This is a genomic window from Saccharopolyspora sp. MMCC62, from assembly GCF_057736575.1.
In genome coordinates this window covers 851,718-908,278 of the sequence record NZ_JBYKCM010000001.1, presented here as the reverse complement: position 1 = coordinate 908,278, position 56,561 = coordinate 851,718, and the positions used below count along the sequence as shown (strand labels likewise).

Below are 56,561 nucleotides of genomic sequence, written 5' to 3'. Positions count from 1 at the left end.
CGCAGGTTGGCTTGGGGGTCGCCGACGGGTTTCGGTGACCGAGCGCCGATTTCGGGTTCGTCGTCCCGTTCTCCACCCAGCGCGGCGAAGCGGCGGATCGCGGCCACGACATCACCAGTGGCTGCGACCTCGGCGACGGCGTTGAGACCGGCTTCCTGCTCGGGATCGCGGACGAGGCAGGGCATCGGAGGTTCGTGCGCGACCAGCAGCTCGACGAGATCAGGTCGGGTGATGGTGAGGTGGAGGCCGATGACGGCTCCGATGCTCGGGCCGACGACGAGCGCGGGCTCGGTGGCCACCGCGTCGAGCAGTGCGGCGGCGTCGGCGGCGTGCAGGCGCATCGTGACGGGTGGTTCGGCGCTCGTGGTCTCGCTGCGGGACAGGCCGCGGCGGTCGTAGGTGATCACCCGGTACCCGGCGGCGGTCAGGTGCTCGGCGAGCTGGGTCGTGGCGCCGGCTTCGCTGAGGCCGCCCTGGATCAGCAGCAGCGGCGGTCCGTCACCGCGGATCTCGTAGTACAGCTTCCCGCCGTCGACTTCGACGAACCCGTCTTCCTCTGCCACCGGTGCCCCGCTTTCCGGTTGAGTTCCGTTTCGCCTCTGTACCGTCTCCCGCTCGTCGTGGTGATGCCAATGAGGTGTGCTCACCCTTCCGGGTGTTGTTTCTTGCTCTGGTCGGCTTGGAACTCGATGAAGCGCATGACGCTTTCGAGGGCTTCGGGGGTGAGTTCGCTGGCGCGGGCGGCGATGCGTTGGGCGCCTGCTTCGCCGAGTACGGCGAGGGCCTCGTACTGGCGGTTGAGGTCGTGGGCGCGTTCGTCGTCGGAGAAGTAGTCGAGCTGGACTTCGAAGAAGTCGGCCAGGGCCTGGACGAGTTGCCAGCTCGGTGAGGTCTTCTGCCCGTTGAGCAGGTCGTAGAGGTAGGTCTTGGACACTTTGACCTTGCCGCGCGCGGTGATCGCGGCGGCGACCTCGGTCGCGGTGTACTTCTCGCCGCCGTCCTTGGTGACGCTGTCGAACAGCCTGCGCAGCCGTGCGGCGAAGCTCATGTCGGTCTTGTCGACCACGTCGACCACCCACTCCCTGAGTCCACTATAGCGGAATCATGAAGTCGAGAAACCACTACAGTTGACGCTCCCGGTCGGCCGGGTTACGTTGGCATCGTCCGTTCCACTATAGCGGAAATCAGCGGAGAAGATCCACCGGTTGGCGCGATGCTCACTCGGTCACCACACCGGGCATCGCGAGGCCCGGCCGGTTCCCCGCTGGCTCCGCGGGACGCGACGCCCGTGGAGCGCAGTGATCCACGAACGCCTCCGCCAGTGCATGAGTCGGTGGGACCGCTGAGTCCCTGGCCCTGAACGGGCAGCACCGTCTCGGTCACCGAGGCCGACGAGCCCGGTGGCGATCTCGAACTTCATCGACCCGCCGCACCTGCTCGGCGCGGCGCGATGCCGCACGCCTCGACAACGGCCGAATGCACCGATCCGCACGGTCTTCGGGCACAGGACCCGCACGTCCTGATCCGCCCCGGTTTTCGCAGTTCACATGCCAATCGAACGTCGGAGAAATCGTGATGTCCTCATTCCAGCAGCAGCCAGGCACCCCGCCCGCCGTGTCGCCGGTCGACCGGGCCTCGCCGGGAACGCGGCAGCCGTGCACCGCAGCGCTCCGGAAGGTGGCCGGTGCGGGAGGCGGCCTGATCGCGCGTGATCGACGGCTGGCCGGTGCCGCGAACGCGATGCGCGGTGACCTGCCCACACCGGATGTCGTCGGTGCTGTCGAAGCCGGTCGGCTCGTGGCGGCAGCCGAGTCGGGCACGGTCGAGCCGGAGGGCGACGACGTCGCGTTCCGGACGGCGGCGGCAACCGGCCAAGCAGCCGCGGTGGTGCAGCGGCAGGGGCTCGCACCGGGTGCGCGTGGTGGCGCGGACTGGTCCGGTTTCGGCTCGGTCGTGCCGGTGCTGGCGGCGTCGCCGGGTGCCGGTGCGTCGGTGGTCGCGGCGGTGCTCGCGGATGCGTTGCAGCTGGCGGGGCGTCGGGTGTTGCTGGTGGACACCGCGGATCCGGTGCGGTCGGGGTTGGCTGCGGCGGCGCGTTCGGACGGGCCGGTGTTCGACGGCCCGCATCCCGCCGTGCGGATTCGGTCGTCGTGGCGGGCGCACGCGGTGCTGGCGCGGATCGAGACGTCGTTGCCGATCGTGACGCCGGGCATGGTTCCGCCGCCGCAGTTCTTCGCCGCGGCGGCTCGGTCGGTGCAGGCGACGATCGTCGACATCGGACACGACCCGTGGCGGGTGGCCGCGCACCCGCTGGCCGGTGCGGGGGCGTGGTTGCGCGTCGGGGAGCCGGTGCCGCGGCCGTTGTTGGTGTGCCGGGCGAGCAGGCCGTCGTTGCTGCACGCCGAGCAGGTGCTGGCTCGGCTGGAGTCCTGGAACCGGACCGGGACGATCGTGCCTCCGGCACAGCTGGTGGTGCTGGGGGCGCGGAAGTGGCCTGCGGGAGTGGCGGGCGCGGCCGGGCGGCGCACTTCGGCGTTGCTGCAGCACGCGGTGTTCCTGCCGCACGACTCGTCCGTGGCGCTCGGCGGGATCACCGCCGAGGCCACTCCCGCGCGGTTGCGCGATGCCGCGATTCCGCTGCTGCAGCACCTGCGCCTGCTGCCCGGCCCGGCGCACTCGGCCGGGAAGTCCTTCTCCCGAAAGGTGATCCGCTGATGCTCCACTCCGGATTCGACGTCGTGGCCCCGATCCTGTCCCAGCTCCCGAACCCGCAACCCGCACCGCCACCGGGTGCGGACAAGATCACCGAAGTCGCGGGGTTCTTCAAGTGGGGCGCGCAGATCGCCCTGCTCGTCGGGTTCTTCGCGGGCCTGGCGGTGTGGGCGGGTGGTCGGTGGGTGGATCACCACCGCGCGGGCAAGGTCGGCGTCGTCATGATGCTCTGCGGGGTGTCCGGCGGGTTGCTCTACGCGGTGGGGTACCCGCTGATCAACGAACTCGCCGGGGGCGGGCAGTGAGCGCCCGGCGCGACGAAGCGCAGGAACGCCGCCGAGCAGGGGCCGGGCTCGCCGCCGTGGTGCTCGGGGCGCTGGCCCTGGTGGTCGTGCTCGCGGCGTTGATCGTGGCCCGCGCGACCACACCCGCTCCGGCTCCCGCGAAGCCCGACGGACCGGTCACCGCGGAACCGGTCGAGCCCGGTGGTGTCGCGCCGTCCGTGCTGGAGCTGGTGACCCGGCCGATGCCGGTGCTCCCGGCCCAAGTCGTGCGGCCGCAGCCGTTGAGCACCGGGTCGGCCGGACCGCCGATCACGCTGCCGCCGGCGCATCCGGTGCGGGGCAGCTGGATTCCCGGTGGTGTGCCGGGAACCGCGCGCGGCGCACTCGCCCAGCTCGCCGCGTTGGACGAGGCCGCGCTGCGCGGTGCCGATCCGGACCTCTACGCCCGCGGGTTCACCGAGCTCGCCGAACCGGGAGCACCCGGGGTCGCTGAGACCGGGCTGCACTCGCTGTTGCGGTCGCTGCGGATGTCGGCGGGTATGCCGCCCGTCGGCCCGGTGCCCGGGATGCTCGCCGACTTCCAGCCCACGCACGGGCAGATCAAGGGCACCGCCGAAGGTGGGCGGCTCGTGGTGGCGTGCGTGCTCGGCCAGTTCTCCGTGGACCACCGCGGCCAGACCGTCACCGCCGGGATCGGGGACTGCCAGGCGATGCGCTGGAACGGGCACCGCTGGCGGATCGCCGCGACGCCGCCTGCCGCGCCGGCGCCGAGCGCGTGGCCGGGCAGCGACGCCTCGGTGTCGGTCGGCTACCGAGAACTGCGGGAGGGCTGATGTGGCCGTTCGACGACATCGGTGACTCCCTCGGCTCGGAGATCGCCGAGTTCGCGGCGGACGCGTTCGAGTCCGCGATGCGGGCGCTGTGGGATGGCAGCCTCGACCTGCTGCGGGAGTCGTTCGCGCTCGCCGACCGGTTCTCCGTGTTCGAGGTGAACCCGCACGACGGTCCGGTCGGGGTGCTGTGGCCGATGATGCTGTGGATCTCCGGGGTGCTCGCGCTGGGGTTGTTCTCCTGGCAGCTCACCATGACGTCGCTGCGCGGCGGACGCGGGATCGTGCGGCTGACCACCGGGCCGCTGCAGTACGGGGTCGCCCTGGCGGTCACCGTCGGCATGGTCGGCGCGTTCCTCGCCGCCGCCGACGGGCTCACCCAGGGCATCCTGCAAGCGGGTCTGCAGTCGGCGAACTTCCAGGAAGCGCTGGGGAAGACCCAGTTCGCCGGGGGAACGGGCGAAGGCATCAAGGCGGTCGTGCTCGGGCTGTGTGCGGTGCTCGGGGTGCTGCCCGCGGCGGTCGGCTACCTGCTGGAGATGTTGTTCCGCGAAGCGGCGATCTACCTGCTGGTGGCCACGATCCCGATCACCGCGGCCGGGCTGCTGGCCAACGTCACCAAGCGCTGGTTCTGGACGACGGTGCGGTGGCTGCTGTCGTGCATCGCGATGAAACCGGTGCTCGCGCTCGCGCTGGTGCTGGGCATCGGTCTGGTCGCGGGCGCGGAAGGGTTGTCCGCGCTGCTCGCGGGGATCGGGGTGCTGGTGTTGAGCGTGTTCAGCCCGCTGGTGCTGTTCCGGTTGTTCGCCTTCGTCGACCCGAACACCGATGCCGGGGGCGTGTTCCGGGACGCGTTGTCGTCGTCGACGGGCATCGACTCCTACGGCATGAACAACCCGGTCGTGAAAGCCGCGGCCTCGCTGGCCGGGGCGGGCGACGGTGGCTCGGCGCAGGAGGACGCCGCGACCGGGCGGTTCGACGCGGCGGTCTCGGACTTTGGAGACCCCGAGGGCGACGCCCACGGCGTCGGTGGTGCGAGCGGTTCCGGCTCCACCGACGAGCCGCTGGACCCGGACGCGGCACAGCCGGAGCAGGACGACGACGCCGCGGGCGGAGCCGAAACCGATCCGGTGCGGCCGCCCGCCGCCAACCGGGGGTCGATCACGAGCGACGACGGGATCGGACCGCAGTTCACCGGTGACGGCGGGGGCGAAACACGGCCGCCGGACCCGCCGGAGCCCGGTGGCGGGAGCGCGGAGCAGGACCAGCCGACGCCGCCCGACGGCGAAGCATCGCGGCCGTCGGGCCCGCCGGAGCCCGGGGGTGGAAGTGCAGAGCAGGTCCAGCCGCCGCCTGACGGCGGTGCATCGCGGCCGCCGGAACCTCCGGTGCCGAGCGGAGACGGAGCCGAGTCGCACCCGCCGGAGACGTCGGCTCGCCACGGGAAAGGCGAGGAACCGCACCCGCCGGAGCCTCCGGAGCCCGGTGGAGATCACGAACCACCCGACGACCGTTCCCGCGGCCGCGGGCCGGGACGAGACGGCGGTGATGGTGCCGGTGGCGACCTGGACGAAGGGTTGAACGTCTGATGAGCAACAGCGATCGTCCGCGGATCTACCGCGGTTTGGCGCACGCGGAACGCGCCGGCTGGATCATGGGCCTGACTCCGGTGCAGGCGGTGACCTGCTTGGTCCTGGCCGTGCCGGTGTTGTGGACGGTGTCGGCGGGCCGCTTCCTGGACGCGTTGGTGCTGCTCGCCGGCTGCGGCGGGGCAGCGGCCTTGGTGGTGGTGCCGGTTCGGGGACGTCCGGCGCTGCGCTGGCTGGGGCACCTGCTGCTGCACCAGCTCGGTGTGGCGACCGGTTGGTCGCGGTGGCAGTCCGCCGCGGCGGCGGGGCACCCGGTCGATCCGGACGAGCCGGATCTACCCGGGGTGCTGCAGCGGGTCGAGCTGCCGGAGGGTCCGCCGCTGCGCGACCAGGGCCGGGTGTGCCTGATCCACGACACCGGCGACGGCCGGTGGGGCGCGTCAGCGCGGTTGACGCACTCCGGGGTCGGGTTGCTGTCGGGGGAGCAGCGCGAGCGGCTGGCCGCCCGGCTGGGGAACCTGCTGCTGTCCATCGGGCACCGCGACGTCGTCGACCGGCTCTCGCTGCTGGTGCGCACGGTGCCCGACGACGGGACCGAGCACGAGGTATGGCGCCGCGAGCACGAGGTCGCCGATGCCCCGGAGCTCGCTCGGCGGGTGGCCGACGAGCTGGACCGCACGATCGGGAACGCCGGTGTGCGGCACGAAGTGTTCGTCACCGTCTCCGGCACCGAGGACGCGCTGCGGAAACCGGCGGCGGCCGCGGGCGGTGGGGTCCAGGGACGCGCCCGGGTGCTGTACCGGGTCCTCGACGGCCTGGAGGGCCCGCTCAAGACCATGGGGGTGACCTCGGTGGAGTGGCTTTCGGGCGCCGGATTGGCCGAGGCGGTGCGCACCTCGTTCAACCCGGATTCCAGTGCGGTGCTGCGCGCCGCGCACTTGACCGGCGCGGCGGAGCAGGGCTTGCCGAAGGCCGCCGCAGGCCCGGTGGCGGCCCCGTCGCCGTCGATGCGCCGCTACGACCACGACGCGTACTCGACGGTGTCGTACTCGGTGCTGATGCCCGAAGCGGGCACGGTCTTCGGCAGCCTGTCCTCGCTGCTGGCCGTGCGCACCGCCGGAGAGCGGCGTTGCGTGGCAATCCACTACGAGGTGCTGGGTTCGCGGCGCGCGGGCCGGGAGGTGCAGAGCATCCGGTTCCGCACCGGGGTACTGCGCGATCTCAAGGCGAAGAAGGGATTTTCGGCCTCCGCGGTCGAGGAACGCGCGGTCGGTGGCGCCCAAGCGCAGGAACGGGCCGTGGCCGCCGGGCACAGCCTGGTGCGCTACGCGGTGGCCGCCGCGGTGACCGTGCCCGCGACGTGGCAGGTCGAAGACCACGCCGCACGGCTGGAGAACGACTCGGCCGGTCGGTTCCGGCTGCTGCGGCTGGATCTTGCTCAGGACTCCGGTTTCGTCGCCGCCTGCGTGCCGCTGGGCATCGGACTGCCCCGCTCCCGAGGAGGTCTGCGCTGATGCGCCACTGCGATCGCAGCGCCGCCCAGCTGCTCACCCAGTTCGGCGCGGAACCGACGAATCCACCGCCGCGCCCGCCCGCGGACCCTCGACCGGCCGGGCCGGTCAACCGCGTCCGCGCACCGCGCCGCGGACGGCCCGTTCCAGGACGGGGCTGGTCGGCGGCGGAAGCACCGTTGGCGACGTACCTGGCGACGACCCACGAGATCGGCGGCTTGTTCCCGCTGCTGGCGGCGAACCAGAACCCGGCGATGGGAGCCCGCATCGGCTACGACACCCTCAGCGGTGGCGCGTTCCACTGCAGCCCGATCGACTGGGTGCTCGGCGGTCTGGTCACCAACCCGAACCTGGTGGTGTTCGGCGAACCCGGGCGCGGCAAGTCGTCCACAGTGGTCGCACTGCTGCTGCGGATGATGCTGTTCGGCACCCGCACGCTGATCTCCGGTGATGTGAAGGGCGAGTACAGCCCGCTTGTTCGCGCGTTGGGCGTCGAGCCGATCGCGCTCGGCCGCGGCTCGCCGGCGCGGCTCAATGCCTTGGACCTCGGGCCGATCACCACCAGGTGGGACTCCTGGTCGGTGGCCCGCCAGCGCGACGAGCTCGACGGCGTCCTCGGGCGGTGGACGAAGCTGCTGGTCGCGCTCGCCGAAGCGCAGGGCTACACCGCCACCGTCAGCGACGAGGCGGTGCTCTCCCACGTGCTCCGGCGCCTGGTCGGCGCCGAGGACGGATACACGCGGCTGCGGGAGGTCACCGTGCCCGCGGTCCACCACGCCCTGGCACATCCCGATCCGATGCTGGTCGAGCGCGCGCGGTTCGCCGACGAGCGCCAGTTCCTCGACACGTTGCGGCCGATCACCGACGCGCTCGGCAACCTGATCTCCGGGCCGTTGGCGGGGCTGTTCGACGAGCCCACCAACTTCGCGCTCGACTGGGCGGCGCCGATCCAGTCGATGGACCTCTCGCGGCTGCGGTCGCGCGGTGATCAGGCCGTGGCGGTGGCGCTGACCGTGCTCGGCTCGTGGTCCTCGCTGATCACCGATCTGCAGGAGGACGGGGAGATCCGCATCGTGGTGCGCGACGAGGTGTGGCGGCAGATGCGGCTCGGGGTGAAAGCGGTGCAGGCCGTCGACTCGGACCTGCGGCTGTCGCGAACCGATCGGAAGATCCAGGTCCTGGTGGGGCACAAGCCCTCGGACTTCCTCTCCGTCGGCAACACCGGATCGCAGGAAGTCGCCATCGCGCAGGACCTGCTCGCGCTGTGCAGCACGAGAATCCTGTTCGGACAGTCCACGCGGGTCGCCGACGACCTGGCCGAAGACCTCGGGCTCGGCGAACCCGAGCAGGACGTCACCACCGGCTGGTGCATGGAACGCCAAGGCCGCGCGCTGTGGAAGTTGGAGAACCAACCCGGCTTCAAGATCCAGACGGTGCTCAGCAGCGCCGAGAAGGCCGTATTCGACACCAACGCCCAGTTGCGTGCGAACGGGGGCCGCTGATGCCGGGGTCGCGCGCGACCTGGGCGCTCGCCGCCGCGCTGGTCTACCTGGTCGGCACACCCGGACTGATCCTCGGCGTCGCGCTGCTCGCCGTCGTCGGTGCCGCCACCGCCGGATGCGGGACCGGAGACGGCTCGATCGGTGGTGGGCAGGTCGGCGACCACCACTGGTCCGGGGAACAACTCACCCACGCCCAGACCATCACCGGCATCGCCGAGCAGCGCCGCCTCCCGCAACGAGCAGCGGTCCTCGCGCTCTCGACCGCAATCGTCGAATCGGACCTGATCAACGTGCCCTACGGCGACCGCGACTCCCTCGGGCTGTTCCAGCAACGGCCCAGCCAAGGCTGGGGAAGCGCCGAGCAGGTCAGCGATCCGACGTACGCCACCAACGCCTTCCTGGACCGCCTCATCGCAGTGCAGGACTGGTGGCGGCTCCCGCCGGGGGTGGCGCAGCAGACCGTGCAGGCCTCCGCCTACCCGGAGCGCTACGCCCCGCAGGAAGACCCGGCGGCCGAGTTGATGAGCCGCTTCTGGCGCGGCCCGGACAACCCGCCGCCCCCGACGGGTGCGACGCCCGCCGAGCAGATCGCGCTCTGCGGCGACGAAGGTGGCGCGAGCACTCCGCTCGATCCGCAGCAGCTCCCACCGGGCTACCGGCTTCCGGCGGATCCGACTCGGCGCGCGGCGGTGCAGTACGCCCTCGCCCAGCTCGGGAAGCCCTACGTGTTCGGCGCGAAGGGCCCGGACGCCTTCGATTGCTCCGGCTTGGTGCAGGCAGCGTGGGCGCACGCCGGGGTTCCGATCTCGGCGGGCACCACCAGCCAGGTCCACGACGGCCGCGCGGTCGCCGCGCTGGGACAGCTCGCGCCAGGAGACCTCGTGTTCATCCCCGGCTCGCTGGGCTCACCGGCCAACCCGCGCCACGTCGGCATGTACGCCGGGCACGGCCTGATCGTCAACGCCTACGACGAGAGCACCGGAGTCGTGCTCGAACAACTCGACGCCTGGAAACCGCAGATCGTGGCGATCCGGCGCGTCACCGACACGAGGGGAGCGAACACGTGAACCGCACCGATTTCCCCTTCTCCCCGGCCGTCGATCGCGACCTGGCCGTGGTCGGGCTTCTCGTGATCGCGGGCAGCAGCGCGCTCGCGCTGGCGGGAGTGCTCGTGCTCGCCGCCGTGGTGGCCACCGCCTGCACCGGCGGGCCCTGGCAGCTGCCCGAGTTCGGCGACTGGCTGCCCGCCGCCATGTCGGCGCTCGGCACCCCGTCCGATCCGGGGGCGGGGTTCGGTGATCCGTGGACGAGTGCGCTGCAGGGCAGGGCGACGCTCTACTGGACGTTCGCAGCCGGCACCCTCGTAGTCGGCGGCGCTGTGAGCGTGCCGGTGGGGATGGCGGCGTGGTCCCGGTTCGGCCCCGCCGAGCTCGGTCACGCCAGCCGGGCGGAGATCCGCCGCGAACTGTCCCTGCACGCCGCGCGCCGCACCGCGGAGTGGACCCGCCCCGGACTCGGCGCCGAACGGCGCCGCCGCGCACCGCTGGAGGAGGTCGCCGCACCGCTGCACCGCGGACCACACGGGCAGCTGCTGGGCACGCCGTTGGAGAACCCCACGGGTGCCTTCGCCCCGACCCAGAGCGGTAAGAGCCGAACCGACGTCGTGCACAAGGCACTCGCCGCACCGGGCGCGCTGGTGTGCTCGTCGACGAAACCGGACCTCGTGGAGTTCGCCGCGCTGGCCCGCTCGCGACGTCCCGGCGCCGGGCCGGTGTACGTCTTCGACACCACGGGCAAGGTCCGCTGGCCCGCACGGATCCAGCCGTCCCCGATCCCCGGCTGCTGCGACTTCGGCGTCGCCCGGCGCCGCGCGGAAACGCTCGTCGACGCCTCCGCGGTCGGCCTGACCAACACCGGTGGCAACGACAAGGTGTTCCGGGAACGGGCCAAGACGGTGGTGCAGGCGTACCTGATCGCCGCGGCCCACGCACAGCGCGGAGTCGCCGACCTGGTCGCCTGGTCGATCACGAAACCACCCGACCAGGAACCGGTCGAACTGCTGCGCCGGCACGGCTTCCCCGAGCTGGCCGACAACCTGCGAGCCGAGATCGGCATGGTCGCCGAAACCTCCGACGCGGTGTGGCTGTCGGTGCGCCGGGTGATCGAACCGTGGCTGGACCCGCGGCTGCGGGAGCTGTGCTCCCCAGCGGCGGGGGAGGAGTTCGACGCCGCATCCTTCGTGGCCAACCAGGGCTCGTTGTTCCTGGTCGCCGACAAGCACCAGGCCGCGCAAGTCCGGCCCGTGCTGACCGCGCTCGTCGAGGACATCCTCACCACCGAGCAGGAGATGGCGTTGAGCTACCCCCACCGCCGCCTCGACCCGCCCGCGACGAACGATCTCGACGAGCTCTACGACGCCACCCCGATCCCGAAGCTCCCGGAGATCCTCGCCGACTCCGCCGGACGCGGCGTGCTGATCCACTGGGCCGCGCAGTCGATGGCGCACCTCGAAGACCTCTACGGTGAGTCCGGCCGCCGCCAGCTGCTGGACAACACCACCACGTTGACGTTCTGGGGCGGCATCAAGGACCCCAAGACCCTCGAACTGGTCTCGACCTTGGCCGCCCACCACGAGCGCAAGCGCTACCAGCAGCAGTCCGACGGGCTGCTCGGCTTCGGCCGCACCTCCGTGGGCACCGAGGACGTACCCACCTACCGGCCCGGGGCCGTCCGAACCCTGCCGCGCGGGCGGGTGCTCATCTTCCACCGGCACCTGCGCCCCATCCTCGCCCGCACTGTCGACGTGCGGAAACGCCCCGACTGGCCGCAGCTGCGAGCCGACCAGGAAGCCGTCCGAGCAGGCACCGCCGCGATCGACGCCGACGGCTTCGCCACGGAGGCGGTGGGCAACCCGTGAACGACGACGAGCTCGTACCCCGCGACCGGCCGCGACACGACGACGGCACCGAAGCCGCGATCGAGGCGCTGACCGAGATCGTCGGCGCCCTCACCGCGAAGCTCACCGCGCTGCGCGGGCGCATCGAAACCTTGGAGCACGGCGCACCGGAGGAACCGGAGCAGGACGACGCAGCCGACCAACCGGGCCCGTGGGTCCTGCACGTGCCGCCCGCAGCCGCCGAAGACCGGCGACACCGCGGCGATCGGCACTCTCCGCTGTGGACGGTCCGCAACTTCGTCGGCTGGTACAACGCCACCTTCCTCGGAAACCCCGGCTCCCCGGCCAGAGCGATCCCGCCGTGCTGGGCCGAACATCCCGGCCTGGCCGAGGAAGTCGGGGTGCTCGCCTACTCGTGGCGCCGCGCCAACGTCGGTGCGACGGCCAACGTCCGCGACGCCCAGCTCTGGCTGCAGCAGACCCGCACCGGGTTCGCCGCGCGGCTGACCGACTGGGTCCACGCCCACTGCCTCGACGGCCGCCACCGCCCGGTCGGCGCCCGCTGCCGACCCACTCGATTCGCCGCCGACGCGGCAGAACAGCACGCCATCTCATCGGGGGAGGAGACGGAATGAAACCTTGGATGCACCAAACCTGCACCGCGGCGGCCGGCGCCGGAGCCGTGGCCGCCGGAGTCGGCTGGGCCCACGCCGCCCACCGCCTGCACCACCGCACCCGCCAGCTCCGCATCGCCCACCGCGATCCGGTCACCGGGCTGCTCACCAGATCAGGGTGGGAGCACACGGCCCCGGAAGCCCTGCGCCGCAGCAGCGTGTGCGGGCTGCTCGACCTCGACGGGTTCAAGCAGATCAACGACACCTTCGGGCACCTCAGCGGTGACCACGTGCTGCGCGTGGTGGCGCGGCGAGTGCGCGGTGTACTGCCGGTGGAATCCGTGTTCGCCCGGCTCGGCGGGGACGAGTTTGTGTTCCTCGCCGACTGGGGCCGGGCGGAGATCGGGGTCCTGGCCGACGAACTCCTCGACACCATCACCGCGCCCCTGCCACTCGGCGAACGCGCGGTGCGCGTCGGCTGCTCGGCAGGACTGGTACTGCTGCGCGACTTGCCGAGCCAGCCGGTCCTGCTGCGCGAGGCGGTCACCGCGGCGGATCACGCCATGTACGAGGCGAAGCTCTTCCGATCCGGCTGGCGCCGCCACGACCCGCGGCTGCACCCCGACCCGCCGACCGACCACTGCTCCGCACCGCCGCAACGCGTCCGCGACCACGGCCCGCAACCACGCCTCGGGAGGACCCCGTGAAGATCCACGACGCCCGCTCCTGGGAACGCGAAGCCGCCTGCGCCGGAACCGACCCCCGCCTCTGGTTCGGCGAGGACGACGTCTGCGAATCCGGCAGCGACGCCCACCGCCGCCGCGAAAACGCCAAAGCGATCTGCCGAACCTGTCCAGTGCTCACCGACTGCCTCATCGACGAACTCCTCCGCCCCCACACCGAACAACACGGCATCCGCGGCGCCACCACCCCCGGAGAACGAGTCCGCATCCTCGCCCGCTGGAGAGCCGCCGGACTCGTACCCCAACACGACCCACCGCCCAACGCCGACGTCCTACGCACACTCCTCGGCGAAGAACCACGCCAGCGGACGGCGTGAACCGGCCTGCAGGACCGGTGCAGGCCTTTCGGTGCGCGGAGACTCCCTCGGAGTGTCTGAAGTGTCCGGGGTCTTCGGGCGAGCCCTGAGCACCTACGCGAAGGTGGAGCCCGCTCCGCCGAGCAGGATGGCCCGGCCTACCGGCGAACGACTTCCGCGTGCGGGCGAAGCACATGCGCGCCGCATGACCAGATCGTCGTGCGGCGTGCGTGGAGAGCACACCGACACGTGCGGCTCGACCACCGGGGCGGTCGGACCACCTCCACCCCACAGCAGGCCCAGCACGGACCACCTCCACGTGCGTGGAGAGCACGAATCCAGCGCCAGGCCCACCGTTAAGCCCGAACGGACCACCTCCACGTGCGTGGAGAGCCCGCCGCGGGCCGAGGCCGGCCACCCCGCACGCCCGGACCACCTCCACATGCGTGGAGAGCACGCCTTCTGTAACCACTTCATCCCGATCAAGCGCGGACCACCTCCACGTGCGTGGAGAGCACCCGAACGGGCCGCGGTCGGCGACCTGGTCCTGCGGACCACCTCCACGTGCGTGGAGAGCACACGGGGAGCTGCATGCGGTGCCGTTTCTCCGCCGGACCACCTCCACGTGCGTGGAGAGCACTGCTGGGCGCGACGGCGCCGCAGCAAGCCCAACGGACCACCTCCACGTGTGTGGAGAGCACTTCGTCTGAGAGGGGTGACATCGCATGGCTGACGGACCACCTCCACGTGCGTGGAGAGCACGACCGAGGTGGCCATGTCCAGCCAGCCGCGCGCCGGGCCACCTCCACGTGCGTGGAGAGCACTCCCGGTGCTGCGCGGAGTCCTTCGCAGGGTCCGGACCACCTCCACGTGCGTGGAGAGCACGACTGGGTGGCCAACAGCAGAATGATCCCGTACGGACCACCTCCACGTGCGTGGAGAGCACTCCGGGCCGCGGCTGAGGATCTGCGCGGTCCACGGACCACCTCCACGTGCGTGGAGAGCACCAGCCCCGTTTCATGCCGAAGTGGTCGACGGTCGGACCACCTCCACGTGCGTGGAGAGCACCGATTCGAGGAGCTGTTGGACGTCGTCGACGACGGACCACCTCCACGTGCGTGGAGAGCACGCCCGGTAGCGCTCGGCGCGGTACTGCACCCGCGGACCACCTCCACGTGCGTGGAGAGCACAGCGAGGCGCTTGCGGACGGGTGTCTCGATGACGGACCACCTCCACGTGCGTGGAGAGCACCCCCACGAACTGGACCGGTCGCACGCCCATCCCGGACCACCTCCACGTGCGTGGAGAGCACGACGACGCCATCAACATTGGGCTCGCCGAGGACGGACCACCTCCACGTGCGTGGAGAGCACAGATGGACCTCAGCAAAGCTGCGAAGCTCCAGCGGACCACCTCCACGTGCGTGGAGAGCACGGAGCGGCGTGGGTCGCCAGCATGAGGACCTACGGACCACCTCCACGTGCGTGGAGAGCACGCGACCGCGCGCGCCGGCGTGCGTCCGGGAATCGGACCACCTCCACGTGCGTGGAGAGCACCGGATGATGACGTCCGGGCCGTGGCAGGCAGACGGACCACCTCCACGTGCGTGGAGAGCACCCTTCGCGAGCTGGGGTTTTAGGAACGCCGTTGCACGTTTTCGAACGGAACCATGCGGCGACGTTAGCGCATGGGTGCGGTGGATGGCTTCGGCTAACCGAACCGGCAGTTCACCCGTTGGCACCAGCTTTGGCGTAAGGCGGACCGGTTTGTCGGAGGTAACCGTTAGCGTGCCGCTCGGTGATCGGGCTCTCCGGTTTTGGGAGGTGTAGTGGCCGACCCTGTGGTTGATCTGCGGCTGTGGGGCAAGGAACGCGGGCTTGGGGGAGCTCGGTATCCCGTGGTCTGCCATGGGCTGGACGCCGCGGCTGCGGTGCGCTCGTTGTGGCGCGACTTCCTCTCGGCAGGTCTTCGACGACGGTTGGCTGTGGAGCTCGGCTTGAGCGAGTCGGAGACGTGTTCCGTGCTGGAGTTCTGGGCGGCGCTGCACGACATCGGGAAGATCGTCCCTTCATTCGCGTTGCAGCTGCCGATGCCTCCGGAGTTTCCCGCGGATGCGGCGGAGGTTCGGATTCGGCATGAACAGGCGACGAACTTGTGGCTGCCCACCGGACTAGGCGTTCTGGGGTACCCGTCGCGGTCCGCTCGGTCGGTTGGTCGGCTGGTCGCACAGCTGTTGGGAGGCCATCACGGGCGGTTCCACAGCGTCGAGGGCGCGCGGCCGTTCGCCTCCTCACCGAATGTCCGTGGGCTGGCGATGCGAGCGAAGTGGAAGCCGAGCGTCGGCCCGGTTTCCCGCCGTGATCGGACCTCGGCGGGAAACCAGCGCAACGTTCGACCGCGTCGAACCGATCGCACTTCTCGTTGCGGCAGCGCGATGTCCGAGTTCGCGGTGGCTCCTGGTTTCAGCTCTGCCGCGCTCGTGCGAGCGTGAGCAGACCGCACCCGTAGGCCTTGGCTGGACCGATGCCCGCGGTGAGCGCCGCGGTGAGGAGTTCGGCGTCGGTGACGACGAGGTGCCCGTCGAAGCGCACGGGATCCACCGAGACCTTGTTGGTCTTCGGCGATCCCGCTTGCCGGCCGGTGAGGCGCGGGCCGGGCACGAGTGCGACGTCGGGTTGCGCGTCGGAGCCTGCGGGGATGATGAAGCCGTTGCGGTCGCCCTGGTTGACCAGCCAGGCGAGCTGTGCTTCGGGTTTGACGATGGGGTAGCGGTTGTCGCGGCGACCGGCGCGGCCGGGTTCGCGCTGGTGCTCGTAGCGGAGGCGTTTCGTGGGGTTCGCCGCCAAGCGGAACGCGAGCTTGCGTCCGGGTTGGACGGCGTCGAGCACCGGCGAGAGCTCGCGGACGTCGGCGGGCCGAGCGAGGTAGTCACCGAGGTGGTTCCAGTCCGGCCGAGTGCGGCTCTGGACGTAGAGCGCGAAGCCGCGGTCGGCCGGGTCCAGACGCCACAGCACCGCGTGGTCCGCGCGTGCGCGCTTGTCCGTTTCAATGTCCGGGAACGCGGACATGACGGTGCGGTGCATGTGCTGCAGGTCGCCGTGGTCGCGGCGGAACCGGTGCGAGGTGGTGTCGGGCGTGAGTCGGCTCAGGTACACAGGTGTGCTCCGGCGTGGATCATCGGTTCGGTGAGCTGCACGTGTCCGGGACGCACGGATCGTGTTCCGTACAGGCGGTTGCGCGGGTGGAAGGAAACCGGGACGTCCCGGCGCGGTTCGGCGATCTCGTCGTCCGCGCCGGTGTCGATCAACGTCCGCAGTGAGCGTTCTTCGCCGCGCGAGACGGCCGTCGTCGTGCTGTCCCGGTCCTTGGCTCGGTTCTCCAACCAGCCGTGTTCGGTGAGCACGTCCGTAGCAGACTGCTCGGTGACGCCGAGCAGCGGCGCGTCGGCGTCCGGCGAGACGATCGGCCGGGCGGGTACGAAAGCCTTGCGTCCGAAGTAGATCGGCCACACGGGGTCGTTGAGCGCGGCGTGCCAGCGCAGCAGCTCGGCCCGGTCCTCGTGTTCGAGGGCGACGAGGAACACCGCGTCGGCCAGGTAGTAGCGGTGGCTGACGACGGTGCGGTGGGCCTTGCCTGAGGTGTTGGGGACGTGGTTGACCGTGTGGTAGTCGCGCTCCACGAGTCCTTCCCGATCGACGCGAACGCCCATCCGCGTCTTCGCCAGTTCCCGCACCTCGTGGTCGGCGTCTCGGGGGACGCCGAGCGCGGCGGCGAGCAGGCCGATGACGCCGGACTTGGTGGGTTCCTGCGCTGTGTCGCGGCTCTGGAACCGGGAGCGCAGGCCCCAGGACTGCATGGGGGCGTCCAGACACAGTGCGAGCGTGTGGGTCATGCGGTTTCCAGTGCGGTGGTCAGCAGCCGGGTGCTCAGTTCGTCGATGCCGGTGACGGTGTCCTCGGCGGGCAGCGGGTCCGTTCCGCAGCTGAGCGCGGCGCCGGCCACGGTGCGCAGCGCGGCGTCGCCGTAGAACCCGCGCAGCTTCTCGAAGTGCTCGAACATGCGCTGGGTGGAGGTGCCGAGGAGGTCGGTTCCGGTGACGGGGCGCAGGAAAGCGTTCGCCAGGTTCCACGCGCCGCGGTTGCGCACCGTGCCGAGCAGGGTTTCGGGCATGGGGCGGGCTGCGGTCGTGGTCTGCTTGCCGGTGGGGGTGGTCTCGATGAACGCGTCGAGCCAGGCCTTCGCGGCTTGCGCGACGAGTTCCTCGTCGCCCGGCAGGTTTTTCCGGAGCTGGGTCAGGTCGAGATTGATGTAGCGGTAGTAGCAGGCGGTGTTGAAGTCGATCGTGCCGATCATGTCCGCGCCGGGCTCATCGTCCTTCTTCAGGTCGTCGACCGCGGTGTAGTAGTCGAACTCGGTCGCCACCGCGTGCGTGGAAATCGCGTGCGCGACCTGCGAAGCGGCGTTGACGTTGAAGTCGCTGTTGTCGGCGATCATGCGGCCGAACAGCGCGATGTCTGCGGACCGGGTCGCGTCGAAGATGCGCTTCGCCGCGGCTGCGACCTCCTTCTCGGGCTTGACCTTGGCGATCTTGACCGGCTCGTCCGAGTCCTTCTTCTTCGACGCCTTCGCCTTCTCGACGGCTTCGGCGATCGGGTCCCAGTTCTCCTCGCAGAAGTCGGCGAGCAGCTCGACCGCGCGGTGGCCGACGAACATCAGGTACTGGGTGCGTTGGGCTTTCTCCACCTTGAATCCGAGTTGGCCCAGTGCTGCTGCGGCGACGGCGGGAGCGATCTCGGTGTCACGGCCGCGTTTGCCGAGTTCCTCTGCGGTGGCGATGACGAGTCGCTTCGTGCGTGACCCGAGGTTCGTCTTCTGCAACCCGTATTCGGTGAACTCGTCGCGGGCGGCGCGCTTCAGCGACTGGCTGGAGATCCGGGCGCGCGGCACCCCGCCGAACGTGGCGCTCTTGGGCTGGCCGAGGTCGTCCCGGTTGAGGTTGCTGACCGGGAAGGAATGGAGCAGGTGCAGTTCGAGGATCACTGGTCGTTCTCCTGAGTGGAGTCGTCGTTGTCGGTCTTCGGTGCGGTGTAGCTGTGGAAGTCCCGGGCCCACCGCCAGCGGACGTCGCGAGCTCGGTCTTCGTCGACGTCCGGCCGGAGCAGGACCACCGCGTCGTCGAGCAGCGCCCGGTAGTTCACCGGGATGTCGTCGGTAGCCAGCAGTTGCAGCGTCGAACGCAGGTGGTGCGGCAGCGAGTTCGCGTCGGCGGCGAGCAGCTGGCGCAGGCGCTTCTGGGCGGTGCTGCCCGGGCGCTTGCGGTCGAGTTGCCGGAGGGAGGCGCCCAGCGGGGCCCGGTTCCTGGTCGGCTGCGGGTTGAAGGCGAACAATCCGGCTACGAGCAGCCAGATCTTCTCCTCAGCGCGCGGCGGGTCGTGCTCGAAGATGAGCGCGAGAGCCTCGTGCTCGTGGCGTTGGTCGCTGACCGATCGCCGCAGCTGGGCGAGCGTGCGTCGTGCTTGTGCTGCGGCGTTGCTCTGGTCGTGCGCGAGCGTCCGGGCCAGCTTTTCGAGCTGGGCGATGAACTGCTCGCGGCGTTCGCGGACCGGCGGTTTCTCGCTGGTGGTCATGGTTTCCCGTCTCAGAGGAGATGGCGGCCGATCTGGTCGTCGAAGGTGCGGCAGTGGTGGAACACCGATTTCCGGAACTCCTCGTAGGCCGCGGCGATTTCGGCGAGGTGGCGGGCCTGGCGGTCTCGCAGCTGGGCGACGGCGCGGTCCACCGCTTCCTCGGCGGTCGAGCACACGGTGTCGCGCCACTCGTTGATCGGTGGCTTCGCCGGTGACCGGTCGACGACGACGGTGCCGAGGGCGCGCAGCAGCGTGGCGAACTCGGGGGGGAGCGTCGGCCAGTAGGCCTGCGTGAGTCCGAAGTTGTGCTTGGCGCGGCGTTTCGCATCGGTGCTGTGCTCGGCGTGGAAGGCCTTGCGGCACTCGTTCGCGAACTGGTCCAGCGCCCTGCCGAGGTTGTCCGCGAGCGCGACGCAGCTGCCCAGGACTTCACCGAGCCAGGGCTGGCGGTTGGTGAGCAGCGCCGCGGGGGCGGGGAGCTGTTCCTGCAGCCAGGCGTACACCGAACCGCCGCCGCTGTCGTCGAGCTGCTGGCCGAACACGCGGATGGTGAACACAGCGTCGACCGGCAGCGTCCCCCACTCGATCTGATCGGAGACGTGGTCGAGGATCTTGGGGCGTTCGTGCTGCCGGGTGTCCTCGGCGAGCAGCAGCTTGCGCGCGTGCCGCCACACCCCGCGGAGCTCGTGCAGCCGCACCGGATTCCACGGCTGGTCGTCCTTCTTCGACTTCGAAGGCGGCTTGTCGAACGCCGCCATCAACTCGACCTGGCGGAGCTCGTTCTTCAAGGTGACGCCGGGCGTGATCACCACGCCGTTCACGGTGCAATCACCGGACTCGATCGAGGGGTGCAGGAGCACCCGCCGGGCTGGCCAGGTGAGGAGATCAAGCCATCCGTGCGGGGCGCGTTCCTCCGGGCGAGGATTCGGCGGACCTGCTTCCCAGGCGGGCAGATCGTCGTGCGTCGAACTCCACGGGATCTCGTACTCGGGGTCGTAGCAGTGCGCGTTGAGGAGCAGGGTCTCCTTCACGGTGCTGCCTTCGGCCATGACCACGCCGAACCTGTTCCCGAGTCCTGCGGAGGAGTTCTTGACCTTCTCGTACGGAGTTTTCGTGCCACCCGGGTCGTAGCACTGCACGGTCACCAACCAGCGGGCAGCTTCGGCCGGGGTGAGAGCAAGCCGGTCGCCTGCCGTGGTGTGGTCGAACAGCGTGAGGTTGCTGCCCACCGCGCGGAACTGGACGAGCTGCGCTACCGGCCGCACGTCCACGGTCTCCAACGCCGGGCACTGCAGGAACGGCCGCTCCACGTCGAACAGGTCGAATGCGCCGGGCATGCTCTCGATGTACTTGCGCACCAGTTCGGCGGGCAGCTCGGGCGCCTCCCACAGGCTTCCCCACGCCTTCCGGTTGCGCGGACCGCCGAGGCCGGCGTGCAGCACGGCCAGCAGCAGCCGGTGCAGGGCGGCGGTGACCGGCGGGGCTTCCGCGTCGATCCACCGCAGATCGTGTGCTTGGCGGAAGACGTCGATGATGCTGAGCGTGCGGGAGACGCCCGCGCGGTCGACCACCGGGATCCACGGCTCGGTCGAGAGGTCGAACGATGGCCGGGTCATCCGTCCTCCTCGATGCGCAGGCCGAGGGTCTCGTGGAGCTCGAAGCGGACGGGCCCGGTGCGGGCCGCTTCGTCGAGCACGAGCACCTGGTGGTCCTGCAGCCAGCCGGACCGCTCGAAGCACCGGGGCACCGGCAGGTCGTTCACCACGCGGAGAGCACGTTCGCCGAGCTCGGCGGGGTGGATGTGCACGGTCGAATCCGCGAGCGCCTGCTGCTCCGCCTCGTCGAGATCGTGGGCATCGGACAGGTCGACCGAGGTGCCGTCGAGCGCGCGCGGTAACGGCTCGTCCGGGCGCAGCAGTACGACCTCGAACGGTTCGAGCGACACGGTGTCGTCGGTGGTCACGTGCTGTCCTTCCAGGGGGCGTCCTTGCGGGTGCGGGCGGCGATCGTGGGCCGGTCGGTCAGTTCTCGGACGGAGTCCTCGGGACGCAGCGGCGGGAGGTAGAACCGGCGGACCTTGGACTCGTCGTAAGAGTCCTGGGCGGCCATGCTGCGTTCGGCCTTCTCGAACCGTCGGCGCATCGTCGGGCTCAGGACGTCATCCGGTGCGTCGTAGACCTCGGCTACCAGCTGCCCGGTTTCGCCGGGCAACTTCAGCTCCGACCGACCCCACAGCACGCGCCAGGTCTGCAGCATCGGAGCGTGGTGGTAGACGTTGTGCAGTCCGCGGGCGAACTTCGGGCCGTCGTCGTCCTCGGGGGGCTGGATCAACGCGAACTGCGGCGCCGAGTTCGACCGCACCTCGTCGCGTTCGTGGCGGTGCACGCGTCCGAGCCGCTGGATCAGCTCGTTGATCGGCGCGAGGTCGCTGGCGAGCACGTCGAAGTCCACATCGAGGCTGTGCTGGAGCACCTGGGTGCCGATCACAATGGCGTACGGGCGCGTCGCAGCCGTGGGGCCGAAGGAAGTGCGCAGCCAACGTTCGATCTTCGCCCGGGCGCTCGTGGGCGTGTGCCCGGTCAGCAGGACGAGCTCGGGCTTGCGTTGCCAGGACTTGATCTCCTTTTTCAGAGCTTCGTAGGTGGCTTGCGCATCGCGCACCAGGTTCCGCACGACCAACGCGCAGCCGTCCTGCTCGCGCAGCCAGCCCGCGAGCTTCGCCTCGGCGATGTGGTGCAGGGCCACGGGAGGACGGTTCGCGTTGATCCTCGAAAGCTCCTTGACCGGCTCGGACGCCGGAGCGTTGTGCTCATCGGCCCACGTGACCTGCTGTCCGCCGGAGGTGGCAGGCCCGGGTTCCGCATGCCTGGGGGAACGGCCACCGCGTCCCGCACGCCACTGCGCGATGAGCTGCTCGCGGTGACCGGCGGGCAGGGTCGCGGACATCAGCACCACCGGAATGCCGAACCGCCCGCACCACCACATCAGCCGCCGCAGCAGCGTTGTCATGTGAGCGTCGACGTCGTGCACTTCGTCGAGGACCAGGACCTTCCCGGACAGTCCGGTGAGCCGCACGAACACGTGCCGCGAAGTGATCACCGATTGCAGTGCCTGGTCGATCGTGCCGACTCCGATGGGGAACAGCAGCCCGCGCTTGCGGGTGAACCACTCGTGCCCGTCGTGCGCTCCGTCGCCGTCCTCGCTGACGCAGGTAGGGGTGACCGGCGATCGGCCTTGCACCAAGTTCGGCAGGTAGGGCAGCTGGAGCTCCGTCGCCACGGAGGTCAGCTCATCGTGCACCTGGGCCGCGGTCGCCTTCGTCGGCAACGCGAAGTACATGCCCGACAAGCCGAGCCGGTTCACCAGCGTGGCCGCCGCCTGGAACCCGGCACGGGTCTTGCCTTCGCCGGTCGGCGCCTCGATCACCAGCACGCCGGGTTCGTCCCGGCCCGCGAGCTGCTTCTCGACGGCTTCGTTCAGCGGGCGGGGCTCGTTGCGGAAGAGCCCCCGGTACGTGGTGTCGGTGGGCGGGGTCCACCGCTTCCAGCGGAGGGTCTCGTGGACGGCCTTTTCCGCCAGGGCAAGGGACTTCTCCCGGTAGGCGGTGAGATCGAGCTCTTCCAGCGGGGGCTCGGCGTAGCCGAAGTTGTTCTCGTCGGAGGCGATCCAGTCCGCCACCGACGTCAGGCCCGCGAGCCCCACTGCACCCGCCACGTCCAGCTTCGCGTTGCGCCAGTCGGCCTCCGCCGGGTCACCGAGATCCCACAGCCGCGCGACCTCCCAGACCACGGCGCAGCGCAGCTCGTGCCAGGGTTCACCTCCGTGGTGCGGCAGGCGCCCGCGGGTGACCTGCACTTCACGGGAGGTCAGCAGGGAGCCGTGATGGCCGCCGAGGCCGAAGGAGAGTGCGTCGCGGAGCTCGGCTGACGCTCCCCAGCTGTCCAAGCAGCGGCTCAGGTGCACTGCGGTCAGTGTGCCGTGGAAGCTCCTTGCGTCGTTGTTCTTCGAGCTCGGCTTCAACCTGGTGACGATCTCGCGCACTTCTTCCCCGATGTGCTCGATGGCCAGGTCATGCCGCATCGCTTGGAAGATGGGGCTGCACTTGCCGATGTCGTGCAGCCCGGCCAGCACGGCGACCCACGCCCTGGGATTCCCGAGTGGGCGCAGCCCCTCCTCCAGGTCTCGACGCACCTGCGGGCCGAGCAGGACGTCGTACAGCAGACCGGCGACCGCCGCGGTGTCGATCGCGTGGCAGATCAACGGATGCGGATGCTCCGCTTTCCCCGCCTTGCCCCACGGCCCGCACAGCGGTGCCATAAGGTGGATCTTGAGCGCGTCCAACACGAGTGATCCTCAACAGCGTTTCGACATGGTGATCAACTGACGGGCACATGCTGCCCGGAACCCCTGACACTTCGGGCGCTGTTTCGCCACGTGGATTGGAGAATCCCCCGAATGGATCAACGTGTAGCTAGGTGAGGGCTGCGGAGTTCCGGTGAGCGCAGTACGACGGTTCAGCTGCATACGTCGACGAAACGGCCTACCGTTGTCCCGGGCGTGGCTCGTGATGAGCTTGCAAGAGCTGGGTCGCGTCGAATCTGAATTCGGAAGGACTTCTCTCCGTTCCGGCTGTTGCCGGATCGCCACCGAAGTCCAGCACCTGCTTGCCCAGACCGATCCGCAACATCGACAGAAGGCGCAGACCAAGCTCAGCGCCGATCGCCGGTCCGGCCAGCTCGAGTGCTAGGTTCGCCGCGTCGGGTTCGCCGGTGGTGCGACACAGGGGCGCAGATTCTCGGCGGTCACGAACATCGTCGGTGCGCGGCGCCGACCGGTCGACGTGCAGCGGTCGAGCCCGCTCGGCTCGGGCTGTTCCAGTGTCTCGGGGCGGGTGATGCGCTCGGTCAGTTCTCGGAAATCGGCCTCGCCGCGCCCGCATGTCTTCCACTCGACGGCGTCGAGTTTACGGTTCTCAGCCCCGGTGATGGCCCGTATCGGCTCGACGATCCGGGCGCGCCGTTGCCGAATCTCCATGCTCGTGATCATGGTCCCCGTCCCCGTCCCCGTCCCCGTCCCCGTCCCCGTCCCCGTCCCCGTCCGGGTCCCCGGATTGACCGGGCATGTTCAAGTGCCCACGCCACGGGCGCGGGCAGCATGGACTCGTCACGTTGTGCTAGCGCTGGCCGGTGCAGAGCGTGACCGTCGCGGGTGGGAAGATCAGTTAATGCGATATGTCGGCACGGCGCTCGATCAGCGAGAACGACTGCGTGCTCGCTGCATTGCGACTGTTTTTCCGACCTGCTCCAAGGAGGCGGGAGTCTGTGAGTATTAACGCGGCACAGGTGTGTGTGATCTGCAGATCGAACGCCGAACCTACTGTCGAGCACATAATTCCGAAGACGTTGCTGATTGCGTGGGGCCTAAATCCGAACGGGCCTGACCTTGAGCGTTTTCGGACTGTTCTGTGTCGGCCGTGCAACTCGCAAATGGGAAAAATTCACGCTCGTCCGGAGATGAAGCGGATGATAGTGGATGGAAACCCGGTCACCGATAAGGCCCTTCTTCATTTCGCGGATTGGATAGTGTGGGTCACAATGCTACTAGGAGTTGCGAGAGGGTGGGGTGTATGGCCTGTCGATGCAGCCCGTGAGCGCCTGCTGAAGCAATTTTCGCGGGAGGTAAAGACTGGTGCGGCGCCTAAGGGGGTGCGTGTTTATCTTGCACGAAGCGTCCCTCATTCTCTCCCGCGGCGAGACGTTCGTCATGCTGTGGCGCTGTGCGACGACGATCGGATCACTCTAGACTATCGCGGTAAGCCGTCCGGAATCAGTGTTAAAGAGGGTGTTATCGATGCGGCAGAGTGTCTGGGTATTGGGCGTCTGATAGCGCTAGTGATTGGTCCTACTTGGAGTTCGGGTCCAGGTCATAAGTCTCGACTTGATGCCGTTCCTGAATCGGCGGGATTCGTGCGAATCCATCCGTACCCAGAGGTGACTCCTGTGCTGCGGCCGATTTCCATTGATCTCGTTTCGGTTCAGGGATTCTTTACCGCTGAACCTTTGTTGGCTGACGACTTCAGTCTTCTTCCTTATGAGGTGAGACTAGTCATGTCCATGTTTAGCGCCGGAGGTGTCTAAGTGATTCGCAAGTTGGCGAATAACGCGAGATCGCGCAACTTGTGTCGATGCTGAGCCGAGGTACAGTCCGCAGATTCCGTCAGGGTGTACGCCAGGGGAGGCAGGGCTGGCGCCCGCAGCCGCTAGGCGAGCTTTCGGACGAATCGCAGAGTCTAGCCGAGCGTGGCATCTGAGCCGCGGTGCCGCATGTCTGCGGGGCGCTCCACAACCTGCTTCTATTTGGTGGAGAGCAGCCCTTCCGCAACCGCGTCCTTTAAGATCTTGTTTGGCATATCTAATCGGCCTCGGACCGTGCCTTAGGTCTGCCCCGACGTTTGCGACCCGCTCTCGTCGCCTATCGCATGCGGCGGGCTGGACCGGTGGGAGTGGCGATGGACGCGGAAGCCTTCTCGGTGGAGGCCGGGCTGCTTTCGGACCGGTCGCGCCGGGGCCCGGCCGGGTAGGTCTTCTGGACGCTCGCGAGCGGGGGAATCTAGCTCCCGTAGCCCAATCCACCGCTGCGGGAGCTGTGCACGTCCTGCTGCTCTTCTTCGGCTTGGCGGCGGGTGTGTTCGTCGTCGGTGAGGTGTTCGCGGTGGTCGATTCGGTCGTCGCGGCGGTCGTCGCGGCGGTCGTCGTGGGTGTCGGCGAGGTTGTCGCGGAGGGTGTTGAGGCGTTGCTGGTTGCGGTCGTGTTGTTGGGGGTTCATGGGTTTTCTCCATTCCTGGTTGAGGTTGTGCCAGTTCTGGGCGCGGGTGTCGTCGCCGTGGGGTTGGGGGCCGAGCGGTAGGTCGGGGTGGTCGGTGCGGACGCCGTAGGTTTCGCGGTAGGCGGCGGTGCGGATGAGGAGTTCGGCCCACTGCTCGGCGGCGTGGGGATCGTCGGGTCGGGGTGGGAGGTTCGCCGCCCAGCGGGGCGGGTTGGCGGTGGTGGTGTCGCGGAGTTCGGTGAGGCGTCCGCGGATGGCGTGGTCAAGTTCGTGCAGCTGCTCGGTGTTGATGTCGGGTGGGAGCGAGCTCATCCAGGGCAGGGCGGGTTGGTGTCCGAGTCCGGCGGCGCGTTGGTCGGCGAGGTGGTCGACGAGGCGTTGGGCGACTTCGCGCGGGTTGAGTTCGGTCCGTGCCCGGAGTGCGTGGGTGGTGTCGGTGAGCGCGCGGTCGGTGTCGAGGCCGGCTGAGGAAGCGGCTGCGGCGTGGCGCCAGACGGTGTCCCAGCCGGTCCAGTCGGGATGTTCGGTGCGCTGGATCAGGCCTTTCCAGTGCTCGACCTGGTCGGTGGTGGGTTCGGCGGTGGGCGCAGGTGGTCGGCGGCCGTCGGTGTGGTGGTGGATGCGCCAGGCGAGCAGGGCTGCGGGGTCGCGGGCGTGGTCGAGTTCGTTGAGCCGGGGGAGCAGGCGGTGTGGTTGCCAGCCTTCGCGGATGGCGTCGCGGAGGGTGCGCAGCAGTGCTTCTTCGGCCGGGGCGCCGAGCGCGGTCGGGGCGTGGCGGGCCAGCGCTTCACGGGCGGCCTGGTCGAGCAAGGAGCGCACGAGGTGTTCGTGACGGTGCACGGTGTCGGAGAGTGGTTCTTCGGTGCGTGCGGGGTCGGTTGTGGTGAGCGTGGCCATGAGGGGTTCGCCGAACTCCGCGCGCAGCCGGTCGTTGGGGTCGCGGCGGTCGGTTTCGGGCGGTGCTTCGGGGGTCCAGCGGTCGAGGATGTGGCGCCAGGCGTGGGCGCGCAGGTTGTGGCCTTCAGGTGGTTCGCCGAGTGGGCGTGCCGGGTCGGTGGAGTCGATGCCGTAGGTCTCGCGGTAAGCGGTGGCTTGGCCGAGCAGGTTCTCCCAGCGCAGGGCTGCTCGTGGTTCGTCCGGTCGCGGGCCGAGCCCCGCCGCCCAGTGCGGCGGGTCGGCGGCGGTGGCCTGCTGGAGTTCGGTCACGCGGTCGGTGATGGCCACTTGGAGCCGGTGCAGGTAGCCGGCTTCGTCGGCGGAGAGGTTGCGGAAGTCGGCGTGGGCAAGCCAGGGAATCGGCCGGTGCCCGCGTTGTTCGGCGCAGGCCGCCGCGACGACTTCGGCCGCCACCGTGGAAGCCGGTGCCGGGTCGGTGGCGGGTCGGGTGTTGAGCGCGTGTGCGGCGCGCCGGATCGCGGCGTCGGCGTCGAGTCCTTCGGCAGCAGCTGCGGCGGCGCGTTCCCACACCGGGTTCCACTCGGGGTCTTCGGGTGCGGCGGTGTGGTCGTGGCGTTCGATGGTGCTGCGCCAGCGGGACGTCTGGTCGGTGGTGGGTGTGGCGGTGCGCGCGGGCGGCTGCTGGTGGGAGATCAGGTCGCGGATGCGCCAGGTGAGCAGTGCGGCCGGGTTGTCGGCGTCGTGGAGTCCGCGGGCGAGTGCAGGGACCAGGCGGTCGGCCTGCCAGCCGAGGTGTTCGGCGCTGCGCAGTCGCTGGCGAAGCGCTCCGACGCCGTCGAGGTCGAGCAGTTCGGGGACGTGCTCGGTGAGCACGGCGTCGATGCGTTCGGCGCGGCCGAGGTCGGCGACGTGGGTGTGGCGGGCGACGAGGGTGCGCAGCGATTCCTCGGCACCGAGGGAGTCCCGGAGTTCTTCGGATGCGGAGGTTTCCGCCGAGGATCGTTGCAGCGCGTTCTCGAGGACTCCGCGTGCGGTGCGCTCCAGCGGGGTTTCGCGGTAGGAGTCGAGGGTGTGCTCGTGGGTTTCGACCCACAGCCGGTTGTGCCCGCGGGCGCGGGTGACCATCGTGTAGAGCTGTTCGCGGGAGGTGCCGCGGGTGATGACGCTGTGGGCGGTGTGCTCGGAGGTCATGCCCTGCACGCGGTTGACGGTGGCGGCATAGGCGAGTTCGACGTGTTCGCGCACGTACTCGGCGGGCAGCCGCACCGACCCGCCGGTGGTCCGGTGGCGCAGCACCAGCGACCCGTTGTCGTGCACGCGCTGCACGGTCCAGGTGTCGCCGTTCTTGACGAAGTCGGTGCCGCGGAACAGGGTTTTCAACCGGTCGTTGTGCCGGGTGACGACCCAGTCCCCGGCGCCGGCGGTGGTGCCGTCGTGCAGCCGCACGGACCGGTCGTCGTCGACGTCGCCGCGGGCGAGGCGCAGCTCGCGGGCTTGCACGTTGAGGTCGACGACGTCGTCGTTGCTCGGCACGATCAGCAGCGATTGGAGCCCGGCGTCCAGGTCGGTGCGCCATGCCCGGTGTGCGGCGTCGCGCATGGTCTCCAGCGAGCCGTCCCGCACCCGGTCGTGGTCGAAGTAGTAGTCCAGCCCGCTCGGGTCGGCGGCGTGCAGCAGCAGCGACGCCTGCGCTTGGGCGCGATCGCGGAACCGCACCACTTCGCGGAGTTTGAGCACGTCCTCGGCGTTCTGCAGGGCGAACCACCGCACGGCGCCGCCGGCTTCGACGGCGGAGAGCTGGCGGTGGTCGCCGACCATGCGCACGTCCGCGCCGCGGCTCAGCGCGTAGCTCACCACGGTGTGCAGGGTGTGGGTTCCGGCCATCGCCGCTTCGTCGATGATGAGCACGTCGCCGCGGGCGAAGGCGAATCGGCGTTGGGCGTTGCCCAGGTCCAGCGCGGTGGTGACCTGGTGCAGCGTGTGCGGGCGGGCGCCGATGGAGTGCCCGAGTTCCTGCGCGGCTCGTGCGGAGGGGCCGAAGGCGTACACCCGGCCACCTGCGGAGCGCCACGCGTCGGCGAACACCTTCATGGTGGTGGTCTTGCCGGTCCCGGCCGGGGCGACGAGCAGCTGCACCCGCAGGCCCGAGGTGGCGAAGCCCCGCACCGCGGCCTGCTGGCCGCTGTTGAGCGTGGCGCCTGCCAGCGCGGCTTCGACGGTGTCGGCGGTGAGCCGGTGGCCGTCGCGGCGCCGTCCCCATTCGGCCAGTGCGGCTTCTTCGCGCAGCGTCTGGTAGGTGGTGAAGCGTTCGGCGCCGTGCTCGGTGAACACGCTCTCCCCACTGGCGCGGCGCAGCGAATCCGGCTCGTCCACCAGCGACGGCGCCTGCAGCGCGACCGTGTCCGGCGCGGCGAGGACCGCGTCCACGATGCGATCGACGAGGCCTTCGCGTTCCGCGGCGGGCACGGCCGCACCAGCGGATTGGCGGTGTGCTTCGGCGAGCAGGTTCCACCGGTTGAAGTGGCTGTAGTGCTCGGAGACGGTCGTCAACGTCGCCACCGCCAGCTCCTCGAGCGACCGCTCCTCCGCGGGCGTGGGGCGTGCGCCGAACACCCGCTCGCCGATGCGCGAGACGGCTGCCGCACCCGCGGTCGTTGCCGCTTCCCGGCGCCACCGCGCGACGTGCTGGGCGAGGGGGAGCGACTCGGCGGGCTTGGCCTGCCGGGTGGCGTACTGGGCTCGGCGCCCGATCTCCAGCAGCTGCTTCGAGTTCGGTTCTCGCCCGTGTTCGCGGCGGAAGGCGACGATGCCGCGGGCCCGTTCCCGCTCGACCGCGGCGGCGCGCCGGGAGAACCCTTCCAGCAGTTCCGAGCCGACTCCATCGAGTTCCCACACCGGGCGCTTGAGGTCGATGCCGTGGTGCGGACGCGTGCTGAACTGCGCGCCCTGCTCTCGCAGCAGGTCGCGGATTCGGGAGTTGTAGAACTCGCTGAGCGTCACCGCCGCGGCCAGCAACGTGCGCCCGTCCACCGACGTCCACTTACCGTCCACAGCGGACTGGACTTTGGTGCTGACCGGCACGTGGGTGTGCAGGTGCGGGTCGGCTGCGCGGGAGTCCCAGTGCTCGAACAGCGTCGCCGCGATCCCGCGGGTGTCGTGCTGCGCGATACCGCCCGCGCCCTTGCGCGTGAACGCCGCGTTGCGTTCGAGGTAGCCGAGCGTGTCGCGCACCGCTTGCCGGTGCACGTCGACGATGCGTTCACGCGTAGCCGCATCGCCCAGGCCCCAAGCGACGCTGACCGACTTGGGCGGTGCGAACACCAACTCGTAGCCGGCGGTCGCGTTCTTGAGCAGCCGCCGTTGTTCCGCCCGCCACGCCTCGAATTCGGTGTCGTCGGCGGGCGGAGCGCCGTGGGCTTCGGTGAAGGCCCGCACTTGCACGTCGTGGCGGATGCGTGCTCGGTCGGCTTCGCTGATGGGAGCGCCGGGTTCGCGGCCGCGGACCCGGTTGTAGGCCGCGTAGGCCTCGCGGATCATCGTGCGCAGGTCGTCGACACCGCCGAAGCGGGGGAACCGGTTGCCGAGCTTGGTGGCCTGCAGCGCGTCCTGCGGGTTCGCTCCTACCGCCAGCAGCCGGGTTTCGATGCCGTCGGCGTCGGGGTGTCTTCCTTCGCCGAACAGCGCTTGCATTTGCGCGGCTTGGACTTCACCGGTCATGCCGAGTGCGGCGGCGCCTGATCCGAACCACTGCCCGGGTGGGTAGCCGTGCCGGAAGTAGTAGTCCGCGAGGGTTTCGCCGACGTCCATGTCGCGGTCGCCGCACGCGACCCTGCCGACGAGGTACTCGTGACCTCCCGGCGTGATCTTGCGAATTCCCATCATGGCGGCACCTGCGCGGGCGTGGTCGAGGACGAAGCGGTGCGCTCCATGCTCGCGGGCCCGCTCGCGATTCCCGAGTGACCGCAATCGATTCAGCACCTGGGAGCACTCCGAGTGCAAGAGGTGCTGTGGCCGAGCGGCGCGGCCGGCGCGAGCCGGGCTGGCAGGGCTGGGCGGGCGCGGGCGCGGCGCGGTGGAGGGGCGGGGCGTGGGCCGGTCGGTGTGGTGTGCGGTAGGGGTCTGGTGCGTTGCGGGGGTGCCCTCGGCGGTGGCGAGGGCACCCCCGGCGTGGTCACGCGGCGGCGCGGACCCGGTAGCGGCGGGTGTTGGCGGCGCGGCGCTGAGCGGGCAGTGCCACCACGGGCGCGGTCGGCAGGTTGCGGCTCACCCAGTCTTCGACGATGCGGCGGTCGTCGTCGCGGGAGTACCGGGACCACTCGGCGCGCAGCGCGCGTCGCGGGTGCGGGTCGTGGGCGAGCCGGTAGGCGCACACGGCGCGGATGCGGTCGGCGCGGGAGGCGTTCACCGGCAGCACGTCCAGTCCGGGACGGCCGCGTTCCCGGCAGTCCTCGCACAACCCGTCCCGCTGGCGGCGGTCGCATTCGGACGGTTCCACGTTGCAGACCAGGCACCGGCCGCGCGCGGGGTGCTTGGCCGCGTCGTCGTAGTCCAGGCCGGAGGCGTAGACCGTCGGCGAGTCCGGCCGGATCGACACGCTGTCGGCGCGTACGGGATGTGCGGGCGCGTCGTCGTCGACGTGGAGCCGGGTCGCGGCGTAGGCCTCCACCAGGTTGTGCGCGCGTTCGGCGGCGCGTGCTTCGGCGCGCTGGGCGGGCAGCCGTCGCAGCACCCGCCGGGTCGCCAGGTCTCGCGGCGCTTCATGGCGGGTGTCCTCGGACCAGTGCGGCGCGCGTTGCTCGGCGGGTTGCGCGGTGGCGGCGGGGCGGTGCTGGTCCCACTCGGCTGGTGCGCACGCCTCGACGACCGCCCGCACGTCACCGTGCGCGGCGGCGCGCTCGGCCAATGCTTCGAACCTGGGCCGCGCGACCCGGGTCGGGCGCTGCAGCGTCCGCGCGCACTCCAGCAGCGCGGCAAGCTCCCGATCGGACGGGCGCAGCGAGGCGAACAACTCCACCGCCCCGCGATAGTCGCGGTTGTCCAAGCATTCCGACACCGCAGAAAGCAAGTGCGGAACAGGAATAACGCCAGAAATGTGCATGATATGAGTCCCTACTGTGAAAGTCCGCCAGGTTTGGCCTTCCTGGCTGCCTAACGAAACAATCATAGCAAGAAAGCGCGCAGTTTATCCAGGCAAAAGCGCTTCTCATGCTTGTTATTTAGGGTGAATCGAGCCCTTTTGGATCATGTCTTTGAGCTGCGAAGATAGTCTGTGCTGGCAGGAGGCCGGAATGCGAAGGTGTCGCCGTAAGGCAGGTTGACCAGGGCCGCTGTCTTTGAGGGCGTAGCCCGCCCCTGCTCTTCTTTTTTCCGCTGGCAGCTCTCGTGCTGCCCGGAGCCGGGGTGGGTCCAGTCGCGCTTAGGGAAAAAGTTTTCGGGTGGGGTTAGGGGTCCCCGCCCGAAAAGTTTTTCCCTGCGACTTGACGCGCCCCGGTGGAGGGCTACCCTCCGCTGCCTTCCAGCGGGAAAAAGGGGAGCAGACCTAGGGGAGACGGCAACGCAGACCATCGCCGTCAGGCAGCACTACAACTCCGCGTTCTGCGCGCGAGATGCTGCAGCGAAGCGTGCTGTGCCGATTCGAGCGGTATGCGCGGTAGCCTGACCGGGCACTGTGTGCGTGGTCAGGCGAGTCCCTCCCACGCCCGGTGCCGGGCAGGGTGCGTTTTTGGTCGAGCCGCCTCGGCGGTAAGCCCTTGGGGCTTGCGCACCCTGCCCACCTCGACCACTTCCCGGCGCCGCTCGTCCCACTGCCTCGGCGAGCTCTTCGCGTCGGCGTGCCGGATCCGACAGAACCGGACACCTTGCTCGACACCGTTCTTAGCCTGGCAAGGCCAGCGCTACCGAACACCGTCGAGAGGGGAAGGCCGCGATGACCGAAGACACCCGAGGTACCGGCAGGCGCCGCCGCCGGTCCACCAAGATCAGTGAACGGTTGGAGGCGGCCCGGCGCCGCAACCTCGACCAGCTCGCCGAGCAACGTCGCCGCGAGCAGGAAGTCGAAGGCGCGTTGGCGGAGTTCGTGGAAGCCGGCGAGGCCATCGCCGCCGCGGAGCGGACCGCGGAGGAGAAGATCAACGCGTTCCAGCGCAAGATCGACGGTGTCCGCGCGGACCTTCGGTCGGTCACCGCAGCTTCGCATGATCGACAGGCCCAGGCGGCTCTGCGGATCCACGAGATCGGCGGCCGTACCGTCGAGCAGGTGTCCGACCTGCTGGAGATCGGCTCGGTCAAGGAGACCCGGCGCGTTCTCGCTGCGGCGCGGGCAGAGCACGACCCCGTGGAAGAAGCACGGTTCGTGCGGTTCTAGCGGCCCCACCGGTATTGGCGCACGAGCGCGAGCTCGCGCTGGAACCCGCGGAACCACAACCACACCAGGACCGCAGCGCTGAGCAGGACCACGACCACGGCCGGTGGACCTGGATGCGTGGTCTGGTTGATCCCGCCGAACCCGAGCGGAAGTGCTCCCGCGCCGATGAGCGTGAACAGCAGCCTGCGACGGGCGATGCAGGGAAGCAGCCACAGGCGGGTGAGCCTCGCGGTGACCAGCCCGGCCGCTGCACCGAGCAACGCCAGGACCGGTGCACCCAGCAGCCAATCGAGGGTCAGCGAGATCCGTCCCAGCAGGAGCCCGAACAGGCTCGCGATCGCACACCCCAGCAGCACACCGATCCCGGACGCGCCACTGCACCGCAAGAGCACGATGTAGAAGTGGAACCGCATGTCGGGAGGGTAACGCGGCCCTCCGACGCGAGGGCTGAAATAGCGCTGCAAGTCGGAACGCGGGAATCGAGCGACCCGCTGTGCGTGGCGGGAGGTGGTCCTGCGCATGAAGCTCCTTGGCGAAGGCTTGCCGGGCCGGGCCCCAGCAGGATTCGGAAACGGGCGTCGGTCCCGGGACGATCTGACGACGACGCCAGCGACTACGTGAACGACGACTTCGTGCAGAACGCTGCGGCACGCCCAGGTGCTCGGTCGAGGATTTGGTGAACGTCTTGGCTGAGATCGCGGGTGAGGTCGACGCGTCGGCCAGCGCAGGCGCAAGGGAAGGGGAGACGTGAAGGTGCGTTACCGTCGCGGCATGCGTCCCTTCCAAAACGTGCAACGGCGTTCCTAAAACCCCAGTTCGCGAAGGGTGCTCTCCACGCACGTGGAGGTGGTCCGGTGAGTTGGTAAGTAACCACCTGCACGCGCGCGTGCTCTCCACGCACGTGGAGGTGGTCCGTTCTTGCCGCTCATCGAGTCGGTCAGGTCGACATGCTCTCCACGCACGTGGAGGTGGTCCGACCGGCCGGACTCCGCTCGACGTCGCCCGGCCGTGCTCTCCACGCACGTGGAGGTGGTCCGGCGACGGCGGCTACGCCCAGCACGACGTCAACGTGCTCTCCACCCACGTGGAGGTGGTCCGGCCTGTCGCCAGTCGGGGAACCCCAGCGTCAGGTGCTTTCCGCGCACGCGCTGGCATCGGGGCTCGGGGATCAGCGGATGTGCTGATCCCCGAGCGGCGGGTTCAGAACGGGGCTTGGTCGTTCTGGCCTTCCGGCGTGGGTGTGCTCCACGGGTCCTGTCCGGCTCCGGTGCCGCCGTTGAAGCCGTTGTTGGTGCGGGCGGCCTTGCTCACCTTGGCGGTGGCGAAGCGGAGGCTCGGTCCGATCTCGTCGACGTCGAGTTCGATGGTGGTGCGTTTTTCGCCTTCCTTGGTCTGGAAGGAGCGCTGTCGCAGCCGGCCCTGCACCAGCACCCGTGCCCCGCGGGTCAGCGTCTCGGAGACATTCTCGGCGGGCTGGCGCCAGAGGGTGCAGCGCAGGAACAGGGCTTCGCCGTCCTGCCACTGCCCGGATTCGCGGTCGAAGGTCCGCGGGGTGGAGGCGACGGTGAAGTTGGCGACCGGGGTGCCGGACTGGGTGTAGCGCAGTTCGGGATCGGCGGTCAGGTTGCCCACGATGGTCGTCGGGGTCTCGCCGGCCATGATGTCCTCCTAGGTATCGGGAAAAGGGGAGTCGTGCGGGATCCGCTCATTCGCGGATGAGGGGTTGGGCGCCGTGCTCAGGCGCTGTGGGGCAGCAGGGCCCGGGGTCGTTGGACGCCGTAGGCGAGTCCGTCCTCGACGGTGCGGTGCACTTCCTCGACGGGGAAGTCGGCGCGGTGCCCGGATGCGGCGCTGTGCAACGCGTTGCGGGCGTCGTCGACGTCGAGGACGCCGGCTCCGGCGAGGGTGCCGAGGGAGATCGCGGCGTGCAGCAGCGTGGTGTGCCGGGTTCCGGGTACGGCGGCCGCGACCGCTTCGCATTCGGCGGTGAGGGCTGCCGCGACGTACCGGCTCATCCGTGCGGGCTCGATCGGTGCCGGTGTGCCGGAGCGGGCAGGTGGCGCGAGCGCGTCGTGCAGCCATCGGGGCAGCGCTGCGATCGGCCCGTCGCGCTGCACCCGGTAGCTGCCGTCGAGCCGGAGCGAGCCGGGTGCGACGACGAACCCGCCTTCGCCGCGGGTGTCGATGTGCCAGCCGAGGCGGCCGACCGACGAACGCAGCACCGGGCCCCGGGGCGCCTGGAAGTACAGGTGCTGTCCGTGCGGTGTGGTGACGGTGAAGGTCTCGGCGGGGAACGGTTCACCGGCTTCCCGCGCTAGGCGGGCGAGTACGTCGGTGCCGTCGCGCGTCCCGGCCCAACGGGAGGGCGGACGGTGCCCTTTCGCGTCGTCCAGGTCGATGACGAGCAGTCGGGACGGACCGCAGGCGATGCCGATGTTGAACGGCGTGGCGGCCCAGATCTCGCGGATTCGCAGCGGGTCGGTGGTGGCCGCGTTCTCCCAGTCGGTGACGACCGGGCGTTTCGAGCGGGGCCACAGCGGGAGCACCGCGTGTCCTCGTGCGGCCGCGGTCAAGGCGGCGCGGAGCAACGGCGGGCCGGTGTCGGGCATGTCGTCGAAAGGGCCGACAGGGACGCTCATGGGCAAGACCTCCCCTGGGCAGCAGCCTCGACGTGGACGAGGCGATCACGTGTCCTAGGCAGGTCGTGGCGGTGATGCAGCACGAGGACCTTTCCTTCCTCGGTCGGCACCTGGCCGGCCTCCGCAGGGAGCGGGGCCGGCCAGGTGGACGTGGTTCAGGCGGCTTCGCCGAGTTCGGTGGCGTCCTCGGTATCGCCCGTGCTCGCCGCGTCCTCGGCGGTGACGAGGGCTTCCACGTCGGCGGGTTCGTAACCCCACTGCTGGATCTGCGCGAAGTAGAGGCGCTGGAGTTCGTCGGGCCGTTCCCAGGTGCGGCGGCGGTCGGTGCTCGCTTCGATCGCGGCCAGCGCGAGCACCGTCAGGATCACCGTGGCGCGCCCCGGCGTGGCGTTCTCGGCCGCACGCGCGATCTCGGAGGGGCCACCGGCGAGCCCGAGCAGTTCGCCCGCGAGTGCGTGGCCGCTCTCCAGGGCCTTGCGCAAGCAGTGCGCACCGCTGCCCCAGACCTGCGCGGACCACACCGGCGCGTCCTTCGGCGCTGTGCGCCGGGCGGCGAACGTGCGCAGCCAGTCCCGGCGCAACGTGGTGGCCGAGTCCCACGCTTTGCCGTGGGCGATCACGGTGCGCCGGTAGGCCGTCTTCGCGGCGCGCTCCCGCTCGGTCAGCGCAGCGCCGTTGCTCGGTGCGCTGGTGGCCTGCCCTGCGGGTGCGAGGCGCTCGGCGTGCCCGTGGGCGCGGAAGTCCGAGCAGACTCCGACGTCGTGGACCTGACCGGTGGCTCGGGAGTAGTCCAGGAACACCGCGTGCCCCGGGCAGTGGCGGTGCTGGTCGGGGTCGACTTCGGCGCCGGGTTCGGATTCGGGCGTCGGACGCAGCGTGCTGAGCCGGCGCGGTCCGTCGGGGTAGAGGTAGGGCCGCTCGATGACGGTGACGCCCTGCTCGGCGAGTTCGGCGCTGCGTGCGGCCAACGCGGCGTCCTCGGCACGCTGGTCCCGCCAGCGCTGAGCGACGTGGTCGAGCTGGTGGGGTTGTTCGGCGGCGGTGGTGCGCAGTTCGGCCATCGCTTCCTCGTCGCCGTCGAACTCGGCGAGAGCGGCGGCCTGGAGGAGGTCCATGCCGGTGTCGAGGACGGCGTGGCGGGCGGCGTCGCTGCGCGCGACGACGACCGTTCCTTCGACCCGCTTGCGCGGGATCGAACGCTCACGCGCGATCTGCCGCGCGGTCAGGCCGAGGTCGAGCAGCTCTTGGGTGGCGGCGAGCTCATCGCGGTCGGTGATCTGCTCGCGGTGTTCGTTCTCACCCAGCTGATCGATGACCCTGGCGATCCGGGACTTCGCGTCGGTGTCCTCGGCCTCGTCGAGCAGCAGCGCGGGCACGCTAGCGCGCTCGGCCTTGATGGCCGCAAGAACTCGCCGCTGCCCCTTGCGCACGACGAGTGCACCGTCACCTCGACGGACGACGGTGACGGGTTCCCGGACACCGCGGCGCTTGATGTCGGCGACGAACCCCGAGCCCAGCACCGCGTTCGCGCGGACGTTGACGCCGATGATCAGTTCGTTCGGGTCCACCCGCAGGAGCTGGGCCTCGGATACCTCGGCGTCGGCAGAGTCCTGCGCTTCGGGTTCGGTGGTGGTCACGGTGTTCTCCTTTCAGAACAACAAAAAAGCACCCCGAGCGGGGTGCGTGGTGGAGGTGGGATCCGGTCAGTCCAGGCGGAGACTCGGGTCACCGGCGAGGCCGTCGAGGATCTCGCGAAGGCGCGCGGGCTCGTGCAAGAGCATCTGGTCGAGCATGCACACGAGGTCGCCGGGTTCCCGGGGAGCAGCGGCCTCACGGGCGCGGTCCAGTGCGATACCGGCCATCGCGCCGTCGCCGTTGAGGTGTGCAGCGGTCGCCAGCAACACCGCGGGTGCCTCGATCTCCGCGTCCGGCGCGTATCGGAGCAGGAGCGTCCAAAGCTGCTCAGCACCCGGCTCCCGGCGTGCGAGCATCATGTCCCGCACGAGCGGGTAGCTCAGCGCACCGAGCGCTGCCACGGCCTGATCCGTGCTCAACGCTTCGCCGCCGCGGAGCTTCTCCAAGGCGGTGAGCACCGGAGCGGCGGCGTCATGCAGCGAGCCGAACGCGCTTTCGGGGAGCGTGCGCCACGCTCGCAGACCGTCGGCAACCTCCTGCCGGTCCTCGTCCGGGACGGGGGCGACCGACGCCACCATCTCCTCCCGGCTGCCCCAGCGGCGGAACCCTTGGACGGCCACCATCGCGGCCAGCTGGGATCCGCTGGTGTCGTACACCGCACCGTGGCATCCACAGTCCTGGTAGCAGTACCAGCTCTCCCCGGCGTGCAGGGCAATGGTCCAGAGCGTATGCAGGGCGATCTGGTTCGCATCGAACTCGGTGCCGATCTCGGTGATCAGCTCCCGCTGCTCGCTGCGGTCACCGCCGACTACGACCGCGATAGCGGCGTCGATCTGCCTGGCCGCGGTGAAGTCGAGCAGGTAGCGCGCCGCGGCCGAACGGTGCTCCGGGGCGGGCAGGTCGATACGCAGGGTGAACTCGAGCGCCGAGCGGGTTCCGAGGTCGGTGAACCCGATCAGCACCAGGGACTCGGCAGGGACGAAGCCGAGCAGGTTCGGGATCTCGCTGACGATCGCGTCGGTTCCCGGGAGGACCAGTTGTGATTTCTCCATGGTGGAAAGCCTTTCTGCGTGTGGAAGGGGGTGTTCAGCTCGCGAGGTCGAGGTGCCCGTGCCCGGGGGCGTAGGTGCAGTCCACGGGCGTGCCGTGGTGCTGTCCCGTGCAGACGATCTCGCCGAGCGCCCGGTCCGGACTGGCGGCTTTGCGACGGGTGGTCGCCTCGAGCTCGTCGATCCGCGCGCCTTCGAGGGCTTCGTGCGCGGCGTGGGTGTCCCAGAACAGCGGCTGCGCTGGGAAGGCGCGCTGCCACATCCGGCAGTACAAGCCCGCGGCGACCGAGTTCAACGGGGTGACCTGGCTGGCCTCGGCCAGCACGCAGCACGTCTCGGCCGCGGTCGCCGGTCGCGTGTCCTGCCCGGCCGCGACGCGGTCCAAGATCTCGACGGCGTGCGAGCGGTACACGAACTCGGTGGACATCAACTCGTGCCGGGGAACGAGCAGCGTGAACGAGTGCCAGAGGGTGTCGGAGTCGACGACGTGCCGCTGGCGGGCCGCCTCGATCTCCTCCTCCGCCCATTCCATGATCTCGAACAGCCCCGCGACGTCGTGGCCGATGGTGCCGAGCACGGCTGAGATCGAACCGTGCAGCGTGAGCGACGGTTTCGCCGCCATGTTCACCTCCCATGAAAAAGACGCCCGTCCGGAGACAGGCGTCGGTTGAAACGGCATGCGGATGGCTCGTTGGTGGTCGAGGAGCCGGTGACGGAGCGGGGAGTGCTCGTCAGCCGGCCGCGGGGAACGCGTTCATCCCGTCGACGCGGACATCGATCCGGACCTCGGTCCCGGGTCTTCGGTAGCGCTTGCCCGCCCGTTCACGACTGACGTCGATCAACAGGTGACCGTCCTTGCTGATGCGTGCCGCGATGTGCACCCCACCGACGGTCATCGCGGGAGCGGATGTCGGCTCGACCAGCCACAGTGGATCGCCGCCTTCCGCGCACAGCTTCGCCCCGAACGCTCCAGGTACGACGGAAGTGGCGGCGGCGATCTCCTCGTCGCTGTGCAGATCGATGTGGAACCGGTCGTTGGCGGACTCGTCCCGTCGCCAGAGATCCTGCGGCGACCGGACGCCGAGCGCGGACGTCAACGCGTACTGGATGTGTTCGAGCACCTCGGCCCAAGGCGCCGAATCGGGATCTTCGGAGACCGGTGCGTCGTCACCGGAAGACCAGAGCCGGCGTTCGTCCTCGGCCAGGGCGCAGCACACCTCGGTGCCCGTGCGACGAACGGCGACGACCAAGGCGTCAGCTTCCGGAAGCACGCCGCGGACGAGCTGGGACACCTCCAGCATCCGCAGCCGGTAGAGCTGGTCGGCCGCGTGCTCGGCGGTCTCATCCGCACGAGCGATCCGCTGTGCCAAGTACCGCGAGGGAACAACCGACAACATGACCTCACCTGCCCTTTTCGCTCGAAATCGAACCGTCCATCGGGACCCGGCGCCGAAGGCTTCACCGCTCGGTTCCGGGAAGATCAGCGCTCGTCTGGAGCGGCCGCACGACACGAGGCACAGGTGGGTCGATGCGGTCATCTCCGAGGATGGCTTCGTCGTTGCCAGCCGTGGTGTTTGCCGCCGGTGATGCGGGTGAGGCGGTCGGCTTCGGCGGGGTGGAGCAGGTGGAGGGCTTCGTTGTTGCTGGCCCATCGGTGTTCGGCGACTTCGGTGGGGTCGGGGTCGGGTGTGGTGGTGCCGGTGAGGTGGGCTTCGAAGAGGAAGTGGACCTTGTTCTCGCCGGTTGATGATTCGGCGTGGGAGGTGCCTGCCCACAGGAGTTTCCCGGCGGTGGCGGTGAGGCGAAGTTCTTCGTGGATTTCGCGGGTCATCGCCTCGGGTGGTGTTTCGCGTCCGTAGGGGTGGCAGCGGCCGCCGGGGAAGCTGAACCGTGTGTCGTCGGGTCCGCGGACGAGCAGGAGTCGTCCTGCGGCGTCGCGGATCATCGCGGAGGCGCGGACCGGGAGGGTGGGTCGGGGGTGGCTTTCCGGGATCCAGCGGTGGATTTCGGTGACGGCGCGGGAGAGGTCCGCGGCGGTGCGGTAGCGGTCGGTGTCGGCGACGCGGGGGATTCGCTGGTGGTCGGGGCGAACCAGCAGGGCGCGGGCACCGGCGAGGAGCGGTGCGTGGGAGTCCTCTCGTTCGTCCGGTCCGATGTGGACGATGTTGGTGACGTCGATGTCGTGGTGGTGGGCGAGGTTTTCGAATGCTTGCGGCCCGTTACCGTTGGCGTGTCCGGTGCGGTGGGAGAAGTGGGTGGTGTCGAGCAGTGGGCCGAGTTCGGCGCGGATGAGGTCGGCGTGGCCGGTGTCGGCGGCGGCGAGGTTCGTGCTCACGGCGAGCCGGAGTTCCGGGTGGGCGTCGCGCAGTCCGGCGAGCAGTGCTCGCGCGGTCGGTGCGAGCATCAGGGGCCGTGGTGAGTGCAGGAGGCAGCGCACTTTCCGCGCGGGAAGCGCGAGTTCCGCGGCGAGTTGGGCGACCAGTTGTGGTGTGGTGCCGGCCCGGGGGTAGAGCGTGCGGCGCAGGACGTCGGCGACGGTGGCTTCGTCGTGGGGTGATGCCGCTGTCAGGGCGGCGGGGAGCGTCGGACCGCTGGTGGCGGCGAGGGCGCCGATGCTGAAGGAGACCAGCCGGATCCCGTGGTGGCGGGCGGTCATCTCTGCGGCCTCCGGTGTCCGGGGCGGTGGTTCGCGGGTTGTTCCAGGAACCGGGCGAGTGCGGCGAGGTCGTTGCGGGCGGTGATGAGCTTCCTGCGCAGGGCGGGAACGCTCATCGCGGTGGTCTGCTCCGGGTAGAGCACCTTTCCCGCGTCTGGTTGCGGGGACTGGGGAGCGTCCGGGTTGGCGGCGACGCCGGGGATGACGTGCCCTGTTTCGTACATCCAGACCACGAGCTGGGTTCGCGAGCGGGCTCCGGTGCGGCGCAGCAGGGTGCTGGCCTGGGATCGGATTCCGGCGCAGCTGCGTTGCAGGTGGGCGGCGATCTCCGCGTTGGTCCATCCGCGGCTGATCAGTCGGGCGAGAACGAGATCGGTGCGCGAGAGCACGGCGTCGAGATCGAGCCGTTCGGTGCGATCGGGCGATTCGAGCATGGGCTTCTCCTTCCGGTCGTGGGTTCAGAGCGTGCCGAGGCGGGTGAGCGCGGCATCGACGTCGGCGCGGGCGGCGGTGATCGTGCGGTGCAGGCGGAAGGCGACGCGGTTGCGCTCGGCTGCGGAACCCAGCGGGGGAGGACTGGCCGGGCGTCGGGCGTGGTCAGGGAAACCGGGCTGGCCGGGCACGACGTGGCCGCTTTCGTACATCCAGATCACCAGGCCGGACCGGGTGGTGGCGCCGGTTTTGCGCAGCAGGTGTCGGATGTGGCACTTGACGGTGTCCTGGCTGCGGTAGATGCGGGTGGCGATGGCGCTGTTGGTGAGTCCGCACGAGACCAGCCGCGCCACGTCGAGTTCGGCGGGCGTGAGTGCGGCGTGCAGCTTCAGCGTGGTGATCCGGTCGGGGTGTGTGGGTGTGGGGGGCATGGTCGTGCTCCGTTCCGCGGGTTGGCGCGTGCCCATTCGCGTGCTTTGACGGCGACGTCGGTGTCGTTCTGCCAGGGCTTGCTGACGCGCACGGTGTCGATCAACGCGTGGTCATCGCGCTTGCCGCGCTGATCACCGTTGTGGACGGTGAAGTGGCCGTCGGGCCGTCCCCAGCGCAGCGTGATCCCGCGGACGGGTTCGTAGTGCCAGGCGCAGGGGAGTCCGTAGGTGCGAGTGGTCATCGGGCGAAAGTCCTGTTCGGGGACGCGGAGCGCTGCGCGCTGATCCGCTGGGAAGGGCCGCGCGTGGGCAGCCGGGCCCGGCCGCACGATCGGGAAGGGGGTCGTGCGGCCGGGCTGGCCGGTGACGCTCGGGGGAGCACGTCACGCGGCCGGCTCCCGGCACCTGCCGAAGGGGAGGTCAGGTGCCGGTGCACCTCGAACCGGCGGTCGGGGTCCGTCCGGTCCGAGGAGTTCGGGTCAGCGCCGCTGGCCGGGGAACACCCGGGTGCGCGTCGTCGCGCAGCTCGGGGGAGAGGTGGGGCAGAGCCCGCCGAAGCGGTCGAGGCGCTTCGCGAAACCGCGCAGCGACGCCGCGAGCCGCGTGCAGTCCTCCGCGGTCACCACGGACGACTCTTCCAGCGCAGCCACGAGTTCGAGGAGACGGCGCTCAACGGCGTGCGCCTGCTCGACCACCTCACCGGCGTACGGAGGGTGTGATTCCGAGGAAGTCGGTGGTGAAGGCATGAACAGCTCCGTCTCTTCCGCTGCGGTCGAAGCGTCGGGATCTCCGTGGACGTGACGTGTCGCGACTCCGAAGCGTTCAACTACGACTTCGGACGGTGGTATAGCGTGCACCTAGCAGCGACTGACAACGCGACACTAACGCGAAAGTTTCGAGTAAACGATACCCTGGAAGGGTGAGGTCCGGTTCAAGCCTCGCCATGCTCGGGCAGGAGGAGATGATCGTGTCCACGAAGGACCCGCAGGTCGTGCTGATCCAGCTCGGAATCCTGCTCCGCCGTCTACGCGAGGCGGAGCACCTGACCGCAGCGGCGGCTGCCGAACACCTGGGTTGCTCCACGGCGAAGATCTCGAAGATGGAGAACGGCAAGCAGAGCATCAAGTCCGACGAGGTCGGCAAGCTGCTCGAGCTCTACGGCGCCGACGATTCACAAGCCGCGGAAGCGCTCCGTCTGGCTGCAGTCCCCACGCCACGCCGTCGCGGTACGTACCGGGACAACGTGCCTGACTGGTTCCGCCGCTTCCTGGTCCTGGAGTCGGAGGCGACCGCGCTCACGATCTACGAGAACGAGGTCATCGCTGGGATTTTGCAGAGCGAGGACTACGCGCGTGCCGTGCTGACCGCTGGTTATCCGTTCGCGTCACGTCAGGAGCTAGACCGGCAGGTTGAAGTCCGGCTTCGAAGGCGTGACGTGCTCATCAAGGAGGACGCTCCGCACGTGGACGCGATCCTGCATGAGGCGACTCTGCATCGAGTTCTCGGTGCCGACCAGGTGATGAAGAAGCAGCTGGAGCTCCTCGAGGAGTTGGCCGGACTGCCGAACCTGGATCTTCACATCTTGCCGTTCCGCCCGAAGACGGCGGCTGGGACGGATGGAGCGTTCATCGCGAAGAGCGCCTTCGTGATGCTTCAGCTTGAGTCGACTGGTGCCGTGGTCTACGTCGAAGACGTCGCCGGTGCCAACTACCCCGAGGAAGCTGCCGTCATCGAGGCTCACGCGAACGCCTATCGGCGTCTGCGTAACGCCGCTCTCACGCCGGACGAGTCGTTGGAGTTGATCGGTAAGGTGAAGGCCCAGTACGGATAGGGCGAGAGCATTGTGAGAGGTCGCTGCCATGACCAGCACTGAGCTGCGACAGTTGTCGTGGCGCGTGTCCAGCTACTCCGGCAACACCGGCAACTGCGTCGAGGTCGCAGCCCTGCCGGCCGGAGCACGCGCGGTCCGCGACACCAAGGACCGCGACGGCGGCGTGCTCGTCCTGGGCGCCTCCGCATGGACGACGTTCCTCGCCCGCATCCAACAAGGCGCCCTGGCCGAGTAGCAGCCCAGTCGAGTTCGGCCCTTCCCGCCGGGCGGCAGCAGACGGGCGAAGTGATCACGTCGCGCAACTGGGCCGCGAAGCCGGCTCGCGTCGCTCGATGACCTACCCCTGAGCGGCTGTTGGCGACGAAGTCACCGAGGAAGGTTCCGACCCCCAACATGATGTCCTCCCAAAACGTGCAACGCCCCGCCTAAAAACCCAGCTCGCAAAGGGTGCTCTCCACACGCGTGGAGGTGTTCCGGTCGGAGACCCAGCTCAAGACCTACTGCAAGGGTGCTCTTCACACGCGTGGAGGTGTTCCGGGCGCGCAGTGCGCGGGCGAGTTCGGTGGCGGGTGCTCTCCACACGCGTGGAGGTGTTCCGGCATGGATGAGCCCTGCGAGGATCAGTGGGAGGTGAATCTCCACGCGCGTGTACCGCAGGAAGCGCCGAGATCATGAGAGAGCAGGTCAACCGGCCCATCGAGGAGCTTGATCGGCCGAACGTCGAGATCCAGGTAGTGCCGTTCGGAGTCGGCTACTACATGGGCCAAGGCCACGACTACAGCATCTTCGGGTACGACGCGAAGCCTCCGGTCAGTATCGTTTACCTCGAACACCATGACGCTGGTTCGTACGTGGATGACAGCAAGCGAGCGGCGCAGTCCCTGGCGCTGTGGGAGCAGCAGAAAGCTGCCGCGGTCGGCCCGGAGCAGACGCGCCGGTTGCTGCTCGACTTCGCGGACGAGCTGTAGTTCGTCCGTCCGAGCACCGACGTTGAAGGATTGCAGCAGAGATGACTCCGACCGACGCAGACGCTGCCCGCCGCACTCGGGGAGTCTGGTTCAAGAGCTCCTACAGCCACCCGAACGGCAACCAGTGTGTCGAGGTGCGCTTCGGTGCCGATCTCGTGCAGGTCCGCGACAGCAAGGAACACGGGGAAGGTCCGGTGCTGGGGGTCTCTGCCGTGCGGTGGGCCGCCTTCATCGACTTAGTGGGACGTTCCTCGGAACGCTGACGGTTCAACACGACGAACATCGTGGAGGTCGCCGCCATGACCAGCATCGAGCTGCGACAGCTGTCGTGGCGCGTATCCAGCTACACCGGTAACACCGGCAACTGCGTCGAGATCGCAGCCCAGCCGAGTTCGGCTCGCCCGGCGGCCAGGCGAAGTGATCACGTCGCGCAGCTGGGCCGCGAAGTCGGCTCGCGTCGCTCGACGGCTTTCCCCTGAACGGCTCTTGGCAACGAAGTCACCGAGCAAGGTTCGATCCCGTCCCAACATGACCCTCGCTCAAAACGTGCAGCGCCCCTCCTAAAACCCCAGTTCGCAAAGGGTGCTCTCCACGCACGTGGAGGTGTTCCGCTGCGGAATCCGCTGCACGGGCCAGCGCGTCGGTGCTCTCCACGCACGTGGAGGTGTTCCGCCGCTGGAGCCGACGCTGACGATCACGACCAGGTGCTCTCCACGCACGTGGAGGTGTTCCGCGCTTTCGCGCCTGCGGGAGCGGTTCCTACTCGTGCTCTCCGCGCACGTGGAGGTGTTCCGGTCTCGTTCGACGACATGGCGCTCGCCATCAAGTGCTCTCCACGCACGTGGAGGTGTTCCGGCCGGGAACTTCGAGCCGCGCGGGAGGTACAGTGCTCTCCACGCACGTGGAGGTGTTCCGCGACACATCATCTCGGGCGGCGTGGTGCACCTGTGCTCTCCACGCACGTGGAGGTGTTCCGTCATCCGGGGTCAGATCGGCGTCAATGACCTTGTGCTCTCCATGCACGTGGAGGTGTTCCGTCCCCGAACAGCGCGGCAGGCATCGGGCCGGGGTGCTCTCCACGCACGTGGAGGTGTTCCGGCGTTCGTGGCGGGCGGCCGGGCGCTGGTGGTGTGCTCTCCACGCATGTGGAGGTGTTCCGTTCGGCGCGTGCACGCCGCGGTCGTGCGCCCAGGTGCTCTCCACACGCGTGGAGGTGTTCCGGTCATGTTGGAGAGGACGATTGCCGCGCCCAAGTGCTCTCCGCACGAGTGGAGGTGTTTCGAGCAACGGGCACTCGGTGGTGCGCGCCGCTCAGTGCTCTCCACGCGGGTGCAGGTGATCCGACGCTAATGTTCACCAGGGCTGGAGTGCGGGTGTGCCCGCCACACAAGTAGGGGTGGCCCGTCCGAGGTGTGGCTGATCACGGGGTGGTTAAACTACTGGGTCGCGCGCGAGGTCGTAATAAGCAATCTCGTGCTGCTTGAAAAGCGCTTCGAGCGCAAAGTAACCTTCTTGTTGCAAAAATTTCCGCTCGGATTCGGAGATCGGGATCGCCAGTAGCCAGTGAGCGGTGATCTGTTGGGATGCTTCGACGGACCCAAGGTCCCCCCATGGGAACGGCTCCACCCACAGGACGTGCTCCAAGGTTTCCGACAGATTGAATTGCTTGACCACTCCGGGAAATACCACTCCCGGTGCGGCCAGCCAGCCTTCCTTGATCAGCTGGAAAGCAGCGGTGGCCAGGAGGTTGGGGAACAGCGTCAGATCAGCCGGAGCCACCCCGGCGAGTTCGACTCGGACATCTGCCTCGTCGATGAAGTTCGAGCTTTCGTGCGCGCCCACGGTGCTGTAAGTGCGGAAACCTTCCTGCGGTGCATCCTCGCACTGAAGAATGCCGATAGAGTGCGATTCGTCCTCGTCGTAGTACCTGTGCACGCTAGCGGTCCCGCCGAACGCTTGAGCTGCCGTCTTGGCCAAACAACGGGACTCGCTGGTGGCCTTACGGCCCGAAGCAGTCATTTAGACTGCCTCAAGAAGCGTAGAGATCATCGCCGTTTGTTCATCGGAATCGAACTCGAAGTGGAGGTATCGCCCGTTTGATTCATATCGATCGAAACTGTTCCCGACGCGCTCCGGTGTGCCCAGGAATGCTGCTACCTCTGCGCGGGTCGCGGCAGCGGGGAGTCCGTTGATCAGTTTCACCGGTCGGGGATAGAGACCGTAGGTCCCATCTCGATTGTCCGGCTGCGTGCGCATCATGACTGAAACCAAGATGTCATCTTCGAAAATAAGATCTGTTCCGCACGGTTTGAAGATAAAGTGTGTTGATCTCTCGCCACCGAAGTTGAGCTCCTCGATTTCCATGTCAGGTCCAACTAGGGCGATTGCGTCGAGAATTTGATCATCGCCCTGGTGGCGTCCCAGTGCGTTCAGCATCACGACAACTTCTCCCGTGACGGCCAGGTGATTCTGGCCGTGGTTCGGTGCGCTCGTCATTCGCGATCAAATCGGGCGAGCGAACCCCAATTTCCGAACTCGGGGACGGGTTCCCAGTTTTGGGTCACGTCGACGTCGGACAGGTCGCGAACCGTGCGTTGTCCGGCTTCCTTGTCTTCGATTTGGTGTCGAATGATACCTGCGGTCGTGTAACTGACCTCTTCGATCAGATTTGCCTGACTCATCAAGGAAGCGCCTTCTGGGTATTTCCAGTTCGTGATCGACTCAAGGAAAAGGCGATCTTTTTTAGGGCTGAACGAAAAGTTGACCGTAGGGCGCACCTGGTCGTCGTAGAACCAAACTCCGATGTGATCGTTTTCCCAATCGACCTCGATGGCCGCGTCGGGCGAGGACGGGTCGCCGAGTGTGACGGTGAACGGCTCGCCTGAAGAGTTGCGCTGCCGTGCCTGCTCTTCGCTGAGCGGGCCGGTCGGCTTCTTCGCGAGAGAGCTATAAGTTTCACTGTAGGCCAGGTAGTGCATGGTTTAGCTGAATTTGGCCAGATCGTTGGTAAGGTATTGATTCACTGAGAGGAGCCATTCGTGCATGTTGGGCCAGCGGTCGACCTCTTCACCTGCGAGCCAAATGATGGGACGGCCCAGCTGGGTGCGGGGACCCGTGGTCCACAGGGCGAATACGTCCGTTACGTCCTCGCCGACGGCCACCGGAAGCAGGTCTTCGCGAAGCGGAAAGCTCTCGGGCGTCGGAGCTTCGGTGAAGTACAAGTCTAGAAGTTGCTGACCCTTTTCCCACAACGGACCCGCGCCGAGATCATCCGCACCGAGCAGGTCTGTGTAGGTGAAGAACCACGGCCAACCGTTGCCGTGCATCAAGAGCGCCCGGTGCTGGTCGTCGAGTTGCCTGCCAAGGCGGCGCTCGGCATCGGCAAGATCGTTTTCGGTTGCAGCGAGCTTAGGAATGGTCATCGGGCTCAGCTCTGGATCTACATCAGCCAAGCGGCTGCGCAGCGTCGCTGAATGTCCGATCAGCTCTGCCCAGTCCTGGGGGAGCTCGCTTGCGGCACTGTTCATTGGCATCGTCCTATCATGTCAAAGTCTCGGTCAATCACGTGGTTCGCCTACTTGAAATTCGCTAGGTCGATACCCTTCGGGATACTGGCGTGCTTGTGCACCCAAGGAGGCATTGACTCTGCTGGTCTGATCGTGCCACTCGTACCCCTCCGGTCGCCCGGTCCAAGTCGTGTCCGGGACATGTCCGGCCTGGCCTTGGTACGGTTCGCCTGCCTTCTTCGCCCGCAAACGCTCCGCCATTGCTGCCCGGTTCGCCTCGGCCCGCAACTCGCCTTGGGTGGAAACGCGGCCATTTTCCGCAAGGTGTCCTTCTTTGCGGGCTTTCTCGCTCGCCTCGACGTATTTGCGCAGCTGTTCGTGTTCGTCAGCAGTCCAATGGCTGCGCCCTCTGAACACCACGGGTCCGTCACCGACTTGGTCGCCGACGTTCTTCGCTGTCACTTCGGCGGACTCTTCAGAAATCTCCGAGGCTGCCTTTATCTCCTTCGCGCCCTTGCCGAGGAGTTTGCCGCCGGTGGCTCCCCAGCCGGCGAACGGGATCATCGCGGCTGCGGAGAGTCCGGCGTTGGTGTAGTCGCCTTCGGCGGCGTACCAGGAGGCGTTGGCGCCGTCGGCGAGTTCGCCGATGCCGGGGATGAGGCCGCCGAGGTCGAGGACGAAGTGCCCGATGTCGGAGAGCGGGTTGCTGGTGTCCTCGGTCTTGCCCCAGGGGAGCCCTTCGTCGCTGCCGGCGGCTGCGGTGAGCTGGTCGGCGGTGTAGCCGTACTCGCCTGCGGTCTGGTGGCCGTCGGCGTTGTCCGCGGTGTAGTGGGTGCCGCCGTAGAGGGCGGTGATGGTGTTGGCGCAGCGGCGTTGCGCGGCCATCCAGTCGGCGACGGCCTGGTTGACGGCGCTCATGATGTGGGCGTCGCGGTCGACGAGGTCTCCGTCGTCGGTCCAGTCCTTGTCGGGGACGATGCCGGTCTTGGCGCTGGCGGCGAGTTCGGAGTTGCTGGGTTTCTGGTTCTCGTAGCTGTGGATGTCGGCGACGAGCTGTTCGGCTTGGGCTTTCAGGTCCCGCAGGCGTTGCTGGATGGGGCGGACCTCGTCGGCGTAGGCCTTCAGCGCGCCGGAGACCTGTTCCACGTCGCGGCCGATGTTCCCGGCGACCTGCGCGACGGGCGCGGTGGCCTGCAGCAGCTGGCCGGATTCCGGGGCGGTGTAGGCGGGCGCCAGCGCCTGCCAGTTCGCGTGCACGTCGGAACCGGTGTCGGCGATGCCCGTGCCTGCGGTGCCCACTCCTGCGGCGTGCGCGGACAGGGCGCCCATGTCGCCGGGGATCTGCGGGATGGCACCCGGGTTGATCACCGGTGGCCTCCCGGCATCTGCGCCCGCGGGTCCGGGGCGTTGGCGACGCCGCGTTGGGCGTTGAGGACCATTTCGTGATCACCTTGCAGGTAGGCGTTCACCGCCGTGGTCGCCCCGCCGATCGCCGATTCGACGCGGGAGTACACGAATCGCAGATCGCGGCCGGTGGCTTCGGCGAAACCCACGAGTGCGTCGCCGATGATCCCCGAGCTCGCCTGCCCGGCGGCGCCTTCCATGTCCGAGAGCATCGTCTCGACGTGCCCGTCGAATTCGGCCGCCGTGCTCGCCGTCCGACCCAGCACACCCCGCACCTGCTCGGGGTGGATGTCCCACTGCACCGATCGACTCCTCTACCGCGTCGAGCTGAGAGCTGTACCGATGATCAGCCGATGCCTTGCACGGCGGAACGGGCGCGGGACAGGGCGTTGCCCGCGGAGTCGTCGTTCTGCGTCATGGTCTGCTTGACGAGCTGGATGATCTGGCGGACCTCGGTGGCCGCGGACTTCCACCGCTGCTCGACGTGGTGGTAGTCGTCGGAGACCCCGTCGGCCTGGAAGTCCGCCATCGCCGCGGCGACCGCTTGGTCGCGCTGGCCGATGACCGCTTCCAGGCGCCCGACGATCCCTTGGAGGTCGCCCTGCACGGCCTGCGAGGTGCCAGTGTCGAAACTGCGCCGATCCATCGTCATGATCTCTGCTCCCCAGGTCAGCGGGCGCCGAAGCGGGCCGCGTCGAAGTTGGCACCGGCCTGCGTGGAGGTGGCGTTGTCGGCCATCTCGGTGTCGCCCTGCACGAAGGAGGTGTCCATGCCGGACTGCCCGCCGAGGATCGCGTTGAGCGACCCGTTCAGTTCGGCGGTGATCTCGTCGGCGCGCGCTTTGAATCCGTCGAACGCCGCACGGCCCGCGCCGTTGAACTTGCCCTCCAGCGGTTCGGCCGCGGCGATCAGCTGCCGGATCAGCGTGCCCAGATCGTCGCTGGAACCCTGCGTCTGCTTGGTCAACGTCGACAGCGTCGACGACCCCATGTCGAACTTCACGTCACACCTCACCAGTGCTCGACCCGGACGTTTCCAGAGCAGATCGTAAAGGTCCGATCGGCACCTGTGGGCCGAACCGTCGAAATCAGCACACCCGATCGCCGGTACGCGTTGGGTTATCGCTGCGCACGCTGTTTCGGGCATTCGGACTACCTCCTCGTGATCCAGTCGTGATCAACGAGTTCACGCAAGATCAAATGGCGCGTCACGTTTCCTCGAGCATCGCGGTCTGCACCACGCGCGGCGCGTCGCCGGGGCGGAGGAACATGCCGCGGCCCGGCGGCAGCGTCGCGGGCCGGACGCCGGGGAACAGCTGGCCTTCGGAACGGTCCCCGGACATCAGCAGGCTCAAGCAGCCGGACTCCCGCACGCCCAGCACGAACGGTTCGAACAGCCCGCGCGCGGCACCCATCACCCGCCGGGTCAGCACCACGTGCAGCCCGAGTTCGCGGCCGGAAGCCAGGTAGGGCACGAACGGGGCCAGCGGCTGGTTGCCGGAGGCGGCGAGGACGTCGTAGTCGTCGACGACCAGCACGATCTTCGGGCCGTTCGAGTTCCCGTTCGCGTGCCGGTGCGACAGCTCCTTGGCGACCGACATGGCGAGGCCGTTGGCCAGCGCGTGGTTCGCGGCGTAGCCGCCCAGGTGGGACTCGGGAACGAGTTCCGCCAGCGCGTGGCGGGGGTCGAACACGGCGAACACGATCTCGTCCTCGGAGTGCTGCCGCAGCAAGGTCGTGGTGACCAGCCGGAGCAGGTTCGTCTTGCCGGTGCCCGTGTCGCCGAGGGCCACGAAGTGCTGGTCCCGGCCGAACAGGTCCAGCGCGGCGGGCTCGAAGTCGTGCTCGAAGCGGCCGAACGCGATGGTCCCGGGTGCGGTGGCGGGCAGTTCCCGCGGGTCGAGCACCGCGGGCAGCACGCGCACCGGCGGCGGCACCGGCCCGGTCCAGCTGTCGCGCACCAGCGCCGCCGCGTCCGGCAGGCCGGAACTCTCGGACAGGTGCGGGAGTGCGACTTGGGCGTAGAGCTTGTCGGTGGTCAACGCCCTGCCCAGCTGCTTCGGGCCGATGCCGCGGGCCAGCTTGCCCTCGATGCTCGACTCGGCGGCGTCGTTGAGCCGCAGTTCGATGCGGTTGCCGAACGTGGCCTGCTGCGCGCCGCGCACCTCGTTCCACCGGCGGGCGGTGGCGACGACGTGGATGCCGTAGCGGCCTCCCCGGGCGAGCAGGTCGTGCACCCGGGCTTCGATCGCCTCGAAGTCGCTGGCGAGCTGCCCGTAGCCGTCGATCAGCAGCACGACGTCGGTGCAGGGCAGCTCGGACCGGACGCCGCGCAGCTGGGCGATGTCGTCGATCTGCCTGCGCTGGAACAGCTTCTCCCGCTGGGCGAGCATCGCGTGGACTTCGTCGACGGTGCGCCGGATCCGCTCCCGGTCGTCGCGGGCGGCGACGCCACCGACGTGCGGCAGGTCGGCGAGCGCGCGCATGCCGCTGCCGAGCAGGTCGATGCCGTAGATGCCGACGTCGACGGGCCGGTGCGCGCCCGCCAGGCCGAGGGCGAGGGTGCGCAGCGCGGTGGTCTTGCCCGCGCCGGGACCGCCCAGGACCATCAGGTTCCCGCCCGCCACCGACAGGTCCACCGTCCACGTTCCCTGCCACTGGTGCGCCGGATCGTCCAGCAGACCCAGCGGGACGGGCAGCCCGCCGTCGCCGGTGTTGCGCAGCCGCAGCCCTTGGTCGGTGCGGTCGTAGCCACCGGCGGCCGCGTCGAGGGAGATCGCGGCGGGCATCGGTGGCAGCCACACCGGCCGGACCGGTTCGGCGGCGCCTTCGAGCTGCCCGACGATGGTCGACAGCAGCGTCGGGCCCACCGTGCGCCGCGTCGCCTTCGGCTCCTCGGCGTGCTCCTCGCCGCCGGAGGAGCCGTAGCGGGGCAGCGCGTGCACCCGCGGTAGTGCGGTGTCGGCGGGTTCGTCGCGTGCCGGTTCGGCCACCGGCCCGCAGACGTAGGCGGACTTGAACTGGTCGTACACGCTGGTGTCGACCTTGAGGTAACCGGCGCCGGGCACCGGTGGCAGGTGGAAGGCGTCCGGGGTGTCGAGCACCGTCCGGCTCTCCATCTCCGACAACGTCCGCAACCCCAACCGGTAGGCCAGGTAGGTGTCCAGGCCGCGCAGCTTGCCGCCTTCGATGCGCTGGCTTGACAGCAGCAGGTGCACACCGCCGGACCGGCCGATGCGGCCGATGCGCAGGAACAGCTCGATGAACTCGGGTTTGGCGGTCATCAGCTCGCCGAACTCGTCGATCACCACGAACAGGTGCGGCAACGGGGGCAGCTCGGGCGGTTCGCCGTGGGCGGCGCGGTACTGCTCGTAGTCGTCGAGGTCGACGCTCATGCCGGCGTCGGCGAGCAGCTCCTGCCTGCGATCGATCTCGCCTTCGAGGCTGGAGTACATCCGCTCCACCAGGGAGGAATCGGACTCCAGGTTGGTGATCAGCCCGGCGGTGTGCGGGAGTTTCTCGAACGGGGCGAAGGTCGCACCGCCCTTGTAGTCGACCAGCACCAAGCCGAGCTGGTCCGGCGGATGGGTCGCGACCAGTGCGAGGACCAGCGTGCGCAGCAGCTCGCTCTTGCCCGTGCCGGTCGCCCCGACGCACAGGCCGTGCGGCCCCATCCCGAACCGGGCCGGTTCCTTCAGGTCCAGCAGGGCGGGGGCACCGAGCGTGCTCACCCCGATCGGGATGCGCAGGAAGTCCCGGTCGCCCCGCCGCGCCCACATCCGCGCGAGGTCCAGGCGCGCGGGATCGTCGATGCGCAGCAGCGCCAGGAAGTCCGCGGGCGGCATGCCCGAGCCGTCGTCGTAGGAGTCCGCCGACAACCGCAGCGGCGCGAGCTCGCGGGCCAACCCCAGGGCGAACGCGTGCGAAGCCGGTTCGAAGGTGCCGCTGACGGTGACGGCGGGGGAGAGCTGTTCGACGGTCACCTGTTCGCCGATGGTCACCCGGCTGGAGATCTCGCCGGGCTCGTGCAGCCGGTCGGAGAGCAGGTGCAGCACCGTGACGCCGAGCAGGTCCAGGCCGACGCCCTGGTCCGGTGTCGGCAGGACGTGCGCGATACCGCCGAACGCGTCGTCGATCACCACGAGCCGCGAGCGGGTCGTCGCTTCGGATGCCCGCGCGCCGTGGCGGAGTGCCTGCGCGGCACGGGTGGCGCGGTCGGCGAGATCGTCGGACAGCAGCGCGGCCAGCGCTGCGGCGTCCGGCGCGAACAACGGCTGCGGCCCGGCCGCACCGATGTTGTCGCGGTCCAGCGCGTGCGGGAGCCAGCGCACCCAGCCCCACTCGGGTTCCCGCTCCGGCGGGGTGATCACCGCGATCGTGACGTCGTCGGGTGCGTGCGTGGCCGCCAGCTGCAGCAGCAGCGCCCGAGCTGCGCCCAGGACGTCCTCCCGGTGCTGCCCGATCAACGAGACGTCACCGGCGCGGTCCAGGTCCACCCGCAGCGGCAGGTCGGGGACCGCGCCGAACCTGCGGCGCAGCGCTTCGGCTTCGGCCAGCATGAACGGGTCGGTCGGGTTGACCGGGGTGCCTTCGACGCGCATCCGCAGCTCGCGCACCTGCCGGTGCCCGCTGCCGATGCGCAGCAGCAGGAAGTCGCGGTCGCGGCGGCGCCGCTCCCACAACCGCGCCGGGTCGTGCACGAGGTCGAGCAGGCTGCCCACCGGCGGGTCGGGCACCGACGCCCGGGACTGGAAGGTCTTCTCCCACTCCCGCAGGTCCTCCCGCAGCTGTTCGAGGTGGTCGAGGTAGCGCTCCCGCTGCTGCCGCCGCTTGCGGGTCGCCTGCCCGCGCTGGGTGAAGTAGAAGATCCCCGCCGCGCACACCGAGACGAGCATGACCACCGCGCCGAGTGCGGCGAACCCGCTGCGGAAGAACATCATCATGACCATCGCCGCGGCGGCACCGGCCATCGGCAGCAGCGCCTGCACCCCGGCGGCCGTCTTGCCCTCCGGCAGCAGCGGCGGCGGATCCAGGTCGAGCGGCGCCTGGTCTTCGATCGGGCGCACCGTGCGTGCAGGTCGGTGGACCAGGCGGGTCGTCACTGCGTCTCCTCGTCGTACCGGCGATCGGGTCGCGATCCGCCCCTCACCACTGCCGCGCCCGGTGCAGCGCCCACGCGGCGAGCCGGGACGCCTCGGTGAGCGTCGGCTCGGCGAACCTGCCCGGGTTGATCGGTGCCCCGGACGCCACGTGCCGGTCGTGCGGCACCGACACCACCGGCAGCCCGAGCCGTTCGAACGCGGCGCGAGCCGGGGCGTGCCGCAGGGCGTCCCGCCCGTGCGGGTGCTGCGCGTTGAGCGCGATCACCAGGTGCTGCAGCGCGCCGGGGGCCAGGCGCGCGAGCGCGTCGGCGGTGGTGCGCACCCCGTCCGGTGTCGCGGGAACGACCACGATCACCGCGTGCGCATCGGCCAGCACCGCGTTGTTCGCGGGAGCGGCCATCCCGGTCGTGCAGTCCAGGACCGAGACCGCGAACAACCGCGACAACGCCCGGGTCAGGTCGCGCACCAGCTGTGGCCGCTGCCCCGCGCCACCGGGCACCACCCACAGGCCTGCGGCGGTGCGCGGGAGCAGCTGCTCCAGGCTGGTGAGGTTCTGCCCGCTGGCGGTCATCAGCGCGGGAGCGACCCCCGGCAAGGTCATCGCGGATTCGACGCCGAGCCGCCACGGCAACGAACCGAACTCGGGTTCGGCGTCCACGGCCAGCACCGGATCGGCGCGCCGGGCGGCGAGCACCGAACCGACCAGCGCCGCCACCGCCGTCTTGCCCGCACCACCGCGCACCGAGGTCACCGCGATCCGGCGGCCCGTGGTCACCGGCGCCTGCACCGCGGTGAGGATCTCCGCCAGCTCGCGCGGCTGCTTCGTGCTGGAGAACGCGCGCACGACGGTGCGAGCGACCCGGCGCGGCAGCGGATCGCCGTGCGCGACGCTCCCGACCAGATCGCCCGGAGGCTGTGCCGGAGGGGGAGCAGCGGGCGCGGGAGGCCCGCCTGCCGTCGGCCGGGTGACCTGCTGGCCCGGCGCGAACGCTTGCGGGTGCGTCGGACCTGGCTGCTGGCCCGCGCCAGGAGCCTGCCGGGGCGGTGGACCCTGGTTCACCGAGATGCGCTGCGTCGCCGACGGTTCGGCGTTCTGCTCCCAAGGTGGCCGGTCGGTTGCTCCGCCGCTCCACGGGCGCGCCGCAGGAGGGCCCGGCTGCCCGCCGGGCTCGCGATCCGCTGTGGACACTGAAGGCCTTCCTAGGTCAGAACAGTTGCAAGAGGTCCTGGTACAGCCCGAACACCCCGACGGCCACCGGCACCATCGCCACCACCGCCACGCCTTCGACCCGGTCCACGACCTGTCGAGCGCGCGCCCGCGTGTGCGCGGCCGGGCGGTAGGCGAGCGCCACGAGTCCCGCACCGGACAGGGCGAGCGCCACGAGCACCCCGCCCCACCACTGGGACGGCGACACCAGCGACCAATGACGCACCAAACCGCCCACGATCACCAGGGCAGCGGTGACCAGGCTGATCACCTCGACCGTCAACGGGCAGGCCCGCACGCGCGCGAAGGTCGTGATGCCGAGCAGGCACGCCAACGCGATGGCCCATCCGTTCGCCGCGTGCGCGAGGTGCCACCCGGCCAGCGCGGCCGACGCCGCGGTGAACACCACCGCGAGCGCGAGCCCGCGATGCGCCGAGTCCAGCGCGGCGCGCACCGACGTCCGGGCGACCGGCTGCTCACCCGCCCGCACATCGTCCAGACGGGTCAGCCCCGAGGTCACCAGAGCGAGCCGAGGCAGCAGGCCGAGCAGGACGGTCGACACGATCCCCGCCACCGTCGCCGTCCCCACCACGTCAAGACCCGACACGAGCGGAACCACCCACAGCAGCAGCATCCCGAGCAGTACACCCGCGCCGGTCGCCGACGAGCGGAACCGCGAGTTCGCCACCCCGGCGGCCAGGACCAGCACCGCGACGATCAGCATCCACGCCGACCAGCGCTGCGGCGGCTCCGCCAGCCAGAACGGCACCGACATCGCAGCGACCGAAGCGCCCGCCGCCAGCACCGCGGTGCCGACCACCCGCGCGCCCGCCAGCGCGGCACCCGTTCCCGCGGCCAGCAGCACGAGCCCGACGACGAGCAACGCCACCGGCGGGACGGCCGCCACCGCGAGGAACCCGGCCCACGCGGCCGTCGCGGCGATCACCGCCGTCGCCACCCACCGCCGAGCACCGTCGCCCCACCTGCCGGGGCGCCGCTCCAGATCGTCGGC

At 69.4% G+C, this 56,561-nt stretch carries 52 protein-coding genes and 2 CRISPR repeat arrays (2 of these 54 cut by a window edge); of the genes, 18 read left to right on the top strand and 34 right to left on the bottom strand.

What is annotated here, in order from left to right:
* On the bottom strand, positions 1 to 563 hold the 5' portion of the coding sequence (locus AC29IT_RS04070) for an alpha/beta fold hydrolase (RefSeq protein WP_488217882.1). Its footprint begins 259 nt before the window's first position; only the first 563 of its 822 coding nucleotides appear in the window; its start codon is at positions 561 to 563; its stop codon lies off the left edge, out of view.
* A gap of 80 nt (positions 564 to 643) precedes the next feature.
* Positions 644 to 1,075, bottom strand: coding sequence for a helix-turn-helix domain-containing protein (locus AC29IT_RS04065; protein WP_488217881.1), 432 nt, complete (start codon positions 1,073 to 1,075; stop codon positions 644 to 646).
* 500 nt (positions 1,076 to 1,575) lie between these two features.
* Between AC29IT_RS04065 and AC29IT_RS04060 the strand changes: the two genes are divergently transcribed.
* The 12 genes from AC29IT_RS04060 (at position 1,576) to AC29IT_RS04005 (ending at position 15,468) form a co-directional block, all read left to right on the top strand.
* Positions 1,576 to 2,715, top strand: coding sequence for a hypothetical protein (locus AC29IT_RS04060; RefSeq protein ID WP_488217880.1), 1,140 nt, complete (start codon positions 1,576 to 1,578; stop codon positions 2,713 to 2,715).
* Entirely contained in the window at positions 2,715 to 3,017 is a 303-nt protein-coding gene (locus tag AC29IT_RS04055) for a hypothetical protein (RefSeq protein WP_488217879.1), read from the top strand. The genes AC29IT_RS04060 and AC29IT_RS04055 overlap by 1 nt, the downstream gene beginning before the upstream one ends.
* Positions 3,014 to 3,829: a hypothetical protein gene (locus AC29IT_RS04050; protein WP_488217878.1), complete on the top strand. Its 816-nt coding sequence runs from the start codon at positions 3,014 to 3,016 to the stop codon at positions 3,827 to 3,829. Before AC29IT_RS04055 ends, AC29IT_RS04050 begins: the two co-directional genes overlap by 4 nt.
* Positions 3,829 to 5,415 (top strand): TrbL/VirB6 family protein, encoded by a 1,587-nt coding sequence (locus tag AC29IT_RS04045; protein ID WP_488217877.1) that lies wholly within the window; start codon positions 3,829 to 3,831, stop codon positions 5,413 to 5,415. Before AC29IT_RS04050 ends, AC29IT_RS04045 begins: the two co-directional genes overlap by 1 nt.
* On the top strand, positions 5,415 to 6,929 hold the full coding sequence (locus tag AC29IT_RS04040; RefSeq protein WP_488217876.1) for an SCO6880 family protein: 1,515 nt from the start codon (positions 5,415 to 5,417) through the stop codon (positions 6,927 to 6,929). Before AC29IT_RS04045 ends, AC29IT_RS04040 begins: the two co-directional genes overlap by 1 nt.
* Positions 6,929 to 8,428 (top strand): ATP-binding protein, encoded by a 1,500-nt coding sequence (locus AC29IT_RS04035; RefSeq protein ID WP_488217875.1) that lies wholly within the window; start codon positions 6,929 to 6,931, stop codon positions 8,426 to 8,428. The genes AC29IT_RS04040 and AC29IT_RS04035 overlap by 1 nt, the downstream gene beginning before the upstream one ends.
* Complete coding sequence (locus AC29IT_RS04030) at positions 8,428 to 9,495, top strand: C40 family peptidase (protein WP_488217874.1); 1,068 nt, start codon at positions 8,428 to 8,430, stop codon at positions 9,493 to 9,495. The genes AC29IT_RS04035 and AC29IT_RS04030 overlap by 1 nt, the downstream gene beginning before the upstream one ends.
* Positions 9,492 to 11,345, top strand: coding sequence for a type IV secretory system conjugative DNA transfer family protein (locus AC29IT_RS04025; protein WP_488217873.1), 1,854 nt, complete (start codon positions 9,492 to 9,494; stop codon positions 11,343 to 11,345). The genes AC29IT_RS04030 and AC29IT_RS04025 overlap by 4 nt, the downstream gene beginning before the upstream one ends.
* Positions 11,342 to 11,959, top strand: a complete 618-nt coding sequence (locus AC29IT_RS04020; RefSeq protein ID WP_488217872.1) for a hypothetical protein — start codon at positions 11,342 to 11,344, stop codon at positions 11,957 to 11,959. The genes AC29IT_RS04025 and AC29IT_RS04020 overlap by 4 nt, the downstream gene beginning before the upstream one ends.
* Positions 11,956 to 12,645 (top strand): GGDEF domain-containing protein, encoded by a 690-nt coding sequence (locus tag AC29IT_RS04015; RefSeq protein WP_488217871.1) that lies wholly within the window; start codon positions 11,956 to 11,958, stop codon positions 12,643 to 12,645. The genes AC29IT_RS04020 and AC29IT_RS04015 overlap by 4 nt, the downstream gene beginning before the upstream one ends.
* Positions 12,642 to 12,998: a WhiB family transcriptional regulator gene (locus tag AC29IT_RS04010; RefSeq protein WP_488217870.1), complete on the top strand. Its 357-nt coding sequence runs from the start codon at positions 12,642 to 12,644 to the stop codon at positions 12,996 to 12,998. The genes AC29IT_RS04015 and AC29IT_RS04010 overlap by 4 nt, the downstream gene beginning before the upstream one ends.
* A 284-nt stretch (positions 12,999 to 13,282) precedes the next feature.
* Positions 13,283 to 14,594: direct repeats of the CRISPR family, unit length 29 nt; unit sequence CGGACCACCTCCACGTGCGTGGAGAGCAC.
* Positions 14,595 to 14,805: 211 nt separating this feature from the next.
* A complete protein-coding gene (locus AC29IT_RS04005) occupies positions 14,806 to 15,468 on the top strand; it encodes a CRISPR-associated endonuclease Cas3'' (RefSeq protein ID WP_488217869.1) in 663 nt (220 codons plus the stop codon).
* Here the strand turns inward: AC29IT_RS04005 and cas6e are convergent.
* The 10 genes from cas6e to AC29IT_RS03955 all read right to left on the bottom strand — a co-directional run bounded on the left by cas6e (position 15,440) and on the right by AC29IT_RS03955 (position 31,340).
* On the bottom strand, positions 15,440 to 16,132 hold the full coding sequence (gene cas6e, locus AC29IT_RS04000) for a type I-E CRISPR-associated protein Cas6/Cse3/CasE (RefSeq protein ID WP_488217868.1): 693 nt from the start codon (positions 16,130 to 16,132) through the stop codon (positions 15,440 to 15,442). The genes AC29IT_RS04005 and cas6e overlap by 29 nt on opposite strands.
* Complete coding sequence (gene cas5e / locus AC29IT_RS03995; RefSeq protein WP_488217867.1) at positions 16,123 to 16,869, bottom strand: type I-E CRISPR-associated protein Cas5/CasD; 747 nt, start codon at positions 16,867 to 16,869, stop codon at positions 16,123 to 16,125. The genes cas6e and cas5e overlap by 10 nt, the downstream gene beginning before the upstream one ends.
* On the bottom strand, positions 16,866 to 18,017 hold the full coding sequence (gene cas7e / locus AC29IT_RS03990) for a type I-E CRISPR-associated protein Cas7/Cse4/CasC (RefSeq protein WP_488217866.1): 1,152 nt from the start codon (positions 18,015 to 18,017) through the stop codon (positions 16,866 to 16,868). Before cas7e ends, cas5e begins: the two co-directional genes overlap by 4 nt.
* Complete coding sequence (gene casB / locus AC29IT_RS03985; protein WP_488217865.1) at positions 18,014 to 18,604, bottom strand: type I-E CRISPR-associated protein Cse2/CasB; 591 nt, start codon at positions 18,602 to 18,604, stop codon at positions 18,014 to 18,016. Before casB ends, cas7e begins: the two co-directional genes overlap by 4 nt.
* Before the next feature lie 11 nt (positions 18,605 to 18,615).
* Entirely contained in the window at positions 18,616 to 20,220 is a 1,605-nt protein-coding gene (gene casA / locus AC29IT_RS03980; protein ID WP_488217864.1) for a type I-E CRISPR-associated protein Cse1/CasA, read from the bottom strand.
* Complete coding sequence (locus tag AC29IT_RS03975; RefSeq protein ID WP_488217863.1) at positions 20,217 to 20,567, bottom strand: hypothetical protein; 351 nt, start codon at positions 20,565 to 20,567, stop codon at positions 20,217 to 20,219. The genes casA and AC29IT_RS03975 overlap by 4 nt, the downstream gene beginning before the upstream one ends.
* Positions 20,564 to 22,948, bottom strand: a complete 2,385-nt coding sequence (gene cas3, locus AC29IT_RS03970; protein ID WP_488217862.1) for a CRISPR-associated helicase Cas3' — start codon at positions 22,946 to 22,948, stop codon at positions 20,564 to 20,566. The genes AC29IT_RS03975 and cas3 overlap by 4 nt, the downstream gene beginning before the upstream one ends.
* Positions 22,949 to 23,347: 399 nt before the next feature.
* A complete protein-coding gene (locus AC29IT_RS03965; RefSeq protein ID WP_488217861.1) occupies positions 23,348 to 23,650 on the bottom strand; it encodes a hypothetical protein in 303 nt (100 codons plus the stop codon).
* A gap of 1,563 nt (positions 23,651 to 25,213) precedes the next feature.
* Complete coding sequence (gene mobF, locus AC29IT_RS03960) at positions 25,214 to 30,205, bottom strand: MobF family relaxase (RefSeq protein WP_488217860.1); 4,992 nt, start codon at positions 30,203 to 30,205, stop codon at positions 25,214 to 25,216.
* A gap of 292 nt (positions 30,206 to 30,497) precedes the next feature.
* Positions 30,498 to 31,340 (bottom strand): hypothetical protein, encoded by an 843-nt coding sequence (locus AC29IT_RS03955; protein WP_488217859.1) that lies wholly within the window; start codon positions 31,338 to 31,340, stop codon positions 30,498 to 30,500.
* A 975-nt stretch (positions 31,341 to 32,315) separates the two neighbouring features.
* On the opposite strand from AC29IT_RS03955, the gene AC29IT_RS03950 reads away from it, so the two are divergent.
* Positions 32,316 to 32,690: a hypothetical protein gene (locus AC29IT_RS03950; RefSeq protein ID WP_488217858.1), complete on the top strand. Its 375-nt coding sequence runs from the start codon at positions 32,316 to 32,318 to the stop codon at positions 32,688 to 32,690.
* On the opposite strand, the gene AC29IT_RS03945 is transcribed toward AC29IT_RS03950, so the two are convergent.
* The 11 genes from AC29IT_RS03945 to AC29IT_RS03895 all read right to left on the bottom strand — a co-directional run bounded on the left by AC29IT_RS03945 (position 32,687) and on the right by AC29IT_RS03895 (position 42,227).
* Positions 32,687 to 33,103, bottom strand: coding sequence for a hypothetical protein (locus tag AC29IT_RS03945; RefSeq protein ID WP_488217857.1), 417 nt, complete (start codon positions 33,101 to 33,103; stop codon positions 32,687 to 32,689). The genes AC29IT_RS03950 and AC29IT_RS03945 overlap by 4 nt on opposite strands.
* Before the next feature lie 412 nt (positions 33,104 to 33,515).
* Positions 33,516 to 33,788: direct repeats of the CRISPR family, unit length 29 nt; unit sequence GTGCTCTCCACGCACGTGGAGGTGGTCCG.
* A 102-nt stretch (positions 33,789 to 33,890) separates the two neighbouring features.
* Positions 33,891 to 34,349 (bottom strand): single-stranded DNA-binding protein, encoded by a 459-nt coding sequence (locus tag AC29IT_RS03940; RefSeq protein ID WP_488217856.1) that lies wholly within the window; start codon positions 34,347 to 34,349, stop codon positions 33,891 to 33,893.
* A 77-nt stretch (positions 34,350 to 34,426) separates the two neighbouring features.
* Complete coding sequence (locus tag AC29IT_RS03935; RefSeq protein ID WP_488217855.1) at positions 34,427 to 35,329, bottom strand: bifunctional DNA primase/polymerase; 903 nt, start codon at positions 35,327 to 35,329, stop codon at positions 34,427 to 34,429.
* Between the two features lie 155 nt (positions 35,330 to 35,484).
* Positions 35,485 to 36,966, bottom strand: a complete 1,482-nt coding sequence (locus AC29IT_RS03930) for a ParB/RepB/Spo0J family partition protein (RefSeq protein ID WP_488217854.1) — start codon at positions 36,964 to 36,966, stop codon at positions 35,485 to 35,487.
* A 66-nt stretch (positions 36,967 to 37,032) separates the two neighbouring features.
* On the bottom strand, positions 37,033 to 38,016 hold the full coding sequence (locus AC29IT_RS03925) for a DUF4192 domain-containing protein (protein WP_488217853.1): 984 nt from the start codon (positions 38,014 to 38,016) through the stop codon (positions 37,033 to 37,035).
* A gap of 34 nt (positions 38,017 to 38,050) precedes the next feature.
* A complete protein-coding gene (locus AC29IT_RS03920) occupies positions 38,051 to 38,635 on the bottom strand; it encodes a hypothetical protein (RefSeq protein WP_488217852.1) in 585 nt (194 codons plus the stop codon).
* A gap of 109 nt (positions 38,636 to 38,744) precedes the next feature.
* Complete coding sequence (locus tag AC29IT_RS03915) at positions 38,745 to 39,383, bottom strand: hypothetical protein (RefSeq protein WP_488217851.1); 639 nt, start codon at positions 39,381 to 39,383, stop codon at positions 38,745 to 38,747.
* 164 nt (positions 39,384 to 39,547) lie between these two features.
* Positions 39,548 to 40,669 carry an NUDIX domain-containing protein gene (locus tag AC29IT_RS03910; RefSeq protein WP_488217850.1) on the bottom strand — a complete coding sequence of 374 codons (1,122 nt, stop codon included), beginning with the start codon at positions 40,667 to 40,669 and terminating at the stop codon, positions 39,548 to 39,550.
* Positions 40,666 to 41,103, bottom strand: a complete 438-nt coding sequence (locus AC29IT_RS03905; RefSeq protein ID WP_358440991.1) for a response regulator transcription factor — start codon at positions 41,101 to 41,103, stop codon at positions 40,666 to 40,668. Before AC29IT_RS03905 ends, AC29IT_RS03910 begins: the two co-directional genes overlap by 4 nt.
* Before the next feature lie 24 nt (positions 41,104 to 41,127).
* Positions 41,128 to 41,568, bottom strand: a complete 441-nt coding sequence (locus AC29IT_RS03900) for a response regulator transcription factor (protein WP_488217849.1) — start codon at positions 41,566 to 41,568, stop codon at positions 41,128 to 41,130.
* A gap of 443 nt (positions 41,569 to 42,011) precedes the next feature.
* Entirely contained in the window at positions 42,012 to 42,227 is a 216-nt protein-coding gene (locus AC29IT_RS03895; RefSeq protein ID WP_488217848.1) for a hypothetical protein, read from the bottom strand.
* A gap of 272 nt (positions 42,228 to 42,499) precedes the next feature.
* Between AC29IT_RS03895 and AC29IT_RS03890 the strand changes: the two genes are divergently transcribed.
* From AC29IT_RS03890 to AC29IT_RS03870, 5 genes are all read left to right on the top strand, one after another.
* Positions 42,500 to 43,363 (top strand): helix-turn-helix domain-containing protein, encoded by an 864-nt coding sequence (locus AC29IT_RS03890; RefSeq protein WP_488217847.1) that lies wholly within the window; start codon positions 42,500 to 42,502, stop codon positions 43,361 to 43,363.
* Between the two features lie 28 nt (positions 43,364 to 43,391).
* The gene (locus tag AC29IT_RS03885; RefSeq protein WP_488217846.1) at positions 43,392 to 43,598 is read left to right on the top strand and encodes a DUF397 domain-containing protein; all 207 of its coding nucleotides are present in this window, start codon (positions 43,392 to 43,394) and stop codon (positions 43,596 to 43,598) included.
* Between the two features lie 388 nt (positions 43,599 to 43,986).
* On the top strand, positions 43,987 to 44,331 hold the full coding sequence (locus AC29IT_RS03880; RefSeq protein WP_488217845.1) for a Scr1 family TA system antitoxin-like transcriptional regulator: 345 nt from the start codon (positions 43,987 to 43,989) through the stop codon (positions 44,329 to 44,331).
* A 41-nt stretch (positions 44,332 to 44,372) separates the two neighbouring features.
* Positions 44,373 to 44,594: a DUF397 domain-containing protein gene (locus tag AC29IT_RS03875; protein WP_488217844.1), complete on the top strand. Its 222-nt coding sequence runs from the start codon at positions 44,373 to 44,375 to the stop codon at positions 44,592 to 44,594.
* A 36-nt stretch (positions 44,595 to 44,630) separates the two neighbouring features.
* Positions 44,631 to 44,810: a DUF397 domain-containing protein gene (locus AC29IT_RS03870; RefSeq protein WP_488217843.1), complete on the top strand. Its 180-nt coding sequence runs from the start codon at positions 44,631 to 44,633 to the stop codon at positions 44,808 to 44,810.
* A gap of 952 nt (positions 44,811 to 45,762) precedes the next feature.
* Here the strand turns inward: AC29IT_RS03870 and AC29IT_RS03865 are convergent.
* The 11 genes from AC29IT_RS03865 to AC29IT_RS03815 all read right to left on the bottom strand — a co-directional run.
* Positions 45,763 to 46,266 carry a suppressor of fused domain protein gene (locus tag AC29IT_RS03865; protein ID WP_488217842.1) on the bottom strand — a complete coding sequence of 168 codons (504 nt, stop codon included), beginning with the start codon at positions 46,264 to 46,266 and terminating at the stop codon, positions 45,763 to 45,765.
* An 84-nt stretch (positions 46,267 to 46,350) separates the two neighbouring features.
* Entirely contained in the window at positions 46,351 to 46,767 is a 417-nt protein-coding gene (locus AC29IT_RS03860) for a DUF6392 family protein (protein ID WP_488217841.1), read from the bottom strand.
* 56 nt (positions 46,768 to 46,823) lie between these two features.
* Positions 46,824 to 47,309: a hypothetical protein gene (locus AC29IT_RS03855; RefSeq protein ID WP_488217840.1), complete on the bottom strand. Its 486-nt coding sequence runs from the start codon at positions 47,307 to 47,309 to the stop codon at positions 46,824 to 46,826.
* Between the two features lie 3 nt (positions 47,310 to 47,312).
* Positions 47,313 to 47,858, bottom strand: a complete 546-nt coding sequence (locus tag AC29IT_RS03850; RefSeq protein ID WP_488217839.1) for an SMI1/KNR4 family protein — start codon at positions 47,856 to 47,858, stop codon at positions 47,313 to 47,315.
* Positions 47,859 to 47,888: 30 nt separating this feature from the next.
* Positions 47,889 to 49,205, bottom strand: coding sequence for a hypothetical protein (locus AC29IT_RS03845; RefSeq protein ID WP_488217838.1), 1,317 nt, complete (start codon positions 49,203 to 49,205; stop codon positions 47,889 to 47,891).
* A complete protein-coding gene (locus AC29IT_RS03840) occupies positions 49,202 to 49,543 on the bottom strand; it encodes a DUF6507 family protein (RefSeq protein WP_488217837.1) in 342 nt (113 codons plus the stop codon). Before AC29IT_RS03840 ends, AC29IT_RS03845 begins: the two co-directional genes overlap by 4 nt.
* Before the next feature lie 44 nt (positions 49,544 to 49,587).
* Positions 49,588 to 49,893: a pore-forming ESAT-6 family protein gene (locus AC29IT_RS03835; RefSeq protein ID WP_344926890.1), complete on the bottom strand. Its 306-nt coding sequence runs from the start codon at positions 49,891 to 49,893 to the stop codon at positions 49,588 to 49,590.
* 17 nt (positions 49,894 to 49,910) lie between these two features.
* A complete protein-coding gene (locus tag AC29IT_RS03830) occupies positions 49,911 to 50,243 on the bottom strand; it encodes a hypothetical protein (RefSeq protein WP_344926892.1) in 333 nt (110 codons plus the stop codon).
* 205 nt (positions 50,244 to 50,448) lie between these two features.
* Complete coding sequence (gene eccCa, locus AC29IT_RS03825) at positions 50,449 to 54,342, bottom strand: type VII secretion protein EccCa (protein WP_488217836.1); 3,894 nt, start codon at positions 54,340 to 54,342, stop codon at positions 50,449 to 50,451.
* A 43-nt stretch (positions 54,343 to 54,385) separates the two neighbouring features.
* Entirely contained in the window at positions 54,386 to 55,186 is an 801-nt protein-coding gene (locus tag AC29IT_RS03820; RefSeq protein WP_488217835.1) for a MinD/ParA family ATP-binding protein, read from the bottom strand.
* Positions 55,187 to 55,547: 361 nt separating this feature from the next.
* Positions 55,548 to 56,561, bottom strand: partial view of an EsaB/YukD family protein gene (locus AC29IT_RS03815; RefSeq protein ID WP_488217834.1) — the 3' portion only. 306 nt of this gene lie beyond the right edge of the window; only the last 1,014 of its 1,320 coding nucleotides appear in the window; the start codon falls outside the window, past its right edge; its stop codon occupies positions 55,548 to 55,550.

Bases quoted from the DNA above. Each gene is read 5' to 3' on its own strand.
- AC29IT_RS04040 (WP_488217876.1), top strand. From the start codon at position 5,415: ATGAGCAACAGCGATCGTCCGCGGATCTACCGCGGTTTGGCGCACGCG.
- AC29IT_RS03905 (WP_358440991.1), bottom strand. From the start codon at position 41,103: ATGCTCGAATCGCCCGATCGCACCGAACGGCTCGATCTCGACGCCGTG.
- AC29IT_RS04055 (WP_488217879.1), top strand. From the start codon at position 2,715: ATGCTCCACTCCGGATTCGACGTCGTGGCCCCGATCCTGTCCCAGCTC.
- AC29IT_RS03900 (WP_488217849.1), bottom strand. From the start codon at position 41,568: ATGGGCACGCGCCAACCCGCGGAACGGAGCACGACCATGCCCCCCACA.
- AC29IT_RS03945 (WP_488217857.1), bottom strand. From the start codon at position 33,103: ATGCGGTTCCACTTCTACATCGTGCTCTTGCGGTGCAGTGGCGCGTCC.
- casB (WP_488217865.1), bottom strand. From the start codon at position 18,604: ATGACCACCAGCGAGAAACCGCCGGTCCGCGAACGCCGCGAGCAGTTC.
- AC29IT_RS03910 (WP_488217850.1), bottom strand. From the start codon at position 40,669: ATGACCGCCCGCCACCACGGGATCCGGCTGGTCTCCTTCAGCATCGGC.
- AC29IT_RS03940 (WP_488217856.1), bottom strand. From the start codon at position 34,349: ATGGCCGGCGAGACCCCGACGACCATCGTGGGCAACCTGACCGCCGAT.
- AC29IT_RS03860 (WP_488217841.1), bottom strand. From the start codon at position 46,767: ATGCTGAACGCACTGGGACGCCACCAGGGCGATGATCAAATTCTCGAC.
- mobF (WP_488217860.1), bottom strand. From the start codon at position 30,205: ATGGGAATTCGCAAGATCACGCCGGGAGGTCACGAGTACCTCGTCGGC.
- AC29IT_RS03870 (WP_488217843.1), top strand. From the start codon at position 44,631: ATGACCAGCATCGAGCTGCGACAGCTGTCGTGGCGCGTATCCAGCTAC.
- AC29IT_RS03935 (WP_488217855.1), bottom strand. From the start codon at position 35,329: ATGAGCGTCCCTGTCGGCCCTTTCGACGACATGCCCGACACCGGCCCG.
- casA (WP_488217864.1), bottom strand. From the start codon at position 20,220: ATGACCCGGCCATCGTTCGACCTCTCGACCGAGCCGTGGATCCCGGTG.
- AC29IT_RS04045 (WP_488217877.1), top strand. From the start codon at position 3,829: ATGTGGCCGTTCGACGACATCGGTGACTCCCTCGGCTCGGAGATCGCC.
- AC29IT_RS03920 (WP_488217852.1), bottom strand. From the start codon at position 38,635: ATGGCGGCGAAACCGTCGCTCACGCTGCACGGTTCGATCTCAGCCGTG.
- AC29IT_RS03875 (WP_488217844.1), top strand. From the start codon at position 44,373: ATGACTCCGACCGACGCAGACGCTGCCCGCCGCACTCGGGGAGTCTGG.
- AC29IT_RS04035 (WP_488217875.1), top strand. From the start codon at position 6,929: ATGCGCCACTGCGATCGCAGCGCCGCCCAGCTGCTCACCCAGTTCGGC.
- cas5e (WP_488217867.1), bottom strand. From the start codon at position 16,869: ATGACCCACACGCTCGCACTGTGTCTGGACGCCCCCATGCAGTCCTGG.
- AC29IT_RS03925 (WP_488217853.1), bottom strand. From the start codon at position 38,016: ATGGAGAAATCACAACTGGTCCTCCCGGGAACCGACGCGATCGTCAGC.
- AC29IT_RS03965 (WP_488217861.1), bottom strand. From the start codon at position 23,650: ATGATCACGAGCATGGAGATTCGGCAACGGCGCGCCCGGATCGTCGAG.
- AC29IT_RS03850 (WP_488217839.1), bottom strand. From the start codon at position 47,858: ATGAACAGTGCCGCAAGCGAGCTCCCCCAGGACTGGGCAGAGCTGATC.
- AC29IT_RS03885 (WP_488217846.1), top strand. From the start codon at position 43,392: ATGACCAGCACTGAGCTGCGACAGTTGTCGTGGCGCGTGTCCAGCTAC.
- AC29IT_RS04015 (WP_488217871.1), top strand. From the start codon at position 11,956: ATGAAACCTTGGATGCACCAAACCTGCACCGCGGCGGCCGGCGCCGGA.
- AC29IT_RS03835 (WP_344926890.1), bottom strand. From the start codon at position 49,893: ATGACGATGGATCGGCGCAGTTTCGACACTGGCACCTCGCAGGCCGTG.
- AC29IT_RS04030 (WP_488217874.1), top strand. From the start codon at position 8,428: ATGCCGGGGTCGCGCGCGACCTGGGCGCTCGCCGCCGCGCTGGTCTAC.
- AC29IT_RS04060 (WP_488217880.1), top strand. From the start codon at position 1,576: ATGTCCTCATTCCAGCAGCAGCCAGGCACCCCGCCCGCCGTGTCGCCG.
- AC29IT_RS03855 (WP_488217840.1), bottom strand. From the start codon at position 47,309: ATGCACTACCTGGCCTACAGTGAAACTTATAGCTCTCTCGCGAAGAAG.